The organism is Streptomyces sp. CB02056 (genome assembly GCF_001905545.1).
Taxonomy (GTDB): Bacteria; Actinomycetota; Actinomycetes; order Streptomycetales; family Streptomycetaceae; genus Kitasatospora.
This window is the reverse complement of record NZ_LIPD01000012.1, coordinates 111,012-166,450: the sequence shown is the minus strand read 5'-3', so window position 1 is coordinate 166,450 and position 55,439 is coordinate 111,012. Positions and strand designations below refer to the sequence as shown.

55 protein-coding genes (2 of these 55 cut by a window edge) are annotated in these 55,439 nt (G+C 74.0%); 29 read left to right on the top strand and 26 right to left on the bottom strand.

The window, feature by feature from the left end:
* Nucleotides 1–1,475, bottom strand: partial view of an ABC transporter ATP-binding protein/permease gene (locus AMK13_RS29985; protein ID WP_074004882.1) — the 5' portion only. 910 nt of this gene lie to the left of the window's left edge; only the first 1,475 of its 2,385 coding nucleotides appear in the window; its start codon is at nt 1,473–1,475; its stop codon lies off the left edge, out of view.
* A gap of 179 nt (nt 1,476–1,654) precedes the next feature.
* Here AMK13_RS29985 and AMK13_RS29980 point away from each other — a divergent pair, with 179 nt between their 5' ends.
* Nucleotides 1,655–3,004 (top strand): acyltransferase, encoded by a 1,350-nt coding sequence (locus AMK13_RS29980; protein ID WP_074004881.1) that lies wholly within the window; start codon nt 1,655–1,657, stop codon nt 3,002–3,004.
* Nucleotides 3,005–3,121: 117 nt separating this feature from the next.
* Here AMK13_RS29980 and AMK13_RS29975 read toward each other — a convergent pair whose 3' ends face one another.
* The 11 genes from AMK13_RS29975 to AMK13_RS29920 all read right to left on the bottom strand — a co-directional run bounded on the left by AMK13_RS29975 (nt 3,122) and on the right by AMK13_RS29920 (nt 15,072).
* Nucleotides 3,122–3,907 (bottom strand): DUF3050 domain-containing protein, encoded by a 786-nt coding sequence (locus tag AMK13_RS29975; RefSeq protein WP_074004880.1) that lies wholly within the window; start codon nt 3,905–3,907, stop codon nt 3,122–3,124.
* 84 nt (nt 3,908–3,991) lie between these two features.
* Nucleotides 3,992–4,960: an alpha-ketoacid dehydrogenase subunit beta gene (locus tag AMK13_RS29970; RefSeq protein WP_074004879.1), complete on the bottom strand. Its 969-nt coding sequence runs from the start codon at nt 4,958–4,960 to the stop codon at nt 3,992–3,994.
* Nucleotides 4,957–6,030, bottom strand: coding sequence for a thiamine pyrophosphate-dependent dehydrogenase E1 component subunit alpha (locus tag AMK13_RS29965; RefSeq protein WP_241853089.1), 1,074 nt, complete (start codon nt 6,028–6,030; stop codon nt 4,957–4,959). Before AMK13_RS29965 ends, AMK13_RS29970 begins: the two co-directional genes overlap by 4 nt.
* The gene (gene hppD, locus AMK13_RS44260) at nt 6,027–7,961 is read right to left on the bottom strand and encodes a 4-hydroxyphenylpyruvate dioxygenase (RefSeq protein WP_198959467.1); all 1,935 of its coding nucleotides are present in this window, start codon (nt 7,959–7,961) and stop codon (nt 6,027–6,029) included. Before hppD ends, AMK13_RS29965 begins: the two co-directional genes overlap by 4 nt.
* Before the next feature lie 119 nt (nt 7,962–8,080).
* Entirely contained in the window at nt 8,081–9,379 is a 1,299-nt protein-coding gene (locus tag AMK13_RS29950) for a beta-ketoacyl-[acyl-carrier-protein] synthase family protein (protein ID WP_074004878.1), read from the bottom strand.
* Nucleotides 9,376–10,992, bottom strand: a complete 1,617-nt coding sequence (locus AMK13_RS29945) for a class I adenylate-forming enzyme family protein (RefSeq protein ID WP_074004877.1) — start codon at nt 10,990–10,992, stop codon at nt 9,376–9,378. The genes AMK13_RS29950 and AMK13_RS29945 overlap by 4 nt, the downstream gene beginning before the upstream one ends.
* Before the next feature lie 303 nt (nt 10,993–11,295).
* The gene (locus AMK13_RS29940) at nt 11,296–11,865 is read right to left on the bottom strand and encodes a beta-ketoacyl synthase N-terminal-like domain-containing protein (RefSeq protein WP_198959466.1); all 570 of its coding nucleotides are present in this window, start codon (nt 11,863–11,865) and stop codon (nt 11,296–11,298) included.
* Nucleotides 11,862–13,019: a beta-ketoacyl-[acyl-carrier-protein] synthase family protein gene (locus AMK13_RS29935; protein WP_241853088.1), complete on the bottom strand. Its 1,158-nt coding sequence runs from the start codon at nt 13,017–13,019 to the stop codon at nt 11,862–11,864. The genes AMK13_RS29940 and AMK13_RS29935 overlap by 4 nt, the downstream gene beginning before the upstream one ends.
* Nucleotides 13,016–13,282, bottom strand: a complete 267-nt coding sequence (locus AMK13_RS29930) for a hypothetical protein (RefSeq protein WP_074004875.1) — start codon at nt 13,280–13,282, stop codon at nt 13,016–13,018. Before AMK13_RS29930 ends, AMK13_RS29935 begins: the two co-directional genes overlap by 4 nt.
* Nucleotides 13,279–13,554 (bottom strand): acyl carrier protein, encoded by a 276-nt coding sequence (locus tag AMK13_RS29925; protein WP_049653814.1) that lies wholly within the window; start codon nt 13,552–13,554, stop codon nt 13,279–13,281. Before AMK13_RS29925 ends, AMK13_RS29930 begins: the two co-directional genes overlap by 4 nt.
* 93 nt (nt 13,555–13,647) lie before the next feature.
* Nucleotides 13,648–15,072 carry a class I adenylate-forming enzyme family protein gene (locus AMK13_RS29920; RefSeq protein WP_241853087.1) on the bottom strand — a complete coding sequence of 475 codons (1,425 nt, stop codon included), beginning with the start codon at nt 15,070–15,072 and terminating at the stop codon, nt 13,648–13,650.
* A 114-nt stretch (nt 15,073–15,186) separates the two neighbouring features.
* Here AMK13_RS29920 and AMK13_RS29915 point away from each other — a divergent pair, with 114 nt between their 5' ends.
* From AMK13_RS29915 to AMK13_RS29900, 4 genes are all read left to right on the top strand, one after another.
* The gene (locus AMK13_RS29915) at nt 15,187–16,353 is read left to right on the top strand and encodes an alpha-hydroxy acid oxidase (RefSeq protein WP_380719855.1); all 1,167 of its coding nucleotides are present in this window, start codon (nt 15,187–15,189) and stop codon (nt 16,351–16,353) included.
* Nucleotides 16,354–16,539: 186 nt separating this feature from the next.
* Complete coding sequence (locus tag AMK13_RS29910) at nt 16,540–17,316, top strand: class I SAM-dependent methyltransferase (protein WP_074004873.1); 777 nt, start codon at nt 16,540–16,542, stop codon at nt 17,314–17,316.
* 38 nt (nt 17,317–17,354) lie between these two features.
* Nucleotides 17,355–18,290: an alpha/beta hydrolase gene (locus AMK13_RS29905; protein WP_074004872.1), complete on the top strand. Its 936-nt coding sequence runs from the start codon at nt 17,355–17,357 to the stop codon at nt 18,288–18,290.
* Nucleotides 18,287–19,606: an aminotransferase-like domain-containing protein gene (locus AMK13_RS29900; protein ID WP_074004871.1), complete on the top strand. Its 1,320-nt coding sequence runs from the start codon at nt 18,287–18,289 to the stop codon at nt 19,604–19,606. Before AMK13_RS29905 ends, AMK13_RS29900 begins: the two co-directional genes overlap by 4 nt.
* A gap of 63 nt (nt 19,607–19,669) precedes the next feature.
* On the opposite strand, the gene AMK13_RS29895 is transcribed toward AMK13_RS29900, so the two are convergent.
* The 4 genes from AMK13_RS29895 to AMK13_RS29880 form a co-directional block, all read right to left on the bottom strand.
* Nucleotides 19,670–20,434, bottom strand: a complete 765-nt coding sequence (locus AMK13_RS29895) for an ABC transporter permease (RefSeq protein ID WP_074004870.1) — start codon at nt 20,432–20,434, stop codon at nt 19,670–19,672.
* Nucleotides 20,435–20,474: 40 nt separating this feature from the next.
* Nucleotides 20,475–21,449, bottom strand: a complete 975-nt coding sequence (locus AMK13_RS29890; protein WP_049653828.1) for an ATP-binding cassette domain-containing protein — start codon at nt 21,447–21,449, stop codon at nt 20,475–20,477.
* Nucleotides 21,450–21,566: 117 nt separating this feature from the next.
* Entirely contained in the window at nt 21,567–22,769 is a 1,203-nt protein-coding gene (locus AMK13_RS29885; protein ID WP_074004869.1) for a glycosyltransferase, read from the bottom strand.
* The gene (locus AMK13_RS29880) at nt 22,766–23,065 is read right to left on the bottom strand and encodes a hypothetical protein (RefSeq protein WP_074004868.1); all 300 of its coding nucleotides are present in this window, start codon (nt 23,063–23,065) and stop codon (nt 22,766–22,768) included. The genes AMK13_RS29885 and AMK13_RS29880 overlap by 4 nt, the downstream gene beginning before the upstream one ends.
* Before the next feature lie 143 nt (nt 23,066–23,208).
* Here AMK13_RS29880 and AMK13_RS29875 point away from each other — a divergent pair, with 143 nt between their 5' ends.
* The 5 genes from AMK13_RS29875 (at nt 23,209) to AMK13_RS29855 (ending at nt 27,915) form a co-directional block, all read left to right on the top strand.
* Complete coding sequence (locus AMK13_RS29875) at nt 23,209–24,141, top strand: 3-oxoacyl-[acyl-carrier-protein] synthase III C-terminal domain-containing protein (RefSeq protein WP_049653834.1); 933 nt, start codon at nt 23,209–23,211, stop codon at nt 24,139–24,141.
* Between the two features lie 141 nt (nt 24,142–24,282).
* Nucleotides 24,283–24,573 carry a phosphopantetheine-binding protein gene (locus AMK13_RS29870; protein WP_049653836.1) on the top strand — a complete coding sequence of 97 codons (291 nt, stop codon included), beginning with the start codon at nt 24,283–24,285 and terminating at the stop codon, nt 24,571–24,573.
* A gap of 4 nt (nt 24,574–24,577) precedes the next feature.
* On the top strand, nt 24,578–25,363 hold the full coding sequence (locus AMK13_RS29865; protein ID WP_074004867.1) for a hypothetical protein: 786 nt from the start codon (nt 24,578–24,580) through the stop codon (nt 25,361–25,363).
* Complete coding sequence (locus AMK13_RS29860) at nt 25,360–26,037, top strand: 4'-phosphopantetheinyl transferase family protein (protein ID WP_143204664.1); 678 nt, start codon at nt 25,360–25,362, stop codon at nt 26,035–26,037. Before AMK13_RS29865 ends, AMK13_RS29860 begins: the two co-directional genes overlap by 4 nt.
* Nucleotides 26,038–26,304: 267 nt before the next feature.
* Nucleotides 26,305–27,915, top strand: coding sequence for a condensation domain-containing protein (locus AMK13_RS29855; protein WP_079272600.1), 1,611 nt, complete (start codon nt 26,305–26,307; stop codon nt 27,913–27,915).
* A gap of 29 nt (nt 27,916–27,944) precedes the next feature.
* Here the strand turns inward: AMK13_RS29855 and AMK13_RS29850 are convergent, their stop codons facing one another.
* Both AMK13_RS29850 and AMK13_RS29845 read right to left on the bottom strand, forming a co-directional pair.
* The gene (locus tag AMK13_RS29850) at nt 27,945–28,676 is read right to left on the bottom strand and encodes a hypothetical protein (protein WP_107418887.1); all 732 of its coding nucleotides are present in this window, start codon (nt 28,674–28,676) and stop codon (nt 27,945–27,947) included.
* Nucleotides 28,673–29,323: an RNA polymerase sigma factor gene (locus tag AMK13_RS29845; protein WP_079272599.1), complete on the bottom strand. Its 651-nt coding sequence runs from the start codon at nt 29,321–29,323 to the stop codon at nt 28,673–28,675. The genes AMK13_RS29850 and AMK13_RS29845 overlap by 4 nt, the downstream gene beginning before the upstream one ends.
* Before the next feature lie 235 nt (nt 29,324–29,558).
* On the opposite strand from AMK13_RS29845, the gene AMK13_RS29840 reads away from it, so the two are divergent.
* Nucleotides 29,559–30,362 carry an SAM-dependent methyltransferase gene (locus AMK13_RS29840; RefSeq protein WP_074004864.1) on the top strand — a complete coding sequence of 268 codons (804 nt, stop codon included), beginning with the start codon at nt 29,559–29,561 and terminating at the stop codon, nt 30,360–30,362.
* A 30-nt stretch (nt 30,363–30,392) separates the two neighbouring features.
* Here the strand turns inward: AMK13_RS29840 and AMK13_RS29835 are convergent, their stop codons facing one another.
* Nucleotides 30,393–31,100, bottom strand: a complete 708-nt coding sequence (locus tag AMK13_RS29835; protein WP_375873785.1) for a DUF981 domain-containing protein — start codon at nt 31,098–31,100, stop codon at nt 30,393–30,395.
* 209 nt (nt 31,101–31,309) lie between these two features.
* Between AMK13_RS29835 and AMK13_RS29830 the strand changes: the two genes are divergently transcribed.
* From AMK13_RS29830 to AMK13_RS29800, 9 genes are all read left to right on the top strand, one after another.
* Complete coding sequence (locus tag AMK13_RS29830) at nt 31,310–32,197, top strand: DMT family transporter (protein ID WP_049656234.1); 888 nt, start codon at nt 31,310–31,312, stop codon at nt 32,195–32,197.
* A 78-nt stretch (nt 32,198–32,275) separates the two neighbouring features.
* A complete protein-coding gene (locus AMK13_RS29825) occupies nt 32,276–33,127 on the top strand; it encodes an SDR family NAD(P)-dependent oxidoreductase (RefSeq protein ID WP_074004863.1) in 852 nt (283 codons plus the stop codon).
* The gene (locus AMK13_RS29820) at nt 33,124–33,918 is read left to right on the top strand and encodes a polysaccharide deacetylase family protein (RefSeq protein WP_241853086.1); all 795 of its coding nucleotides are present in this window, start codon (nt 33,124–33,126) and stop codon (nt 33,916–33,918) included. The genes AMK13_RS29825 and AMK13_RS29820 overlap by 4 nt, the downstream gene beginning before the upstream one ends.
* A gap of 125 nt (nt 33,919–34,043) precedes the next feature.
* Nucleotides 34,044–34,685, top strand: coding sequence for a Crp/Fnr family transcriptional regulator (locus AMK13_RS29815; protein ID WP_074004862.1), 642 nt, complete (start codon nt 34,044–34,046; stop codon nt 34,683–34,685).
* A gap of 131 nt (nt 34,686–34,816) precedes the next feature.
* A complete protein-coding gene (locus AMK13_RS43080; protein ID WP_074004861.1) occupies nt 34,817–35,662 on the top strand; it encodes a hypothetical protein in 846 nt (281 codons plus the stop codon).
* The gene (locus AMK13_RS43075) at nt 35,655–35,933 is read left to right on the top strand and encodes a hypothetical protein (RefSeq protein ID WP_143204663.1); all 279 of its coding nucleotides are present in this window, start codon (nt 35,655–35,657) and stop codon (nt 35,931–35,933) included. The genes AMK13_RS43080 and AMK13_RS43075 overlap by 8 nt, the downstream gene beginning before the upstream one ends.
* On the top strand, nt 35,930–36,688 hold the full coding sequence (locus tag AMK13_RS43070) for a hypothetical protein (protein ID WP_143204662.1): 759 nt from the start codon (nt 35,930–35,932) through the stop codon (nt 36,686–36,688). Before AMK13_RS43075 ends, AMK13_RS43070 begins: the two co-directional genes overlap by 4 nt.
* Nucleotides 36,685–36,981 (top strand): helix-turn-helix domain-containing protein, encoded by a 297-nt coding sequence (locus tag AMK13_RS29805; RefSeq protein ID WP_074004860.1) that lies wholly within the window; start codon nt 36,685–36,687, stop codon nt 36,979–36,981. The genes AMK13_RS43070 and AMK13_RS29805 overlap by 4 nt, the downstream gene beginning before the upstream one ends.
* Entirely contained in the window at nt 36,978–38,108 is a 1,131-nt protein-coding gene (locus AMK13_RS29800; RefSeq protein ID WP_074004859.1) for a hypothetical protein, read from the top strand. The genes AMK13_RS29805 and AMK13_RS29800 overlap by 4 nt, the downstream gene beginning before the upstream one ends.
* A gap of 49 nt (nt 38,109–38,157) precedes the next feature.
* Here the strand turns inward: AMK13_RS29800 and AMK13_RS29795 are convergent, their stop codons facing one another.
* From AMK13_RS29795 to AMK13_RS29785, 3 genes are read right to left on the bottom strand one after another with little or no spacing between them, the layout of a single operon-like run.
* On the bottom strand, nt 38,158–39,270 hold the full coding sequence (locus AMK13_RS29795) for an MGDG synthase family glycosyltransferase (protein ID WP_074004858.1): 1,113 nt from the start codon (nt 39,268–39,270) through the stop codon (nt 38,158–38,160).
* A gap of 13 nt (nt 39,271–39,283) precedes the next feature.
* On the bottom strand, nt 39,284–40,228 hold the full coding sequence (locus AMK13_RS29790) for an NAD-dependent epimerase/dehydratase family protein (RefSeq protein ID WP_049658039.1): 945 nt from the start codon (nt 40,226–40,228) through the stop codon (nt 39,284–39,286).
* Between the two features lie 22 nt (nt 40,229–40,250).
* The gene (locus AMK13_RS29785; protein WP_074004857.1) at nt 40,251–41,375 is read right to left on the bottom strand and encodes a DegT/DnrJ/EryC1/StrS family aminotransferase; all 1,125 of its coding nucleotides are present in this window, start codon (nt 41,373–41,375) and stop codon (nt 40,251–40,253) included.
* Nucleotides 41,376–41,755: 380 nt separating this feature from the next.
* On the opposite strand from AMK13_RS29785, the gene AMK13_RS29780 reads away from it, so the two are divergent.
* From AMK13_RS29780 to AMK13_RS29770, 3 genes are all read left to right on the top strand, one after another.
* On the top strand, nt 41,756–43,957 hold the full coding sequence (locus AMK13_RS29780) for an MMPL family transporter (protein WP_049658035.1): 2,202 nt from the start codon (nt 41,756–41,758) through the stop codon (nt 43,955–43,957).
* Between the two features lie 285 nt (nt 43,958–44,242).
* Nucleotides 44,243–45,622, top strand: a complete 1,380-nt coding sequence (locus AMK13_RS29775; protein ID WP_074004856.1) for a sensor histidine kinase — start codon at nt 44,243–44,245, stop codon at nt 45,620–45,622.
* Nucleotides 45,619–46,296: a response regulator transcription factor gene (locus tag AMK13_RS29770; RefSeq protein WP_049651497.1), complete on the top strand. Its 678-nt coding sequence runs from the start codon at nt 45,619–45,621 to the stop codon at nt 46,294–46,296. The genes AMK13_RS29775 and AMK13_RS29770 overlap by 4 nt, the downstream gene beginning before the upstream one ends.
* 39 nt (nt 46,297–46,335) lie before the next feature.
* On the opposite strand, the gene AMK13_RS29765 is transcribed toward AMK13_RS29770, so the two are convergent.
* Nucleotides 46,336–47,151, bottom strand: a complete 816-nt coding sequence (locus AMK13_RS29765) for an SAM-dependent methyltransferase (RefSeq protein ID WP_074004855.1) — start codon at nt 47,149–47,151, stop codon at nt 46,336–46,338.
* Between the two features lie 254 nt (nt 47,152–47,405).
* Here AMK13_RS29765 and AMK13_RS29760 point away from each other — a divergent pair, with 254 nt between their 5' ends.
* From AMK13_RS29760 to AMK13_RS29735, 6 genes are all read left to right on the top strand, one after another.
* Nucleotides 47,406–47,753 carry a PRC-barrel domain-containing protein gene (locus AMK13_RS29760; protein ID WP_049651501.1) on the top strand — a complete coding sequence of 116 codons (348 nt, stop codon included), beginning with the start codon at nt 47,406–47,408 and terminating at the stop codon, nt 47,751–47,753.
* Nucleotides 47,754–47,859: 106 nt separating this feature from the next.
* Nucleotides 47,860–48,126 carry a metal-sensitive transcriptional regulator gene (locus AMK13_RS29755; RefSeq protein ID WP_049651499.1) on the top strand — a complete coding sequence of 89 codons (267 nt, stop codon included), beginning with the start codon at nt 47,860–47,862 and terminating at the stop codon, nt 48,124–48,126.
* A 363-nt stretch (nt 48,127–48,489) separates the two neighbouring features.
* Nucleotides 48,490–49,926 carry an endonuclease/exonuclease/phosphatase family protein gene (locus tag AMK13_RS29750; protein WP_074004854.1) on the top strand — a complete coding sequence of 479 codons (1,437 nt, stop codon included), beginning with the start codon at nt 48,490–48,492 and terminating at the stop codon, nt 49,924–49,926.
* 44 nt (nt 49,927–49,970) lie between these two features.
* Nucleotides 49,971–51,974, top strand: a complete 2,004-nt coding sequence (locus tag AMK13_RS29745; protein ID WP_074004853.1) for a phosphocholine-specific phospholipase C — start codon at nt 49,971–49,973, stop codon at nt 51,972–51,974.
* A gap of 85 nt (nt 51,975–52,059) precedes the next feature.
* Complete coding sequence (locus AMK13_RS29740) at nt 52,060–52,533, top strand: VOC family protein (protein WP_049651503.1); 474 nt, start codon at nt 52,060–52,062, stop codon at nt 52,531–52,533.
* 4 nt (nt 52,534–52,537) lie between these two features.
* Nucleotides 52,538–52,987, top strand: a complete 450-nt coding sequence (locus AMK13_RS29735; protein ID WP_049651504.1) for an SRPBCC domain-containing protein — start codon at nt 52,538–52,540, stop codon at nt 52,985–52,987.
* A 37-nt stretch (nt 52,988–53,024) separates the two neighbouring features.
* Here the strand turns inward: AMK13_RS29735 and AMK13_RS29730 are convergent, their stop codons facing one another.
* The 3 genes from AMK13_RS29730 to AMK13_RS29720 form a co-directional block, all read right to left on the bottom strand.
* On the bottom strand, nt 53,025–54,278 hold the full coding sequence (locus tag AMK13_RS29730; RefSeq protein ID WP_074004852.1) for an FUSC family protein: 1,254 nt from the start codon (nt 54,276–54,278) through the stop codon (nt 53,025–53,027).
* A gap of 111 nt (nt 54,279–54,389) precedes the next feature.
* Nucleotides 54,390–55,124 (bottom strand): polyprenol monophosphomannose synthase, encoded by a 735-nt coding sequence (locus AMK13_RS29725; protein WP_074004851.1) that lies wholly within the window; start codon nt 55,122–55,124, stop codon nt 54,390–54,392.
* A 234-nt stretch (nt 55,125–55,358) separates the two neighbouring features.
* Nucleotides 55,359–55,439: the final stretch of a N,N-dimethylformamidase beta subunit family domain-containing protein gene (locus AMK13_RS29720; RefSeq protein ID WP_074004850.1), read on the bottom strand. It continues 1,515 nt past the right edge of the window; only the last 81 of its 1,596 coding nucleotides appear in the window; its start codon lies off the right edge, out of view — the gene reads right to left on this strand; its stop codon occupies nt 55,359–55,361.

Below are 55,439 nucleotides of genomic sequence, written 5' to 3'. Positions count from 1 at the left end.
GGGACACCCTCGGCCGCCACGTAGCGCGCGTACTGCGGGGAGCCGCGGAACCGCTGCTGCCAGCTGTCGTGGTCCTCGTCCTCGAAGGCCTCGAAGGCCTCCGGCCACTCCTCGTAGCCGAAGAAGCCCAGCGCCTCGCCGGGCGGCCCGTAGTACGCCGTCCGCCCGCCCGGGGCCAGCACCAGCAGCCGGTCGCAGACGCTCAGGCTCAGCACGCTGTGCGTCACCACGACCACCGTCCGGCCGTCGTCGGCGAGCCCGCGCAGCATCCGCATCACCGAGCGCTCCATGCCCGGGTCCAGCCCGGAGGTCGGCTCGTCGAGGAAGAGCAGGGACGGCTTGGTGAGCAGCTCCAGCGCGACGCTGACCCGTTTGCGCTGGCCGCCGGAGAGGCTGGCGATCACCTGGTCGGCCCGGCCGTCCAGGCCCAGTTCGTGGATCACCTCGCGGACCCGGGCCTCCCGCTCGTGCGGCTCGGTGTCGCCGGGGAAGCGCAGCTCGGCGGCGTAGGACAGGGCGCGGTGGACGGTGAGCTGGGTGTGCAGGATGTCGTCCTGCGGCACCAGGCCGATCCGGCGGCGCAGCTCGGCGTAGTCGCGGTAGAGGTCGCGCCCGTCGTACAGCACCGTGCCCTGGTCGGCGGGGCGCAGCCCGGTGAGCGCGTTGAGCAGGGTGGACTTGCCCGCGCCGCTCGGCCCGGCCACCGCGAGCAGCGCCTTCTCGGCGAGCGGGAAGCCGACGTCGTCCAGCAGCACCCGGTGGTCGGGGCCGACCCGGACCACCAGGTGCCGGACGTCCAGGGAGACCTCGCCGGTGTCGGTGTACTCGACCAGCCGGCCGTCGGCCAGGCAGAGCGCGGAGTGGCCGATGCCGACGATGTCCGCCGGGCCGACCGGGGCGCGCTGGACGGGGCGGCCGTTGAGGTAGGTGCCGTTGTGGCTGTCCAGGTCGACGATCTCGTGGCCGCCGTCGGGCAGCGCGCGCAGTTCGGCGTGGTACCGGGAGACCACCAGGTTGTCCAGGACCAGGTCGTTGTCGCGCGAGCGGCCGATCCGGACGGTGCGGCCGAGCAGCCGGTGGACGGCGCTCGGACGGCGGAAGGTGCCGGAGAGGTGCGGGGCGACCAGCGACGGCCGCTTGTGCGCGGTGGGTGCCGGAAGGCCGGCGAAGGCCGCGGACGGGCCGTCGGCCGGGTCGCCGAAGCGCAGCCGGGTGCCCGGGCCGACCTCCTCGCGGCTGACCCGCCGGCCCTCGTCGTACGTGCCGTTGGTGCTGTCGACGTCCTCCAGCAGCCAGTGCCCTCCGGTGGCGCGCAGGATCGCGTGGTGCCAGGACACCCGGGGGTCGTCCAGGACGATCTCGCTGGTCGGGTCGCGGCCGAGGTGGTAGGCCCGGGTCGGGTCGATCACCCGCGACGCGGTGCCGGTGACCAGGACGAGGGGCGGCGCGGAGGGTGCGCCGGGGCGCTCTCCCATGCTGCGCATTCTATCGCCGTCGCTGTCGCCGCACCGGCCGAAGAGCCCTGCCGGAGTGCGGGATTGGACTGGACCACTGCCTCCGCGCGCCACTATCGTTCGGCGTGCCCGCGGATCGCGCGCCGCCGGAACGCGCCCGCGCGTCACCGGGAGTCGTCGAGTGCTTCGGAACGGAACCCATGAGCATCTGGCCGCAGTTGCGAAGATCCCGGACCGTCCGGGCCGGGCACGCCACCGGCCGGGTGCTGCGCTGCGGGCTGATGGACACCATGCTCGCCGACCTCGCCGTCTCGGTCGTGCTCTGCTTCGAGCACCCGCTGGACGACGACCGGCTCGCCGCCGGCCTGGCCCGGGCGCTGGAGCGGGTGCCGGTCTTCGCCGGAAGGCTGCGCACCGTCGAGGGCGTCCTGGAGGCGGTCTGCGACGACACCGGCGTGCCGTTCGAGGTCTACACCGTGGAGGGCACGCTCGCCGAGGCGATGGGCCGGGCGACGGCGGCCGGCGCCGAACTGGTCGCCCCGCTGGACGCCCCCGCCGCCCGTGACGGCGGCGTCCCGCTGCTCACCGTGCGCCTCACCCGCACGGCCGACGGCGGCACGGTGCTCGGCTGCTCCTGGCACCATGCGATCGGCGACCTGCACAGCTTCATGCTGCTGCTGCGGACCTGGTCCGCGGCGGTCGAGGGCGAACCGCTGCCGAAGGCCGAACTCGTCGACGACCAGGACGAGTTGCTGGCCGAGGTGCTCCCGGACGAGGACTGCGGCCGGCCCGGCTTCCGGCTGCCCTCGGCGGCGGAGGCGGAGCTGCTGGCCCGCGAGGTGGCGGTCGGGCCACGCGCCAACCGGATCGTCCAGATCGCCTTCACCGACGCCGAACTGGCCAGGATGCGCGAGGAGTTCGGACTGGCGGCCGGGCGCCGGCTCTCCTCCGGGGATGTGCTCTGCGCCCACCTCCTCAGCACCCTGCGGGAGTTGGACGGGGACGACGCCGAGCGGATGCTGACCGTGCCGGTCAACGCGCGCCGCTGGCTGGGCCTGTCGCCCGCGCTGCTCGGCAACCTCCTCAGCGAGGTCCATCTGCCGCACCGGCCCGAGGAAGGACCGGCGGTGCTCGCGGGCGCACTGCGCACGGCGGTCGAGGAGTTCCCGACCGCGCACCTCAACCTCCGCGCCAACCTGTGGTTCCTGGCCACCCTCGGCCGCTCCCGGCTGCGCGACTGCGTGCCGCTGGGCTTCGACCCGGCGGCGCGCCGGTTCAGCTTCTCCAACTGGAGCGGCTTCGGCGCCTATGCGGTGAGCTTCCAGGGGAAGCGGCCCGTGCTGTTCAGTCCGGCGGCCAACTACCCGATTCCCTGGGTCTGTTGGACGGTCGAGGGGTTCCGGGGCGAGGGCCGGCTGGCCACCGTGGTGCTGCCGGCCCGACTCGCCGCCCGGGTGCGCGGGGCGGAGGGCCGGGCGGCGCTGCACCGGTTCCGCAGGGCCGGGGACCGGCCGCCCGCCTCGGCCGGGGTGCTGCCCAAGGTGCTCTGAGCCGCCCCGCCGGTGCGGGTGCGAAGGCAGGCCCCGGCGGCGGAAGGGCGCCCACGGGGGATGTCGGTTCCCCATGGGCGCCCTTCCACCGTGACGACGGACGTCCTCCGGCAGGCCTCAGAAGGACCGCTCGATCGCGGTCCACAGCTGGAGCCGGGCGCGCAGCGCGGTGCGGACCGTCTCGGCGCAGGAGTCCCACTTGTCCTGGTCGTCGCCGCACAGGTCGATCAGCATCTGCATCGCCATCGGGGTGTGCTGCTCGCCGTCGACCTCGATGTGACGGGCCAGGTAGTCCTTGAAGACGGTGAGCGCGCCCTCGGGGTCGTCGATCCGGATGACCTGGGTGAACATGTCCGGGATCAGGTCCTCGCGGCCGAAGGCGAAGGCGGCGGCCCGGCAGTGCACCGGCGCGTTCTCCACGATCGACCAGGTGGTGGAGGTGAAGTCCAGGGCGGGCTGCGGCACTCCGGCGTTCTTCAGGGCGTCCGGCACGGCGGTGCCGGAGCCCAGCAGGGCCAGGAACTCCTCGATCGGGCGCGGGTCGGCACCGGCCTGCCGCATGCCCTCGACGTACAGCTCGAAGTGGCTGGTGTAGCCCTCGCCGAGCTCGTCGCTCTCCTCGACCAGCACGATCTCGTTGATCAGCCGGCGGCTGGCGGTCGGGCCGTTCGGGACCCACGGCACGTCCACGCAGGTGAGGTCGCGCTGGAGGCTCTTGAGCAGCGACATGAAGTCCCAGACGGCGAAGACGTGGCTGCCGAGGAAGGTGCGGACCCGCTCGATGCCGGTGAGCGAGCGGTACACCGAGTGCTCGACCACCTCGCGGCGCAGCGGGTCGATGGCCTGCTGGAGACTGGTCAGGCCGGGGTGCGAGCGGTCCCAGTGGTAGCGGTTCGTGGACAACGGGGCTCCTTGGTCGGGCTGTTGGGCGATCGACGTGTTCGGGGTGCGCGAGGTACGCGGGGGCTGCGCCGCTTCGGGGCGCGGTCAGCGGTGCTTCAGCACGAGGTCCAGCGCGTGCCGCAGCTGCTCGCGGCCGGGCTGGACGGCGCGGTCGAGGGCGGGGGCGAAGGGCAGGACGGCGCCGTCCGGGCGGGTGATCCGGCGGGGCGGGGCGACCAGGCGCATCTCCTCGGCGGCGGTGGCCAGCACCTCGGCGCCGAAGCCGCAGCTGCGGTTGGAGTCGTCCAGGACGACCAGGCGGCCGGTGCGTTCCAGCGAGTCGGCGAGCGCCTGCCAGTCGAAGGGGTACACCGTGCGCGGGTCGAGGACCTCCACCGAGACCTCCGGCGCCAGTTCCTCGGCCACCGCGAGGGCGTCGTGCACCAGGTGCCCGAGGGCGACCACGGTGACGTCGCTGCCCGCCCGGTGGATCCGGGCCCGGCCGAGCGGGACGGGGACGAGGTCCCAGGTGACGGTCTCGCGCACCGGCATCGCGGCGGCGGGCGCGAACACCACGACCGGGTCCGGGTCGCGGATCGCCGAGCGCAGCAGCCCGTAGGCGTCGGTCGGTGTGGCGGGCACCACGGTCTTCACCCCGGCGTGCGCGAACAGGCTGTACGGGTGGTCGGAGTGCTGCCCGGCCCAGCCGTCCCGGGAGCCCGAGCCGGGAACCAGGCAGGTCAGCGGGACGGCGGCCTGGCCGCCGGTCATCAGCGAGAACTTGTGGGCCTGGTTGACGAGTTGCTCGAAGACCAGGAACAGCAGCGACGGGATCTGGAACTCCAGCACCGGGCGCCGGCCGGCCAGCGCGGCGCCGACGGCCATCGAGGTGAAGGCCTGCTCGGAGAGCGGGGTGTCGACGATCCGGCCCGGCCCGAAGCGGTCCAGCAGGCCGAGGGTCGGCCCGGCCAGACCGGCGCCGATGTCCTCGCCGAAGACGCAGACCGCCGGATCGGCGGCGAGTTCGTCGGCCAGCGCCCGGTTGAGCGCCTTGGTGTACGAGAGCCTGGTCACGGCGTCGCCCCCGCCCGGGGCCGCAGCCCGTCGGCGTACAGGTGGTCCAGTGCGCCCGCCGGGTCCGGGTGCTCCGAGGCGAGCGCGAACTCCTCGGCGGCGGCGAGCTGTTCGGCCACCGAGCGGTCCAGCTCGGCGACCGTCGCCGGGTCGAGCAGGGCGGCGGCCCGGGGGAGCGGGTCGCGCTCGCGCCAGGCGTCGACCTCCTCGGGGGAGCGGTAGCGCAGCTTCATCCGGCGCTCCATGGTGTGGTGGCCCTCGTATCGGTAGGTGCGGCAGGCCAGGAAGCCCGGGCCGCGGCCGCCGCGGGCCCGCTCGACGGCGCGCAGCGCGGCGGTGCGGACGGCCTCGGTGTCCATGCCGTCCACCTCCTCGGCGGGGATGCCGAAGGCGGCGGCCCGGCCGGTGGCGCTGCCCGCGACGGCGGTGGCGGCGGGCAGGGTGGTGGCGTAGCCGTTGTCCTCGCAGACGAACAGCACCGGCAGGCGCCACATCGCGGCGAGGTTGAGCGACTCCAGCAGGACGCCCTGGTTGAGCGCGCCGTCGCCGAAGAAGGCCACCGCGACCGGGGTCCGGCCGACCTCCGGGCCGTCGGTCCCCGGCCCTTCGGCCGTCGTCCGTCCGGGGTTGACAGCCGCCCAGGCCGCGCCGACCGCGATCGGGGCACCGGCGCCGACCATGCCGTTGGCGCCGAGGATGCCCAGCGAGAAGTCGGCGGCGTGCATGGAGCCGCCCCGGCCGCCGTTCGAACCGCCGACCCGCCCCAGGAGCTCGGCGAGCAGCCGGTGCGGCGCGGTGCCCCGGGCGAGCACGTGGCCGTGGCCGCGGTGGGTGCTGGCGAGCCGGTCGCCCGGGCCGAGCGCCGAGCAGACGCCGACCGCGACGGCCTCCTGCCCGATGTACGGGTGGATGCCGCCGGGGATCGCGCCGGACTTCACCAGGCCGAGCGCCAGCTCCTCGAAGCCGCGGATCAGCCGCAGCATCCGGTAGCGCTCGGCGGGGGTGTCCAGCGGGGCGGGGCTGTCGGGCAGTGCGGCGCCCTCGCCGGCCGGGTGCGCGGGAGCGGTCACGGCCGCCCCCGCCAGACCGTCGGGCAGAACCGCGGGTCGGCGTAGTCCGGCCGGCCGTCGTCCGTACGGCCCACCAGCACGTCGTGGTTGTACACCACCGGCTCGCCGTCCGGCCGGTCGTGCCGGCGGTACTCGTTGGCGCCGTCCTGGAGGTGCAGCGAGACCGCCCGGCGCGGGAAGGAGGCGAGGTTGGGGCCGCTGCCGTGGTACGTGCGGCAGTGGTGGAAGGACAGGTGGCCGCGCGGGATCAGCATCGGGACCTTGCGCACCCGCTGCCCGTTGTGGGCGGCGTTGGCGGCCAGGATGGACTCCAGCTCGGAGCCGTCGCGGTCGGCGAAGTGCCGGGTGGAGTCCTCGCCGGACGGCAGCTCCCGCCAGCGGTGGCTGCCGTCGACCATGGTGATGGTGCCGTTCTCCTCGCGGCAGTCGTGGAACGGGATGAAGGCGGTGAGCATCTCCTCGGAGCTACAGGTCTGCCAGTAGTGCTTGTCGAAGTGCCACGGCACCCGGTTGCTGGGCTCCTCGGGCACCGGGGGCTTGTAGATGAGCGTCGACTGGAAGACCCGGATCTCCTCGGTGCCGGCGAGCAGCGCGGCCACCGCGCCGACCAGCGGCTTGCGCAGGATCGCGCCGATCGCGTCGCTCTCGTAGTGCACGTAGTCGTTGTGCCGCTGGACCGGCCCGTCCTCGGGCCGCCAGGAGGCCAACCGGGGTGGCCGGACGGGCAGTTCGCGGTCCCGGTGGCCGGCGTAGTACGCCTCGGTGGCAGCCTGGAGGGTGTCCAGCTCCTCGTCGCTGAAGAGCCTGCGGGAGAGGTACCAGCCGTGCTCGCGGTAGTGCGCCACCTCGTCGGGGGTGGGCAGCAGGGCGCGCTCGGCCTCGGTGAGCCGGAACCCGGGGGCGGCGGCCAGCGCGCGGGCCTGCTTCGGCTGTGCGGGGGCGGGCCGGTCCTCGGCGGCGGGGCCGTGCCGTTCGACGGCCTCGTAGAGGGCCTTGATGTTCGCGGTGCCGAAGGTGCCCGCTCCCTGCCGTTCGATCAGTTCGAGGAAATAGGTGCGCCGGGGGTGGGTCGAGCGGGCGAAGATCTGGAACAGCTGGCCGCCGTGGTCCTGGTCGACCAGGACGTGCAGGTCGCGCAGGGTCGCCACCGGGATGGCCGTCTCGCCGAAGCGGTCGGCCAGGGCGTCGAAGTAGGCGTCCGGCGTGGTCAGGAACTCCACGCCGCGCTCCCGGGCGGTCCGGACGGCGCCGGCGATGTCGCGGGTGCTGAAGGCGAGGTGTTGGACGCCGGCCCCGCCGTGGGCGGCGAGGAACTCGTCGATCTGGCCGGGGCGGCGGGTGGTGTCGGGCTCGATCAGGGTGAAGGTGACGCCGCCGGAGGCGCTCTGCACCACCTTGGAGTCCATCGCCTGCTCGCCGACCTCGATGTACTCCTCGAAGATCGTGCGGAAGTCCAGCGCGTCCTCGCAGAACCGTACGGCCTCCGCGAGCGTGCCGGCCGGCAGGCAGATCGCGACGTGGTCGAGGCCGTCCAGCAGGCGGGGCTCCGGGGTGGCCTCGGCGTCCGGCAGCGGGACCAGGCGCAGGGCGGTGTCGCCGAAGCCCTCGATCAGGACGCCGGCCCGGTCGAGTACCCGGGCGCCGTGCCGCTCGGCCCGCTCCAGTGCGGCCGCCGGGTCGGCGCAGCCGAGGGCGAGGACGGCGACGCCGTCCCCGTGCCGGGTGACGTACTCGGCCACCGGGTGCTCCGGGTCGGCGGCGGAGGTCAGCCGCAGCCGGATGGTGCCCTGGCGCAGCCCGATGGTGCGGGAGCCGTCCGGGGCAGTGGCCGGGGCGTCGGCGGTGAAGCCGAGGTCGGCGCTGAGTCCGGCCGCGGTCTTGTCGGCGTCCGCGCAGTGGAACTCGACGTGGGTGATGGTCTGGATGGACAACGGGATCTCCCCCCGGGAGGGATGGTGGATCGATGATCGGGGCGCGCCGGCGCCGCGCGGCGCCGCGCGGCGGTGCGCGGCGGGCGACCGCGGTCGGGCGGCGGCTGTCGGCGGTACCGCTAGCGGGCGGTCCGGGTGGAGGCCGGGCCGAGGATCAGGCTGAGGTTGTGGCCGCCGAAGGCGAAGGCGTTGCTCAGCGCGGTGCGCACCGGGACGGTCCGGGCGGCGCCACGGACGTGGTCCAGGTCGCAGGCCGGGTCGGGGTCGGTCAGGTTGAGGGTGGGCGGCAGCGTCCCCCGGGCCACCGCCAGGGCGGTCACCGCCGCCTCCAACGCGCCCGCGGCGCCCAGCAGATGGCCGGTGGCGCCCTTGGTGGAGCTGACCGCGGGCGGCTCGGCGCCGAAGACGGCGCGCAGCGCGGCGGTCTCGGCCACGTCGCCGAGCTTGGTACCGGTGCCGTGGGCGTTCACGTAGTCGATGTCACCCGGGGCCAGGCCCGCGTTGGCGAGCGCGGCGCGCATCGCGTCGGCGGCGCCGGTGCCGTCCGGGCGGGGCATGGTCGGGTGGTGGGCGTCGGTGGAGGCGCCCCAGCCGAGGACGTCCGCGTAGCCGGCGGCGCCGCGCGCCTCGGCGTGCTCGGCCCGCTCCAGGACCAGGACGGCGCTGCCCTCGCCGAGCACGAAGCCGTTGCGGCGGGCGTCGAAGGGCCGGCTGGCCTGCTCGGGGTCGTCCCAACCCTGCGCCAGGGCGCGGGCGTTGGTGAAGGCGGCGGCGATGGTCGGGTGCAGCGAGGACTCGGTGCCGCCGCACACCACCACGTCGGCGTCCCCGGCCCGGATCAGCCGCAGCCCCTCGGCGATCGCCTGGGCGCCGGCCGCGCAGGCCGTCACCACGGCGGAGCTGTAGCCCCGGATGCCGTGCTTGATGGCGATCCGGGCGGCGGCCATGTTGGAGAGCATGCCGGGCAGCAGGTACGGGCTGACGCCGGGGCGGCCGCGCTCCAGCCGGCGGTGCGACTGCTGCTCGAAGGTCTCCAGTCCGCCGCCGCCGGTGGCCAGCACCACGGCGGTGCGGTGCGGGTCGGCGTCCCGGCCGACGACCAGTCCGGCGTCGGCGAGCGCGTCGTCGGCGGCGGCCAGGGCGAGCAGCACGAAGCGGTCCACGCAGCGGGTCTCGGTCGGCGGCAGCACCTCCCGGCCGTCCACGGCGGGGGCGAGCCCGGCGGCGGGCAGCCAGCCGTGCGCGGCGTGGCCCTCGGGGACGGCGCGCAGGCCGGTGCGGCCGGCGGTGAGCGCCTCGAACACCTCGGCGGGCTCGCGGCCGAGCGGGGAGACCAGGCCGATGCCGGTGACGACGGCGCCGGGGCGCGGGGACGTGCGCCCACCCCGCTCGCCTGCTCGCACACTCCGCTCGCTCATGCGCCCACCGCCGCGAGGTGGGTCTCCCGCAGCAGGACCTTGCGGACCTTGCCGGTCGGGCCGAGCGGGATGTCGTCGGGGGAGACCACCAACACCTTGCGGACGGTCGCGGCGGCGGCCTCGTCCAGGGCGGCGACGACCGCCCCGGTGCGGTCCGCGGCCGGGTCGGCGTCCGCGGCGAGGAGCAGCAGCACGTCGGTGACGACGCGCTCGCCGTCCCGGACCGCGACCACCGTGCAGTCCAGCACGTCCGGGCAGGCGGCCAGCACCCGCTCCTCCGACATCGCGGTGAACAGCCGCTTGCCGCCGCCGAGTTCGACCGAGTCGACGGCCCGGTCCACGTGGTAGTAGTAGCCCTCCTCGTCCCGGTACATCAGGTCCCCGGTGAGGAAGCGGCCGCGCAGCCGGGTGCGGAAGGTGGTGGCCGAGTCGTTCCAGTAGCCGAGCGCCAGGGTCGGTGAGGCGGTGGCGAGTTCACCGACCTCGCCGGGCCCGAGCGGCTCGCCGTCCGGGCCGACCACCTCGCAGTCGACGAAGGCGTGCGGGCGGCCGACGCAGCGGCCGTAGCGCTCGGTGCCGGGGCCGTGGGTGATGAAGAAGTGCGAGTGCCCCATCTCGGTGGAGCCGAGGCCGTCCACGAACAGCGAGCCGGGCAGCCGGGTGCGGCCGGCCCGGGTGACGGTCTCCCGGCTGCCGGTGGCGATCAGGCGGCGGATGTGCACCTCGTGGGCGCAGTCGCCGGTGTTCCACCAGAGCGCTACGGAGGTCAGGTCGCGGGCGGCGAGGTCGTGCCGGGCGAGGTCGGCCCAGGTGGCGGCGAAGCCGATCACCCCGGTGGGCCGCCACCGCTCGACGGCCTCCAGCACGCCGTCGCCGGACTGCCGGGAGAGCACGGCGAGTTCGGTGTGCGAGCTGAGCGCGAGGTTGAGCGCGATCAGGGTGGCGGCGTGCGGGGCGGGCAGCGCGCTGAGCATCCGGTCCTGGCCCTGCGGGCGGGGCAGCCGCAGCCGGTGGCGGATCGCGGCGTACAGGCTCGCGTGGGAGTGGACGACGGCCTTGGGCATGCCGGTGGTGCCGGAGGAGTGGGTGATCGCCACCGGGTCGCCGGACCAGTGCCGGTACGGCTCCGGGGCGGCCTCCGGGTCGCCGGCGCCGAGGGTGGCGATCTCGGGCAGCAGCGGCGCGCCCGGGTCGTGGCCGGCCAGTGCGGCCAGGTGGGCGGGGTCGGCGAGGACGCCGGCCGCGCCGAGGCGGGCGATGTAGCGGGCGGCCCGTTCGCCGTCCAGGTTGGGGTTGAGCAGCGCGGGGACGGCGCCGAGCCGGGCCAGGGCGAGGAAGGCGAGCACGTGGTCGGCGGCGTCGCTCGCGTACACCACCACCGGGTCGCGCCGGGTGATGCCCAGGCCGTGCAGCGCGGCGGCGCGCGCCCGGACGGCGCGGTCCAGCTCGCGCAGGGTGAACGGCTGCCAGGCGGGGTGGTCGTCCACCGGGGTGTCGAAGCTGAGCAGCGGTACGTCCAGGTCGAGCCCGAGCGCGATCCGGGCGGTGAGGACGTTGCCGGCGCCCACGTCGGGGTCGTCCGCGAGCTGGGTGCGGAGGCTGCGGATGGTCACGGGGGTGGATCCCTCCCTCGGGGCCGGTGGACGGCCCGGGCGGCTGATCGGGTGGCAGGGTCGGTCGGCCGCACGGGTGCGGCGGGTGCGGTCGGCTGCTCGGGCGGCGTGCGACGAATGGCGGGCTGCGTGCGGTCGGTCGCTCGGGCGGCGGGTGCCGGGAGCGAGGCGGGGACGGGCGGGGGCGCTGGTGTGCCGGGTGCGGCTGCGTCAGGCGCCGGGCCTCGATGGTTCCTACGGCCGGGGGCGGTCGCGGGGTTCAGTCCGGGCGGCGGTTCGGTCCGGTCGGACGGTTCGGAGGGGTCAGTCCGGCCGGTTCCCCGCTGCCGGAAGGGCGAGCAGGACCGCCGCGGCCCGGTCCCCGTCGGGCGTCTGCTCGACGGCCACGGCCAGCACCCGGTCGGCGTCGCCGTCCTCGAGCAGCAGCGCGGCGAGTTCGAACGCCTCGGCCGGGACCACGCCGGGTTCGGCCTCGGCCGGGCAGATCGCCACGATCGGGCCGGTCAGGCCCCAGCGCGCGGAGACATGCCCGAGGACGGCGTTGGGGTTGGACTGGAAGAACAGCAGCGGGCCGGTCCGCTGTCCGGGTTCGGCGCTGCGCTCGATGGCCCGCGCGGTGTCGAGGTCGCCGCTCGCGCTGGCGAGCAGCAGGGCGGTCCGTCCGGGGGCGGGCGGTTCGCCGTGGTGGGCGCGCAGGCAGCGTTCGGCGGTGTCGGCGACCAGCGGGTTGAAGGCGGAGGCGGCGAAGCCGGGCAGCGGTGGCGGCGGCCCGTCCAGGCCGGGTGCGGGGCGGCGGGCCTCGGCGAGGATCCGCAGTCCGTGGGTGTGGTCGGCAGGGGTGTTCTCGGCGGTGGTCATGGCGGTGGCGGTCATCCCGGGGCCAGCAGGAGGGCGGTGTTGGCGCCGCCGAAGGCGGAGTTGAGGCTGAGGGCGTACGGCGGCCCGGCGGCGTGCGGGCCGTCCAGGACGAGGTCCAGCGCGAGGTCCGGGTCGGGGCCGAGCCAGCCGGCGTTGACCGGGAGCAGGCCGGTGCCCAACGCGCCGATGGTGACGGCGAGTTCGAGCAGTGCGGAGGCCTCCAGGGCGTGCCCGTGCACGGACTTGCTGGAGCTGACCGGCAGACGGTCGGTGTGCGGGCCGAACACCCGCCGCAGGGCGCGGGCCTCGGCCCGGTCGGCGAGGGTCGAGCCGGTGCCGTTGGCGTTGACGTAGCCGACCTCGGCCGGATCGACGCCCGCGCGGGTGAGCGCGGCCCCGATCGCCCGGGCCGTCCCGTCGCCCTCCGGTTCCGGGCGGCAGACGTGGTGGGCGTCCCCGGCCCGGCCCCAGCCGGCCAGCCGGGCGAGCGCGGGCGCGCCGCGCCGCTCGGCGGCCGGGGCGGACTCGACCAGGACGGCGACGGCCGCGTCGGCGAGCAGGGTGCCGGTGCGGCCGGCGCTGAACGGGCGGGCCTCGCCGTCCCGGGCCAGCGCCCGTCCGGCGTCGAAGACCGCGAAGACGCCCGGTCCGACCAGGTGCCCGGCCGCGACCAGGACCCGCTCGTGCCGCCCGGCGGCGACCAGGGCCGCCGCGTCGGCGACGGCGGTCGAGGCGGCCACGCAGGCGCCGTTGTACACCCGGGTGACACCCGGCGCGCCCCAGCCGGAACGGACCCCGGCGGCCACCGCGTCGGCGGTCGCCCGGGTGCGCTCGTCGCTGTGCAGGGCGAGCAGGACGGGCAGGCCGGCGCCCTCGTCGGCGGTCAGCCCGGCCTGCCCGCAGGCCTGGCCGATCGCGTCGAGCACGGCCCTGGCCAGGGGGAAGGTGCAGGCCAGGGGCACGGTGTCGGGGAACAGCGCGGCCCGGGTGGTGCGGCGGGCGCTCACGTCGAAGCGGGTGACCGGGCCGGACAGGGCCTTGCCGTGGGTGGCGGCCTCGGTGAGCGCGGCGAGCCCGCGCCCGGCGGCGCTGAGCACCCCGACACCGGTGACCACCGGGCGGTCGGCCGCCCGGCCTGGTGGGCCGGAGCCCGTGCCCCCGGGGATCACGGCCGGGCGCCCGCGCGGTCGGCGAGGACGGCCTCGCGCAGCAGCCCGGTGGCGTCGTCGACGGTGCGCACCGCGCCGAAGCGGTCGTCGTCCAGGTCCAGCTGGAGTCCGTACCGCTGCTCGAACTCGGCGACGAGCCAGGTGAGTTCGAGCGACCCGAGGTCTTCGGGCACGGTGTCGACGGCGCGCTGCCCGAACGCCGCCAGCATGGTCAGGACCTCGGCCCGGTCCGGCAGGGCGTCGGGGAGCGGGGAGCCGGTCACGCGGCGCTGCCGGAGGTGGCGGCGAGGGCGTCGACCCGGCGGGCGACGTCGCCGGTGAACTCGTCCAGCGTCATCAGCGCGGTGGTCTCCATCTCGTCCAGGTCGAACTTGATCCCGAACTCGTCCTCGACCTGCACCGACAGGTCGGCCAGGGCGAGCGATTCGAGGTCCAGCCCGGCCGGGCCGAGGTCGGTGTCCCCGGTGACCTCGGAGACGTCGTACTGCATCTCGGCGAGTGCCGCCAGGACGAAGGCGCGGATGCGGTCCTGCATGGTGGGCTCCTTGTCGGGGTGGTGGTGCGAAGGGGTCGGGGCGCGAAGGGGTCGGGGCGCGGCCGGGTGCGGCCCGCGCGCCGGTGGGCGCGGTCAGCCGGCGGTCGCGGTCGCGCGCAGGGCGGCCGGGTCGCGCAGCAGCTTTCCGGTGGCGGTGCGGGGGAGGCGGTCCAGTCGGGCGAGCCGGCGCGGCCGCTTGTAGGCGGCCAGGCGGCGGGCCAGCCCGTCCTGGACGGAGGAGAGGTCGGTCCCGGGTTCGGTGGCCAGGTAGGCCTCGATCGCGCCGCCGTCGAAGACCACCACGGCCTCGCGGACGTCGGGCAGCGCGGTCAGCGTCTGCTCGACCTCGGTGAGGTCGACCTTCAGGCCGCCGATCGAGACCTGGGAGTCCAGCCGGCCGAGCACGGTGACCGGGCCGTCGGCGGCCAGCTCGGCCGCGTCCCGGGTGTGCAGCCAGCCGTCGGACCAGCGGGTCGGATCGTCCAGTCCGGGGTACGGGGAGGAATCCGTGCCGATCTGCAACTCGCCCTTCACCAGGCGCAGTCGCATGCCGTGCACGGGCCGCTTGGCAGGGTGGAGCGTACCGGAGAGGTCGGTGGCGATCACCCCGGTCTCGGTCATGCCGTACATGGTGCCGAGCGGGACGCCGTACCGTTCGGTGAACAGCGCGGGCAGTCCCGGGCGGACGAGTTCGCCCGCCACGACCATCCGCCGCAGCCGGGGCAGTGGCGGGGGAGCGACCGCCCCCGCCAGCAGTTCGGCGTGGAAGGGCACCCCGATCACGGTGGTCGGCCGGTCGCTCGCGGCGACCTCGGCGAGGATGCCCGCCGCCGTCATCCGCTCCGGCACGGTGAGCGCGACCCGGGCGTGCAGGCTGTTGAGCAGCCCGCCGACCAGGCCGAGCACATGCACCACCGAGGAGAGCAGGACGACCCGCTCGCCCTCGCCGGGGAACTCCACCAGCCTTCGGTAGCAATCGAGTTCGCGCAGCAGATCGGTCGCGGTGCGGGCGATGACCTTGGCCGGACCGGTGGATCCGGAGCTGAGCTGGATCAACGCGTGTCCGGTGCGGGCCGGGCGCCCGTCCGCCAGCGGGACGGCCACCGGCTCGACTTCGGAGAAGCCGCGCAGGGCCGCCGCCGACCGATGGGCGGAGCCTACCAGCACCTGCGGGGCCAGCCGGGCCACCGCCGCGTCGATCTCGTGGTCGGTCAACCGGTGGTCGAGCAGGGCGACTTGGGCGCCGAGGCGCCAGCACGCCAGCAGCACCGCGACGAACGCCACCGAGGGCGGCAGCCGCAGCGCCGCCGTCCCGCCGGGTCCGAGCCCGGCGGCCGACAGCCGTTCGGACTGCTCCTCGACCAGGGCGCGCAGGGCGTCCCGGTCGAGCGGTGCGCCGAGGCGCAGGCACTCCTCGCCGCCGGGTCCGGCCAGCAGCAGCCGGTCGACCCAGGAGTCCGGGGCGTCGGAGTGCGGCAGGAGGGCAGGCGGAAGTACGGAGGGGAGAAAGCCGGTCAACGCGGCTCCACACAAGTGAGGGGATTTTGACATGAACGCCGTTAACAAATCCGAACGGCCAATTCCGTGGCCAGACCTTGGCACAGACGTTTGGTCAAATCAAGGTCTATACCAATGTGGTCGTTGCTCCTACGCTGCCGAAGCAGGACCGGCCCGTGTGTGGCCGTCCTGGAACGAGGAATGCCCGTGGGACTTCTCACGCTGGCCGGGATCGAGCGTGCGGCGCACGCCCAACTCCCACCGGAAATCTGGGATTTCATCGAAGGCGGAAGTGGCGCCGAACGCACCCTGACGGCCAATCGGGAGATGTTCGGACGCCATGCGCTGCGCCCGCGCACCCTGGTCGACGTCTCCGCCTGCGACCCCGCGCTGACCCTGCTCGGCGCACCGCTGCGCCTCCCGCTCGGCATCGCCCCGATGGCCTACCACCGGCTGGTCGACCCGGAGGGGGAGACCGCCACCGCGCGCGCAGCCGGCCGGGCCGGCGCCCTGCTGGTCGCCGGGATGTTCGCCAGCCGGACGCTGGAGGAGATCGCCGCGGCCGCCACCGGCCCGCTCTGGCTCCAGCTGTACTGGCTGCGTGAACGCGCCGTCCTCGCCGCCCTGGTGGAACGCGCCGAGGCGGCCGGCTACGGAGCGCTCGTGCTGACCGTGGACGCCCCCAGGATCGGCCGCCGGCTGCGCGACCTGCGCAACGGCTTCGCCGTCCCGTCGGCCGTCCGCGCGGTCAACCTGGACCAGGCCCTGACGGCCGCCAGCCACCGCGCCACCGCCGGACGTTCGGGCATCGCCGAGCACGCCCGCGAACAGTTCGACCCCGCGCTGAGCTGGACCGACCTGGCCTGGCTGCGCGAACGCACCCGGCTGCCGCTGGTCCTCAAGGGGATCCTCACCGCCGAGGACGCCCGGCTGGCCGTCGAGCACGGCGTCGACGCCGTCCTGGTCTCCAACCACGGCGGCCGCCAACTCGACGGTGCGATGCCGGCCCTGGCCGCCCTCCCCGAGGTGGTCGACGCCGTTCCCGCCGAACTGCCGGTGCTCTTCGACGGCGGCGTGCGCAGCGGCACCGACCTCGCGATCGCCCTCGCCCTCGGCGCCCGCGCCGTGCTGGTCGGCCGCCCCGCGCTCTGGGGCCTGGCCACCGACGGCGAGGCCGGGGTGCACCGGGTGCTCGACCTGCTGCGCGAGGAACTGGAGCACACCATGGCCCTGTTGGGCCGCCCCCGGCTCGCCGACCTGGACCGTACGGTCCTCGCGCCCTGGCCCTGCCCGGCCGGCTGAACCCTGGCCCCCCGCGCGGCCGTTGAACCCGTACCCCCGCGCGGCCGGCCGGGCCCGAGCCCCGCACGGCTGTTGAACCGCGCGGCTGTTGAACCGTGCAGTCGTTGAACCACGCGGCAGTTGAACCGTACCGCCGTTGAACCGCGCCGTACCCGAACCGCGTTCTCCCCCATGGAGGTCCGACACATGACCGAGCAGAACGAACGATTCCCGGGCTGGGACTGGGACGACCCGGACGGGCTGGCTCCCCGGCTGGACGCCTTCAGCGAGCAGGTCGCCACCTGCGACACGCTCGAAGCGCACCCCGGCGGGCTGCCGCGCGACCACCAGGGCCTGCGCGAACTCGGCATCACCGGAATCGAGTTCGCCGCCTTCCGGACCGCCCACCCGGAGGGCCTCGGCACCGACCTCGCCACCCTGCGCAGCCCCGACGCCGCCACCGCGCCCGGCACCCTCTACCGGGTCGACGGCGACCGCTGGTTCACGCAGCTCGACATCGCCGAACCGCTGCCCTTCGCCGACGCCAGCGTCGACTGGGTGTACGCCGAGCACCTGATCGAGCACGTCACCATGCCGGTCGCCGTCGGCTGGCTGCGCGAGGCCCGCCGGGTGCTGCGCCCCGGCGGCGTCCTGCGCCTGACCACCCCCGACCTCGCCCGCTACCTGGTCGGCTACGCCACCGGCGACGGCTTCCTCGGCAAGCACCGGCGCCGGCTGACCACCCTCGGCTTCGGCCCGCCGATGCCCGAGCGCCCCGCCTTCCTGGTGAACCAGATCTTCCGGTACTTCGGGCACCAGTGGATCTACGACCTGGACGAGCTGCGGCACGTCCTCACCCGGGCCGGCTTCGACCCCGACGGCATCCGTCCATGCGCCTACCGGCAGGGCGCCCGTCCGGACGTCGCCGACCTCGACACGGCCTTCCGCACCGACGAGACCGTGTACGTCGAGGCAGACTGCTGAACCCGCCGCCGAGCCCCGCGCACCGAACGGATCCGCCCATGCCCCTGCACCCCCAGGCCGAGGCGCTGCGCGCCCGGCGCGCGAGCAGCGGGACCCCGCCGCTCTACACCCTCACCCTCGCCGAGGCCCGTGCCGCCGACCTCGCGGACATCCGCGCGGCGGCCGGCACGCCCGAGCCGGTCGCCGCCGTCGAGGAGCACCGCGTCCCCGGCCCCGGCGGCGAACTCGCCCTGAGGCTCTACCGCCCCGAGCCGCCCGGCCGCCGACTGCCCGCCCTGCTCTACCTGTTCGGCGGCGGCTGGACGCTCGGCTCGCCCGACACCAGCGACGCGATCTGCCGCCGGCTCACCAACGCCGTCGGCTGCGTCACCGCCTCCGTCGGCTACCGGCTCGCCCCCGAGCACCCCTTCCCCGCGGCGCTCCACGACAGCCGCGCCGCACTGCTGCAACTCGTCGAACGGGCCGAGGAGTTCGGCGTCGACCCGGACCGGATCGCGGTCGCCGGCGACAGCGCCGGCGGCAACCTCGCCGCCGCGCTCACCCTCCTGCTGCGCGCCGAGGGCGGCCCCGCCCTGCGCCACCAGCTGCTGGTCTACCCCAACACCGACCACGGCGCCGACACCCCGTCGCTGCGCGACCACGACGACCCGGCACTGTTCAACCGCCGCTCGGTGGACTGGTACTGGGGGCACTACCTGGCCGATCGGGGCGACGGCGCCAGCCCGTACGCCTCCCCGCTGCGCGCCGCCACCCTGGCCGGCCTGCCGCCCGCGACCGTGCTGACCGCCGAGTACGACCCGCTGCGGGACGAGGGCGAGCAGTACGCCGAGGCGCTGCGCGCGGCAGGGGTCCCGGTCGAGCTGCGCCGCTACCCGGGCATGCCGCACGGCTTCTTCGCCATGACCGGCACCCTGGACGACGCCGCCGAGGCCCAGGCCTTCGCGGCCGGCTGTCTCCGGGAGGCGCTGCGGTGACGGCTCCGCCCGCTCCGGGAGGCGCCGCGGCGCACCTCCGACTGGACGACCTGCACGCCTCCCTGGCCGATCCGCTGCTGGACGCGATGACCTTCCTCAACGAGGTCACCACCCGCTACCCGGACGCCGTCTCCTTCGCCCCCGGCCGCCCCTACGAGGGCTTCTTCGAGCCCGAGGACGTCCCGGCCTACCTGGAGACCTACCTCGCCCACCTGGCCGACCGCGGCCTCGGCCGGGACGCGGTGCGCACCGCGCTGTTCCAGTACGGCCCGACCAAGGGCCTCATCAACGAGCTGGTCGCCCGCGCGCTGGCCAACGACGAGGGCCTGACCGTCGACCCGGGGGCCGTGGTGGTCACCGTCGGCGCCCAGGAGGGCATGCTGCTGACGCTGCGCGCCCTGTGCGCCGGCCCGGACGACGTCCTGCTGGTGAGCTCGCCCTGCTACGTCGGCGTCACCGGCGCCGCCCGGCTGCTCGACCTGACCGTCCGCCCCGTCCCCGAGGGCCCGGACGGCGGCCCCGACCCGGCTGCGGTCCGCGCCGCCGCCCGCGCGGTGCGGGCCGAGGGGCGCCGTCCGCGCGCCCTCTACGTCGTCCCGGACTTCGCCAACCCCTCCGGCACCAGCATGCCGGTCGCGGCCCGCACCGGGCTGCTGGAGGCCGCGGCCGAGGAGGGCGTGCTCGTCGTCGAGGACAACCCGTACGGCTTCTTCTCCCGCACCCCGGGGCAGCGGCCCACCCTCAAGGCGCTGGACCGCCGCCGCCAGGTCGTCTACCTGGGCTCGTTCGCCAAGACCTGCTTCCCCGGGGCCCGCCTCGGCTACGTGGTCGCCGACCAGGAGGTGGCCGGCCCCGACGGGCGGCGCAGCCTGCTCGCGGACGAGCTGGCCAAGCTGAAGAGCATGACGACGGTCAACACGCCCGCGCTCAGCCAGGCCGTCATCGGCGGCATGCTGCTGACCCACGACTGCCGCCTGCGGGCCGCCAACACCCCTGCCACGGCCCACTACGCGGCGGGCATGGACACCCTGCTGCGGGAGCTGGACCGGCACTTCCCGGCCTCCGTGCGGCGCCGGCTGGGCATCTCCTGGACCCGGCCGGACGGCGGCTTCTTCGCCGTGCTGACGGTGCCGTTCGTCGCCGACGAGGCGGCCATGGAGCGCTGCGCGCGCGACCACGGGGTGCTCTGGACGCCGATGGCGCCGTTCTACCCGGCGGGCGGCGGCGAGCACCGGCTGCGGCTGTCCGTCAGCTCGCTGACGCAGGCGCAGATCATCGACGGCGTGGCGAAGCTGGCGGCCTTCCTGACCGCCTGAGTCCGCGACGGGGACGACGGAGGGGCCCGGCTCATCGTGAGCCGGGCCCCTCCGTGCCGTCCGTCAGCGCACCCGGGTGGAGAACAGCCGGGCCGACCAGTACACCGCCAGGACGGTCATCACCGTGACCACCAGCAGCCCCTGCCAGACCACATCGTCCCCGGCGTGCCCGGAGAACAGCGCGCGCATGCCCTCCACCGCCCAGTAGAAGGGGTTCCACCTGGCCGCCTGCTGCTGCCACTCCGGCGCCAGGGTGAGCGGCAGCAGCACCCCGGACAGCAGCGCGATCGGCTGCGCGATGGTGTTGACCACCGGCGACATCGCCGCGTCGGTCGGCACCATCAGCGCGATGCCGAAGGAGATCGCCGAGGTCATCAGCGCCAGCAGGCCCAGCAGCAGGTAGGCGAGCAGCAGGTTCAGCGGGCTCACCCGCAGCCCGAACGGCAGCGCGATCAGGGTGATCAGGACGGCCTGCACCAGCAGCGCCACCATCTCCCGCATCGCCCGCCCGAGCAGCAGCGCCAGCCGGCTCACCGGGGTCACCCGCGAGCGCTCGATGATGCCGGACCTGAGCTCGCCGAGCAGGCTGAAGCCGGTGTACAGCCCGCCGAAGATGCACAGCACCGCCAACAGGCCAGGTACATACACCTGGTAGACGTCGGCGTAGCTGCGCGCGCCTTCCGAGGCGAGCACCTTCTTCAGCAGCGGGGCGAACAGCAGGAGGTAGAACACGGGCTGGATGATGCCGACGGCGATCCAGATCGGGGTGCGGATCATGAGCAGCAGCTGGCGCTGGAAGACCAGCCAGGTGTCGCGGGCGAGCTTCACGGTCTCCCCAGGGAGGTGTGCGGGTCCGGGTGGTGCGGGGTCAGGACTGCTGCAACGAGCGCCCGGTGCGGGCCAGGAACACGTCGTCCAGGCTGGGCCGTTGGAGCTGCACGGTGCCGGGCGTCAGGCCCGCCGCGTCCAGCGCGCGCAGCAGCTGGGGGATGGCGGCGGCGCCGTCCTCCAGGTACAGCCGCAGCCCCTCGTCGCCGTTCTGCTCCAGCCGGTGCAGGTACGGCTGCGGGCGCAGCACCGCGGCCGCGCGCTCGAAGGCGGCCTCCGCGGCGTCCAGCCCGACCAGGACGACGTCGCCGGAGATCTCGCGCTTGAGCGCCTCGGGGGTGCCCTCGGCCACCACCTGGCCGTGGTCGACGATGGCGACCCGGTCGCAGAGCGCGTCGGCCTCGTCCAGGTAGTGGGTGGTGACGACCACCGTCATGCCCTCGGTGCGCAGCCGGCGGATCTCCTCCCAGACGTACGCCCGGCTGGCCGGGTCCAGCCCGACCGTGGGCTCGTCCAGGAACAGCACCCGCGGCTGGTGGATCACCCCGAGCGCGATGTCCACCCGGCGGCGCTGGCCGCCGGAGTAGGTGGCGCACGGGCGGTCTCCGAACCCGGTCAGGTCGAAGGCCTTGAGCGCGTCCGCGGCGGCCTGGCCGGCCTGCGCCTTGGCCGCGCCGTACATCCGGGCCTGGAGCACCAGTTCCTCGCGGGCGCTGACGTTGTCGGTGGTGCCGCCGCCCTGGGCGACGTAGCCGATCCGGCGGCGGACCCCGGCGGGGTCGGTGAACAGGTCGGCCCCGGCGATGACGGCCTGTCCGCCGTCGGGGCGGATCAGGGTGGCCAGCATGCGCAGGGTGGTGGTCTTCCCGGCGCCGTTGGGGCCGAGGAAGCCGTAGATCTCGCCGGCGGCGACCGACAGGTCGATGCCGCGGACGGCGTCGACGGTGGTGTCGTCGCCGCCGCGGCGGGAGGTCTTCTTGCGGTAGGACTTGCGCAGTCCCGTGGTCTCGATCAACGGGAACTCCCGTGCGGGGATGGGCTGCCACGGCACCTGGGAAGGCGGGGCCCGGCACCTGCGGAGGGCGGTGCCGCTGCGACACCCTAGGGCGAACCCCGCCCCGGAAACAATGGCCTAGACCAATGGACGTGCGGTCTCCCGGTCTGCTACAGGGCGCCGGCCCGGGCCCGTTCGGCCGAGCGCCTCCAGCCGGTCCGCCGCGACCACCGCACCGCCCCCGGCCAGCAGTTCCGCGCCGACCTGAACTGCCCGCCGCCGGTACTCCGTGGAGTCGAGTACGGCCCGCAGCGCGCCCGCCAGCCGTTCCGGCGCGACGCGCGCGAACGGCACCCGCAGCCCCGCGCCGGCCGCCGCCACCTGGCCGGCCACGACCGGCTGGTCGTGCCGGATCGGCGCGGTGACCAGCGGCAGGCCGTGCGCCAGCGCCTCGCCCACGGTGTTCATTCCGCCGTGGCAGAGCACCGCGTCCAGCTCGCCGCGCGCCATCAGCTCCAGCACCGGCGCCCGGTCCACCGCCACGGCCCGGGGCGGGAGTTCGGGCAGCAGCCCGCGCGGCGCGGCGAACACCGGCTGCACGTCGCCGCCGCACAGCTCCAGCGCCCGGACGGACCGGGCCAGGAAGTCCGCGCCCAGCTCGCCGGCCAGCGTGCCCATGGTGACCAGCACCCGCCGCCGGCCGGGCAGCAGCCGCTCCCACGGGAAGTCCGGGTCGTGCGGCCGTACCGACAGCACCGGCCCGACCAGCGCGTGCTCCGGCGGCGGGGCCGAACCGGTCAGCGCCGGACCGGTGGTCGCCAGCACCAGGGCGGGGGAGAAGCGCGGGTCCAGGTACTCCTCCGGAGGCAGCGCGGCGCGCTCCCACAGCCCGCGCAGCAGCCCGGCCATCCAGGCCTCGACCTGCGGCAACGCCCGGTAGGGGCGCCCCAGTTCCATCGCCCCCGGCGCGAAGGACGCCCACGGCAGCCCGTGCCGGTGCGCGACCAGCGCGCCCGCCGGGGTGTGCTGGTCGACCAGCAGGACGTCCGGCCGCCACTCCCGCACGATCGCGTCCAGCGGCTTCGCGGTGAACCGCGCGTACGGGACGATGAAGCCCTCCCAGAGCGTGCGCAGCGCGGCCAGCCCGTGCCCGCCCTGGGCCCGGAACGCCCGGGTGCCGGTGCCGAGCACCTCGGCGTGCGGGCCGAGCAGTGGGCGCAGCACGGACTCGGTGCCGGTCCAGGCGACCTGGTGGCCGCGTGCGGTCAGCTCGGCGGCGATGCCCGCGGCCGGGTTGACGTGGCCGGTCAACGGCGGCATCACCAGCAGGAACCGGGTCATCGCGCGTCCTCCTCGGGGAGCAGTCGCCGCAGGTCGGCGACGGTCAGGGCCTCCAGGGCGGCCAGGTCCAGCCCGGCGCGCAGCGCGGCCAGGTCGGCCCGCGGACCGAAGCGCTCGCGCAGCCGTAGCGACAGATCGGCGAGTTCGTCCTCGTCCAGCAGCAGGTCGCCGTCCAGTCGGGCGTCCGGGGTGACGTGGCGCGCCCAGTCGGGCGGCGCGCCAGCCGCCTCGACCAGCAGGGCCACCAGCTCCGGGTCCAACGGGGCGTCGGGGTGGAGGGGTTCAGGGTTCGGCATGAGAGATCTCCCACCTGCTCGACGGCACGGGGGTGAACGCGACCGCACCGGAGCGCAGTTGGCGGCTTCCGGGGAGCGGCGGCGACGGCGGAGGGGCCCGGGATCACTTGTGCGACCCGGCGGGCGTCGGAATACTAGCCCGGGTGACCGCACTGGAGGCAGTGGCCGTCCACCTCCCCCCACACGCCGTTCCCATCGAGGCGGTGGGCGAGCGCATCGGCCTGACCCCACGTCAACTCCGTCTCTTCCGCCGCTTCCACGGCCTGGACCAGCTACGTCTGGATCCGACCGGGACGCTGCCCGACCTGCTCGAAGCCGCCCTGGACAACCTGCCGGAGCTGCGCGGACGCGAACGCGACGTCCGCTTCGTGATCCATGCGCGCAGCATGCCGGTGGCGGTGCCCCATCCGCTCAACCCGCTGCACGACCTGCTCGAAACCCGTGGCCTGGCGCACGCCGACGCCTTCACGGTGACCCACCACGCCTGCGCGGTGGGCCTGCTGGCCATCGACCTGGCCGGTCGGCTGCTCGCGGCCGAACCCGACCCGGCGGCGCTCGCCCTGGTGCTGACCGGCGAGAAGACCTTCACCAGGGACGCCCAGGTGGTGCCCGAGACCGGCATCTTCGCCGAGGGCGCGGCCGCCTGCCTGGTCAGCGCCGACGGCGAGCGCCACCGGATGCTCTCCTTCGCGGTGCGCCAACGCCCGGAGTTCGACGGCCGGCTGGCCGAGGACCCGGACCTGCTCGCCCGCTACCAGCGCGAGTACCCGAACGTGATGGTGGAGGCGATCGAGGCCGCCCTGGACCAGGCCGGTCTGGACCTCTCCGACCTGGCCGCGATCCTGCCGCACAACGTCAACCAGGCGTCCTGGCGGATGATCGCGCGCCGGATCGGCTATCCGGTCGAGAAAGTCGTGCTGGACAACGTGCGGTCGGTCGGGCACAGTTTCGCCTCAGACAGCCTCATCAATCTCCACACCGCCACCACGCGGGGGCTGCTCCGCCGCGGCGACCACTACCTGATCGCCGCCGCCGGTGTCGGAGCCACGTTCTCCGCGATGGCCATGCGGTACTGACGGCCCGCCGGCTCCTCCGGCGGCCGTCGTCCGCACAGCGACGCCGTATTTCCCACACCGCATTTCCCACGCCACCCCAGAGCCCCGGGGCGCCTGCAAGCCCCGGAGCACACATCCCACGTACGACGGGACGGGACACCCATGTCAGAAGCCGCGGTCCAGACCACCGACCCCGAACTGCGCGAGCGCATCCTGCACGGCATCGGCGAGCTCCTGCCGCGCGTCCTCAAGCGCGAACTGCCCGAGATCCCGCAGGACGCCTGCCTCTTCGACGACCTCGGCCTCACCTCGGCCGGCACCATCGAGCTGATCCTGGAGCTGGAGGAGTCGCTCGACATCCAGGTGGACGTCGAGCAGATCACCGAGGACGACCTGCGGTCGGTCACCAGGCTGGCCGACTACGTCGCCGGGCACGTCATCCCCGAGGACTGACCGGGTGGCCCCCGGTCCCACCGGCCTGCGGATCACCCGGGTGCTCGCCCGCCGCTCCGACGGCCGCTCGGAGACCTCGCTCGACCCGGACCTGCGGGTCTTCGTCTCCGACCTCGTCCGCCCCTACGGCCTGCCGCTGCGCGAGGACCTGCTCGGCGAGGGCGTCGGCCACTCCTACGAGGAGCTGGCCGCCGGACCGCTGCGCGAGGCGCTGGCCGAGGACGAGCCGGCGGACCTGCTGATCCTGGCCTTCGACACCCCGGACGTCCGGCCCGGCGCGCCGTCCTCGCTGGCGCTCAGCCGGTCCGTCCCGGGGAGCCCGCTCTCCTTCGCGGTCTGCGACCAGGGCGGCGCGGCGGCCTTCACCGCGCTGCGGCTGGCCGCCGCCCACCAGCGCACCGGCACCTGCCGCCGGGCCGTGGTGGTGCTCGCCGAACAGAGCGCGCTGCACTACGAACCGTCCGGGCCGGTGCCGTTGCCGGAGCGGCACGCGGTGGTGGTGCTGGTCTGCGAGGAGGTCCCCGGCGAGGGCCTGGCCGTCCGGCAGACCCGGGGCGAGGCCTCCCCGGCGGAGGCGGTCCGGGCCGAGGCCGAGAAGCTCGGGCCGGAGGCGGCGCTCCTGCTCGGCCCCGGCTTCGGCGCCGGGGAGCCCCCGCCGGCCCAGCCGTTCACCGGACTCTGGGCGGAGCTGGCCGACCACCTCCCGCGCTGGCGGGCGGACGGCCGGCCCGCGCTGCTGGCCGGGTACGACCGCCGGCTCGGCGTGCTCAGCACGCTGGCCCTGCCGTGACGGCGATCGACCTCTGGCTGATCGATACGCGTCAACCAGCTGTGCCGGCCGCTGAGTTGTGGCCGCTGCTCGACCCGGACGAACGTGCCCGGGCGGCGCGGATGGACCCAGGGGCGGGCGAGCGCTTCACCGTGGTGCGCGGCGCCGTCCGGCGGCTGGTCGCCGCCCGGCTCGGCGTGCCCCCGGCCGCAATGGTCTGGCGGTACGGTCCGCACGGCAAGCCCGAGCCCGCGGCGGCCGGTGGGCTGCGGGTCAGCTGGTCGGCCTCGGGGGCGTTCGCGGCGCTGGCCCTCGCCGAGGGGCGGGCGGTCGGCGTCGACGTCGAGCGGCTCCACGACCCCCGGACGGCCGAGCGGATGGCCGCCCGCTGGTTCCCGTCCGAGGAGGCGCGGTTCGTCGCCGAGCCCGTCGAACCGGCCGAGCGGGCGGCGCGGTTCACCACCCTGTGGTGCCGCCGCGAGGCCTGCGTCAAGGCGTACGGCGGGCGGCTCGCGCGGTCCTTCGGCGTGCCCGTGGGCGGCCCCTCGCCGGTGCTGGTGGCCGACCCGGGCGGGCTCGGCACCGGCCCGTCCCGGCTCCGCGACGTTCCCGTGGCGGAGCCGTTCCGGGCTGCCGTGGCGGCCCTCGGGGAATCGCCGATACATGTCAACTGCCGTGTGTGGAAAGAAAATTGACGATGGATCGGGCCCGTCGAGGTTTGGTCTGGACCAGCTCGCGAGGGCGCTGGTAGCGTCCCGGTCACACCCCCTGCCGAACCCTCCCCGGTCCTCCCCGGCGAGCCGAAAGGCGCGTACGACGTGACACCGCAGGACGCCCCACCGAACGATCCGACGTCACTCGGCGCGACACCGCGCGGCACGACAGCGACCCCCAGGCGGATCACCGTCCGGTACGCCGCCGAAGGCGGCGGCTCCGGCCCGCTCACCCGGGGACAGGGCAACATGGTCCTCTGCATCCGGCGCGACCCGCCCGAGGGGATCAACAAGGACTCCGTCTGGCCGGTGCCCGACGGCGTCTCGGTCCCCGCCGGGCTGGTCGCCCTGCGCCTGCTGGTCGAACGCCACGAGTCGCTGCGGACCTCCTTTCCCGCGGGCCCCGGCCCGGACGGCTTCCCGGACCGCCAGGTGGTGCACCGGAACGGCCGGTTCGCCGTCACGGTGGTCGAGGCCGGCGGTCGGAGCGAGGTCGAACTGGACGCGCTGGCCGCCGAGTTGGGCCGGGCTGATGTCGCCGTCCCGGTGCCCCTCGACGCTCCGCCGCGGGTCCGGTTCACCATGCTCGCCGCGGGCGAGCGGCTGCTGCGGCTGGTCGCCGTGGTCTGCCACGCGGGTGCCGACGGCGCCGCCACCGCGGTGCTGATCCAGGACTGGCACGCCCTCGCCGCCGGGAAGGAGCTGCCGCCGGTCACCGCTCCGACCCCGCTGGAGGTCGCCGTCGCGGAGCAGAGCGCCCAGGGCCGCCGCAGGGTCGCGGCCGCACTGCGGCACTGGGCCCGGGTCCTGACCGCCGGCCCGCAGGTCGTCTTCGCCGACGCGCGGATCACCGGCCCGCCCGGCGGCCACAGCGCCCTGCTGGTCCGCTCGCGCACCGCCGCGGACCACCTCGCCGCCGTCTGCCGGCGCACCGGCGCCAGTCCGTCGGTCGTCCTGCTCGCCGCCTTCGCCGCGCTGGTCGCCCACCGGTCCGGCAGCCGCGAGCTGGTGCTCTCGGCGCTCTCCGCCAACCGCCAGCGCGCCGCCCTGATCGACCACGTGGGCACCCTCGCGCAGGACGCGCTGATCCTGCTCGACACCGGCGCGGCCGACCTCGACCAGCTGATCGGCCGCGCCAAGTCCGCCTCGCTGAGCGCCTACTGGCACAGCACCCTGGACGCCCAGCAGGTCTGGCAGCTGGTGGACGACGCCGCCCACCTGCGCGGGGCCCGGTTCTCCCGCCAGGTGGTCGTCAACGACCTGAGCCTCACCATCCCGGCCGCCGTCGCCGACGCCCAGCCGCCCCCGGCCGTCGACCCCGAACTCACCGTCCTGCCCGCCCCGCCGCTGCCGGTCCGGCTGATGTTCACCATCCTGCGGATCACCGGCAGCCTCGACTTCGCCCTGATCGCCTGCCCCCAGGTGCTCGACCCCGAGGAGACCGAGGGCTTCGCCCGGGCCCTGCCGGCCCTGCTCGCGGCCGCCGCCGAGGGGCCGGTGCTGCTGTCCGACCTGCCCGCCGTGCTCGGCCCGCCGGGGGGTGAAAGGGGCGGCGAATGGCGGCTGGTCGACGGCGCCTGGATCGACCTCGCGGCCGTCCGCGAACTGCTGCGGACCGCCCTCGGGGAGCACCGACTCTCCGAGGAGGAGGGGAAGTTGGTGGTGGAGCTGGCGACCGGCGACCCCTCGTTCGGCCCGGTCGAGGCCCACCGCGCGGTGGTCGCCGCCCTGCCCGGACGCGACACCGCGATGGCGCCGCACCACTACGTCGTCCGGCACGCCGCCCCGGCGGGGGAGCGGACCGAGGCGGGCAGCGGGCGCGACCCGGCCGTCGTCGCCCGGCTGTCCGTGCTCACCTGAAGGGATGATCACGGCGGCCCGTACGGCGCTCACCCCCACGGGGCGTCGCGATCATCCACCGGGTCCCACGGAAGGTCCTCCCAGGAATAGGCGGAGGTCGCCCCCGAGGTGAGCCCCCAGGGGCTCGGCACCTCCTCCTCGCCGCCGTCCTGCACCGGCAGCCGGTCGATCACCGCGACCAGGGCGGGCGGCAGCTGCGGGGCCAGCCCGTGGTGCACCCGGGAGAGGATGTCGCGCCGCACGTCGTCCGGCAGCAGCGGCCGGTTCATCCGCAACGCCCGTGGGCCGGGCGGCCGTTCGGCCGTGGCCAGCTGGTCCGACCAGGCCCGCCAGTAGTCGGCGTCGTCGGTCTCGCCGAGCATCAGGTGGTGCAGGTGCAGGCAGTACGCGGCCGTCCCGCTGCCCGAGCCGGCCGCGAAGCGCCACCAGAACTCGGCGCCCTCCTCCTTGCCGGTCGCGTACAGCAGCGCGCCGAACACCTCGGCCCCCTCCGGCTGGATCCGGCGCGCGTTCACCAGCAGGTCGAGTCCGCGCGAGGCGTCCGGCGCGCCCAGCACCAGGGCCACCACCAGGCCGAGTTCGAACGCCGCCTGCTCGTGCTCCGACGGCAGGTGCGCGGGCGCGGCCGTGAGCCGCGCCCGGCGCACGGCGGCGATCCGCTCCGCATGGGCGCGTTCGGGCCGCGGGACGCGGAACACCGTGCGCCCGCCGTCGGCCCGGCCCGGTCCGTCCGGGGCCCGGTCCTCCGGTGCCGCCGTCACAGCTCGCCGCCGCCGTCCGGGAGTTCGCCCACCCCGAGCCGTCGGGCCAGCCTCTCCCGGGCGTGCCGGAGGTTGGAGTGAACCGTCGCCACCGGCCGCCCCAGGTACGCCGCGATCACCTTGACGTGCAGGCCGAGCAGGTACCGCAGGATCACCACGTCCCGCTGCCGGTCCGGCAGTTCGAGGATCGCCGCGTACAGCCGCACCTCGTCCGCCTCGCTGTGCAGCAGCCCCTTCGCCACCTGCTTGAAGGCGCCGATCACCGCCGCGAAGGTGACCGCCTCCACCTCGACCGGCTCCTCGGCGGCCACCCAGTCCGCGACGTGCCGATTGGCCAACCGCCAGGCGTACGCGGCCGGTTCCTCGAACCGGAGCACCTGCGACCAGCAGCGGGCCAGGTCGGCCTTCACCGCCGAGACCACCAGCTCCGCGTCGGACTGGCTGCCTATCCGGGTCAGGGCCAGGGCGCGCCAAGCGGGTTCGTGGGTCTCGCAGAAGGCCGCGTAGGGGAGGCCCAGGCGAAGTTCGGGGTCGGAGCGGAGTCCGGGGTCGGTGTCGGCCGTCGGCTCCGCCGCCGTCCCGCGGAGGTACGCCACGGCCGTTCCGCCCCGGTGCCTGCGCGTCGGGGCGCCCCTGTCGATCGTCATCGGGCCTGCTTTCCGTGGCCGCCGGCTGCGCACCGGGCCACCCGAGGGTCGGGCTGTCTGCGCCCATCCTCATTCCATCAGGCCTGTCACTCCAGGCTGCAATCCGAATACAGATTGTCATCTCATGGGAACCAGCGGTTGGTTGGAATGCCCGGAAGCTGTTCGGAACACGAGGGGCCGCGCCTATCGTGGGCGGGGAGGATCGATCGGGCACGGCACCGGGGGGAGAACACGGATGGGTCTCTACGACGGAGTGGACCTGCGGCTCAACGTTCCGCACTCGGCGCGGATGTACGACTACTTCCTCGGCGGGTTCACCAACTTCGCCGCCGACCGCGAGGCCGCCGGACACGCCCTCGCCGTCGCACCCTGGCTGCGCGCCGCGGCCCGCGTCAACCGCTCCTTCATGCAGCGCTCGACCCGTGCCCTCGCCGAGCTCGGCTTCGACCAGTTCCTCGACATCGGCACCGGCATCCCCACCTCGCCCAACCTGCACGAGGTCGCCCAGGGCGTCCGGCCGGACGCCCGGGTGGTCTACGCCGACAACGACCCGATCGTGCTCTCGCACGCCCAGGCCCTGCTCACCGGCACCCCCGAGGGCCGCACCGCGTACGTCGAGGCCGACGCCACCGACCCGGCCCGGCTGCTCGCCGCCCCCGGACTGCGGGAGACCCTCGACCTGTCCCGCCCGGTCGCGCTCTCCCTCAACGCCCTGCTCCACTTCGTCCCCGACGCCCACGGCGCGTACGAGCTGGTCGAGCACCTCAAGTCCGCCCTCGTCCCGGGCAGCACCCTGGTGATCACCCACGTCAGCCCCGAGTTCGCACCCGAGGACATCGCCACACTGACCCGGATCTACGAGGCGGCCGGCACCGCGGCCCAGGCCCGCACCCGGCCGCGGATCGCCCGCTTCTTCGACGGCTGGACCCTCCTGGAGCCGGGGCTCGTCCCCATCGCGCAGTGGCGGCCGTCCCCCGACGAGGCGCCCGTCGCCGCCGAGGAGGTCTCGCTGTACGCGGGGGTGGCCGTCCGGCCGTGACGGGGGCGCCCCGGCCACACCCGCGGCCGGTCACATGGTGTTGACGATGAGCCCGATGTGGGTGAAGTAGTTCAGCCCGCCGAACGCCAGGAAGGCGAGGCCGGCCAGCCCCCACACGACGCCGATCACCGGGCTCATCCACCGCCGGGGGTCCCGCAGCGCGAAGGGGAAGAGCAGCGCCCCGATGCCGACCAGCACGTACAGCCCGGACATGAAGCTCGCCTCCAGCCACGGCCAGTCCGAGAACTCCCCGGAGATCGGCTCCTCCGGCGGGGCGGCGAAGAGCGTGTACTTCCAGCCCGCGGCGGCGATGCCGAAGCAGGCCAGCCCCATGCCGAAGACGAACACCGAGATCGGCGCGGCCACCCGGACCGTCCGGTCGACGCCGTCCGCGGCGAGCAGTTCGCTGCCGCGCTTCCAGAGGTAGAAGGAGGCCGTCAGCAGGAAGACGCCGAACGCCAGGGCGGGTTCGCCGAAGATGACGTTGTCGAACGGGAACCCCTGCCCGGCCAGCGGCCAGGTCAGGGTCATGTGCAGGCCGGTGGTGACGAGCGTGAACCCGAGGGCCCCGAACGCCAGCGCCCAGCCCTCGAGCGTGGTGCTGCGCCCCTGGACGAGGAGTCGGCGCCCCAGGGCGACCACCAGCAGGAGTCCGGCGCCGGCGGCCACCGACATGATCGTGTTGTAGGTCGGCATCCTGGCCCAGTCGATCTTCAGACCGGATGCGGCGAGCGGCATGGCGTGCTGAATCATGGATCAGGGATGACGCGACACCGTCCGTCGGCAAACCGCGCGCCGCCCGGGTCCACCCGGCGGGCCCAGCCGATCCCGTCCGGCGCCGCTCCCGTTCCCGTCCGATCCGTCCCACCCGCTCCACCCGTGCGACCCCGTCCCCCCGGCCCCAGACTGGTGGTGGATCGACGCTGCCCCGGGAGGCTGGGAGAGGCATGCTGCTGGGACTCACCACCGCCTTGGTCGCGACCGTCTGCTTCGGCTTCGGGGCGGTCTTCCAGGCGCGCGGGGCGCGGTCGGCCCCGCGCGCCGACCGGGTCCGGGCGGGCCTGCTCGCCGCGCTGGCGCGGTCCTGGCAGTTCCTCCTCGGCACCCTGCTGGACATCGTCGGCTTCGCGCTGAGCATCGTCGCCCTGCGCACCCTCCCGCTCTTCCTCGTCCAGGCCGTCACCAACGCCAGCCTGGCCGTCACCGCCCTGGCCGCCGTCTGGCTGCTGGGCGCGCGGCTGCGCCGCGGCGACCTCGCGGGCATCCTCGCCGTGGTCGTCGGCCTGACCCTGCTGGCGCTCGGCTCCGGCCGGGAGGGCCGTGACCACGCCGCGCCCGCCTTCCACTGGGCGCTGCTCGCCACCACCGCCGTCCTGCTGCTCGCCACCCTGGTCCTGGTGCGGCGGGAGGGCAACGCGGCCGCGGCCGGCCTGGGCCTGCTGGCCGGGGCCGGCTTCGGCGTGACCAGCCTGGCCGTACGGGTACTGGACGCCTCCGGCCCGGTCGCCGTGCTCACCGACCCGGCCGCCTACGCCCTCGCCGTCGGCGGCCTCGGCGGCTACCTCGCCTACGCCCTGGCCCTGCAGCGCGGCACGGTGACGGCCGCGACCGCCGCCGGGACGGTGACCGAGACCTTCGGCCCGGCGCTGGTCGGCGTGACGGTGCTCGGGGACGCCGCGCGCCCCGGGTTCGAGTGGTGCGCGCTGACGGGCTTCGCGGTGGCGGTGGGCGGCACCTTCGTGCTCTCCCGCTTCGGCGAGCCGGAGGGCGGGCCCGCGGAGCCGACCGCCCCGCACCGGGACGCCGAGGCGGAGCCCGCCGTACCGCCCCGGTAGCCCGGACGGCTCCGCCGTGCGAAGGTGACTTGCCGGACAAAATGGACGGCGAGGCGGTCACAGAGCGGCAGGTGCCCGATGGCGGAGGAGCCCCACTCCCGACCCCGGCGGTCGGACCCGAAGGAGGTCACCGACCTCGCGGCTCCCGCGGACCGGAAGGCCCTGAAGCCCCCGCCGGACCCGGCCGACCGCCCCGTCGCGCTGATCACCGGCGCCTCCTCCGGGATCGGCCGCGCCACCGCCACCCGCCTGGCCGACGCCGGCTGGCTCACCCTGCTCTCCGGCACCGACCGCGCCCGCCTCGACGAACTCGCCGACCGCACCGGCGGCCGCGCCCTGCCCGAGGACCTGAGCAAGCCGGACGGCCCGGCCCGCCTCGCCGAGGCCGCCCTGGCCGACACCGGCCGGGTGGACGCCCTGGTCGCGAGCGCCGGCCTGGGCTGGCGCGGCCCGTACGCGCAGACGCCCTCCGACACCCTGGACCGGATGATCGAGGTCAACCTCGCCGCCCCGCTGCGCCTGGTCCGCCTGCTGCTGCCCGGCATGCTGGAGCGCCGCCGCGGCCGGATCGTGCTGCTCGGCTCGATCGTCGGCCAGGTCGGCTCGCGGGAGGAGTCCGGCTACGCGGCCACCAAGGGCGCGCTGACGATGTTCGCCGAGAGCCTCTGGTATGAGCTGCGCGGCACGGGCGTCGGGGTGCGCCTGGTGCTCCCCGGCGCGGTGGACACCCCGTTCTTCGAGCGGCGCGGCACCCCGTACGAGCGCGACTGGCCGAGGCTGGTCCCCGCGGACCGGGTCGCGGACGCGGTGGTGGCGACCATCACCACCGAACGCGACCGCCTCTACGTCCCGCACTGGCTCGGCTTCCCGTCCCGCCTCCACGGGGTGGCACCGGGCGTGTTCCGCCGGATGGCCGCCCGCTTCGAGTGAGCGCCGCCGCCGTGCACCGGACGGGCACCGCCGCCGTCGCCGCCACTGCCCTCGCCGTCGGCGCGGAGTTCCTGCACCTCGCCCCGGCCGCCGTCCGCCTGCCGCCACTGCGCCGCACCCTGGCCCGCCGCACCGCCGGACACGGCGCCGCGCCCGGCCACGTCGCCCTGACCTTCGACGACGGCCCCGATCCGGCCAGCACCCCGTACGTCCTCGACGCGCTGGACGAACTCGGCGCCCGCGCCACCTTCTTCCTGCTCGGCGCGATGCTGGAGCGCGCCCCCGGGCTCGGCCGCGAGCTGGTGCTGCGCGGCCACGAGGTGGCCGTCCACGGCTGGCACCACCGGCAGCAGTGGTACCCGGCCCCCGCCCGCGACCTGCGCGAACTGCGCCGCGCCAGCGAGGCCGTGACCGAACTCTGCGGCGCCCGCCCGCGCTGGTACCGCCCGCCGTACGGCGTCCTGACCGCCGGCCCGGCCCTGGCCGCCCGCCGACTCGGCCTGCGCAGCGTGCTGTGGACGGCCTGGGGCCGCGACTGGACGGCGGAGGCCACCGGCGAGTCCGTCTACGCGACCGCCCGCCCCGGCCTCACCGGCGGCGCCACCCTCCTGCTGCACGACTCCGACTGCACCTCCGCCCCCGGCTCCTGGCGCGCCACCCTCGCCGCCCTCCCACTGATCGCCGCCCACTGCCGCACCCACCGCCTCACCCTCGGCCCCCTCCGCGACCACCGGGTGGTGCTGTTTCCCGGCGGTGGTTCTCTCGGGATTGGGGTCCCCGGCCGGAGGTAGCCGCCTGGGAACACGCGGGGCGCGCTTCGTCGCTGTGCCGTGCCTTCCGGAACTGGCGGGATGAAAACGGTACAAATCTGAGTGGAGGGCAGGGATGGCTTGCCCTGGGCGCTCGAGGAGCAGCGATGCAGAAGTTGGTGGATGAATTTCGACGCAGAGGGAGAGAAGTCAACTACAAAAACCGAGAGTTGATCCTGGGTCAGGGGAGCAGGGGGGATCATGTTCTACTGCTGACTCACGGCTTCGTGCGTGTCGTTCGGCGACTCGCCGACGGGCGCAGCAGATGGATGGCGTTCAGGGGGCCGATGAACCTGCTCGGTGAAATGTCGGTGCTGGCCGGTAAACCGAGGAATGCCGATGTGACGGCGCTGGGGTCGTGCAAGGCCGTGATGGTGCGATGCGATGACTTCCTGATGATGGTTCAGAAAGGCGATTTCACCCGCGAGCTGCTGGTGTGGGAGCAGGGGCAGCGGGTCGATGCCGCACTCGCGCGCATCTGGCTCAAGGACCATTCATTGGAGGTCGGATTGGCGCGAACTCTGCTGTATCTCGCCGGAAACGGTTCCACGATGAAGATCGAGGGGCTGACTCGGGAGGTGCTCGCGCAAGCGGTCGGGGTCACCAGAAACGCACTGTGTCCTGTCCTGAAAGGCCTGAAGGATGCGGGAACCGTTGCTACCGGGCGGGAGGCCCTCGAGATCAAGGACATCCGTGCACTGCGCGACATGGCGAGAGGGGTGGGACGCGTGCGCCATTGCGCACGTTAGATCGAATTGTGAGGAGCGCCACAAAAGGCTGTTGTGCACAGTGCTGTGCATTAGCCGCGGCTTCCGCTGGAAATTCTTGTGGCCAGCTGGCCGGCAGTGGGCCGGAGAACCAGTGAATTTCAGGAGGTCACATGTCGTTCCAGGAAATTCCGTTGCCCTGGTCGAAAAGTGTTCCGCTCTCCCGCTATGCTGCGATGGTGGCGGTGGATGCCATGGGCTATACCAGACTCCCCTCACTACTGCACGCCCCTACGAGCGAGCTTGTCCCCGCTCTTGTGGACCGGGCACTCGAATCAGCCGGGCTAGGTGGCCTCAGGCAGAACGGGTACTTCTCGGAGAGTTCCGGTGACGGAATTGCGATCGGGTTCGATCCCGCCCATCTGCCTTTCGTGATCTCTCCCTTCCTGTCGACCATGGAGGCAGTGGTCGGTCGGTACAACCAGGTGTCCAAGGGGCCTGGCATCCGTTTTCGCATCAGCGTCCACGTCGGGCCTGTGGCGAATTCCGCTGATCAGGTCTGCGGAAAAGGATCGGCGCGGAACGATCTGCATCGTCTGCTGGATTGCAGGCCACTGCGGAAAGCTCTCATGGCGGGTGGCGCGAAAACCGATGTGGTCGCGGTCCTCTCCGATCGGGCTTACGAGGACGCGGTGCTCGGCGGATACGTCGGGTTGTCTCCGGATGAGTTCACCGAGGTACTGGCGGAGGTCGACGGAAAAGAGTTCTCCCAGCGCGCCTGGGTGTATGTTCCGAGGCTTTCCGGGGAGTTGCTGAGAAGTGGATTGGGTGGGAAGCCGGAAGAAAAATCGGGATCATCTCCTGAGGGGCGACCGGGAGGAATCCCGACGCCGTTGGAGCTCGCCAGGAGGAGCTTCCGGCAGGACGTCAAGAACGGAATCGGTGTAGTGGGGGACGTGGCCGGAGGATTGCACTACACGAATCCCTGGGTCCCGAAGCGGCGGCGAATCGATGGATGAGCAGGAGGTTGACCAGTGCCGACGTCAGGCGCCGGAAGTGCGCGCCCAGCTAGCCGAGGAAAGCGTCGCGATTTCCGGCCGGGTGTCCGGCGGTGTGCACTACTACAACATCGCAGGTGAATCGCTCCTGCCCGCGGTCCGCACTCGAGAGCCGGAGCCCGTGACGGTGTACACGAGGATCTGCGCGGCGCTGGTTCGACTTGTGCAGGTATGTAACAGGGCTTCGGAAGCCTTGTGTGGTGGGCAGCGAAAGAAGGGGGCGGCCTCGTGAACCTGGGAAGAAGGACGGGGCTGGAGGCCTCTCTAGACGGCCGTATCGAACTGCTCGACAGTCGGGCGGAGTTTCGCTTCCTGTTCCTTTTCGAAGGGACTCACGTAGCGCTTTCCATCCGAGCGGCAAGGGAAGCGCTGTATCAGGACCCACCGGACGAGGAGATCCGACGGGCCATCTGGCGCGAGGCGATTCTTCGGTTCGGAGACTGCCCGGAGACAGGGAACGCAGCGGATTGGAGGGTCATTTTGACCTGGTTGGCATTCCCCGGTGTGCGACGCACCGTTCGGCAGATTTCCGAGCGCTTCGGGGTCGACCGCGATGACGTCGAAGCGGAGACGGCTCTTGCTGTGCTGGCGGCGCTGGAGGCGGTGGATCCGGAAAGTCCATCCATCGGGGGTGATCTGCTCAGGTTCTGCAGGGGCAAGGCCTGGGCCTACGGTCGAAGGTTCTCTCGGGAGCATTCTTGTGGTGATCTTGCCACGATGGCGGCCGACCAGATTGATTCCTGCCCATCGGCTCGGAACGGAGTGAAGGCGGCCAAAATCTGGCCGGTTCTTCCCAGTCTTGTGCATTCGGATGAGGTCGCGCCGAGGACGTCGTCCACGGTTCTCCGACAACGCGTTGAGGGTGAGCGTATCGGATCGATCGCGGAACGTCTCGGTCTGCGGGAGATCGTTCTCAGCCGGCTCGCCGAGGATCGCGGAAGACTGGTCGGTCGACTTTTTCTTCACCCGGAGGACGGACGGCGATGACAGCGAGACCTGTTACCTTCGCGGAAGCCTTCGAGCTGCCTCTGACCGTGGACGTGCGGACGGCGGCCCGAGCGTTCGGTGTCTGCGTCGCCACCGCGTACAAGATGATTCATGCCGGTCGTTTCCCCTGCCTGGTGCTGAGGTTCGGACGGTGTTACCGGATCCCGACGGCTCTCCTGCTGCGGGCTCTCGGAATCGAAGAGCGTCCGATCTACGCGGCCGACATGGCGGAAGGTGCCGATTTTGCGGCTCGATGGGGGTCGGACACTCCCTGTCAGGAGGATGTGTCGTGATGGACCGGACCAGGGGATCGACGGACCTCCACAGCACTCGGGTGAGATGCCTCATGATCGGGCCGATCGGTAATAGTCTGGCGCCGTCGGGGAGTTCCGCACTCAAGGCGTACGAGAACTACCTGACGACCTTAGAGAAGGTGGTTGACCCGGTGTGCCGCAAGTACGGCATCGAGCCCGTCAGGGCCGACCAGATCGCCCACTCCGGAGCGATCACCGACGAGTTGCTCGAGCACCTGGTGCGGGATGAAATCGCCATTGCGGACTTGAGCGGAGGGGACCCAAGCGTCATCTACGGACTGGCGCTTCGCCATCTGGCCGGTCGGCCGACGATCCAAATCGGCGAACACGGAAGGGTACCCTTCGACCTTCCCTCGATCCGAACTCTCAAGTTCAAGCGGACGGAGGCTGGACTCGTCGATGTCCGGAAGGACCTGGAACGAGTTGTCGCAGGAGGGCTGACGGACAGTTTTTCCGGGGCTTTGCCGCCGGGGATCCTGCGGAAGCTGCTTCCGTCCGGAGGCGGCGGTGCCGTACCTCCCGCTCCATATGATGACGGCCTGGCCGAGCCCAGGATTCTGGACCAGATTTCCAAGCTGGACGATCAGCTGAGGTCGCTTCTGGTCGACATGGATGCCGTGACGACGCTGATCGAGACCATTGGGAAGGCAGCTGATACGGCGGACGAGGTGGAGCGTCGAATCGCCCGGTCGGGTGATCCGGTGGGCGCAAAAGCGGCTGCGCTGGGTTCATTCGGGAGAGCGGTGTCCTCGCCGGTGGTCGAGCTGGAGGCGGCAGCGGAGAGGTTCGCGGAAAGCGTGGCGGGAATCGACCTCAGGGTGAGGACCGTGGTCTCGCTGGCCGACGCGGTACCGAAGGACAAGCGTGCTCCCGAAGTCCGGAGGTTCGGTGAGGAGCTGAACGGAATGGCCGTGCGGATGAGGAAAGGGTCAGCGAAGGTCGAGGAGTTCGGTTCTGCGGCCGACCACCGTTTCGGGGCGGGGGGCAAGAAGCTCCGAGGGCCAGGCAGGTCGGTGTCGGCAGCGGTCCACCAGCTGACTGCCGCTATGGCCTATGGCAGGGCGTGGGAGCAGATGGCCTTCGGCGATGAGGGAGACCATCCCTGACACGGGCTTGTGGGAGCGCGCCGGAAGGAGAAGCGGGCTGAGCGGTTCGTCACCGATCGAGGTGCCCCATGGCCGCCAGCCCGACTCGTTCCAGCGCCCTTGCGAAGCCCCGGCGCCACGCCTCCGGTGTGGCGCCGGCGGACGGTGCGGGCTCGGGGCGGCCGAGGGCGGCCAGGGCGTTGCGGACCACCTCGGCGGGGCGGGCGGTGGCGACGTCGGCGTGGCCGAGCTCCAGCTCGTGCTGGAGGTTGTCGCGCCCGTGCCCCTGCACCACGTCGAGGAGCAGCAGCCGCCGACCCAGCGCCCGGGCCTCGCTGCAGGTGTCGCCCGAGCTGGTGACCACCAGGTCGGCGGCGGCCATCAGCGCGGGGACGCGGTCGGTGTAGCCGAAGGGGTGCAGCCGGGGCTCCCGGCGCGCGGCGGTCCGCAGCCGGCGCTCCAGCTCCCGGTTGCGCCCGGCCACCGCGAGCACGTGCGGGCCTGCGGCGGCCAGCGAGGCGGCGGTGCGGGCGAGCGGGCCGAGCCCCCAGGAGCCCGACATCAGCAGCACGCAGGCGGCGCCCGCCGGCACGCCCAACTCGGCGCGCGCCGCGGCCCGTTCCGGCGGCCGGTAGAACGGCTGCCGCAGCGGCGCCGGCACGACGGCGACGTCGGCGTCCGGCCGGTACCGCCGCACCGCGCACGCCGCGACCTCCGAGGTGACCAGGAACAGGTCCGTCCCCTCCTGCACCCAGAGCCGGTGCGGCGTCACGTCGGTGCAGAACACGAAGTGCCGGAACTCCCGCTCCGGTGCCTGCCGCAGCAGCCGGTTGACAGCCGAGGTCGCGGTGGCGAACACCGAGACCACCAGCTGCGGCCGCTGCGCCGCGATCAGCTCCCGCAGCGCCGGGACCAGCCGGGCGCGGGCCGCCGCGTCGGCGAGCAGGGCGAGCCGGGCGCCCGGCCGCAGCGCCGAGAAGTGGAAGGCGTCGTACACCCCGGGCAGGTCGAGCAGCCGGCGGAACACCGCCTCCCCGGCCGCGCCGGAGCGCTGCCCGAGCAGGGCCATGGCGTCGACCGTGCCGGTGGTCCAGCCGCGTTCCCGCAGGGTGTCCGCGCAGGCCTGCGCCATCACGTCGTGGCCCTGCCCGAGCGAGCCGGAGACCAGCAGGGCGTGCGGCATCGGGCGGCCCCCGTCAGGCGCCGGCGGCCGAGCCGACGGCGGCCCGGTACCAGTCCGCGTACTGCCGCACGCCGGCGGTGAAGTTGGTGCTCGGCGACCAGCCCAGCAGCCGTTTCGCCTGTGCCGAGGAGATCCGCCGCCCCGCGTAGTCGGCCTTCCGCCCGTCGATGTGCTCGATGGTGACGGGCCCCAGCAGGGCGTCCACGGTGTCGGCGATGTCCCGCACCGAGACGGCCGCCGAGCCCTCCAGCGCGAAGGTCTGGTCCTCGGCGGCGGGGGAGAGGGCCCGGACGTGGGCGTCGGCGAGGTCCTCGACGTAGACGAAGTTGCGGCTCTGCCGGCCGTCCCCGGCGATGGTGATCGGCCGGCCGGTCAGCGCGGCCTGGACGAACCGGGCGACGACCAGCTCGTCCCGCATCCGGGGGCCGTACGGGATGCCGTAGCGCAGGATGGTGAAGTGCTGCCCGTAGAGCTCGCGGTAGCTGTGCACCAGCATCTCGGCGGCGAGCTTGGTGGCGACGTACAGATGGCCGCTGTGCTCCAGCTCGATCGGCACGTGCTCGTCCAGCTCCTGTTCGCCGCCGTCGATCTGCCCGTCGGTGAGGGCGGCCCCGTAGACCCAGACGGTGCTCGCCAGCACGGTCCGGCTCAGGCCGCTGCGCCGGGCGGCCTCCAGGACGGCCTCGGTGCCGTCGATGTTGGTCCGCACCGCGCGGACGGGGTCGGCGGAGACCTGCTCGACGTCGGCCATGGCGGCCAGGTGGTAGACCACCTCGCTGCCGGCCAGCGCCGCGGTGAGGGCCCCGAGGTCGAGGATGTCGAGCCGCGCGTGCTCGGCGTCCGGGTTGAGGTACTTGTCGGTGGTGTCCACCGCGAGGACGTCGTGGCCGGCCGCGATCAGGTGGTCCACGACGTGTGAACCGATGAACCCGCAGCCTCCGGTGACGGCTATCCGCACGATCCTGCTCCCTTCGCTCCGGCTACCCGGCCAGGCGCCGGTACACCGCGGAGACGGCGTCGACCACCTGCTCCGTCTCGTCATCGGTCATGTCGGAGTGCACCGGCAGGCAGACCTGCCGGGCGCAGACGTCCTCGGCCACCGGCAGCGGCCCGCGCCGGTAGGGGGCGAGCACCGGCTGGAGGTGCAGCGGCAGGTCGTAGACCTCGCCGGACAGCCGCACCCCGTGCTCCTCGGCCACCGCCCGTTTGAACTCCGCGCGGTCCACCCCGGGCGGCAGCAGCGCCACGTACTTGTAGTAGTTGCCCCGGCAGCCGGGCGGTTCGAGCACCGGGTCGAGGCCGTCCAGCCCGGCCAGCGCCGCGTCGTAGCGGCGGGCGACGGCCCGGCGGGTCTCGATGAACTCCTTCAGCCGGCGCAGGTGCACCGCCCCGATCGCGGCGTGCGGCTCGCTCATCCGCCAGGAGTAGCCGAGCTTCACGTGGTGGTTGGTGGTGAAGGAGCCCTTGCCCTGGTCGCGGTAGATCCGGGCCTCGTCGCGCAGCTCCGGCGACTCGGTGAGGATCATCCCGCCCTCGCCGCTGGTGGTGACCTTGGTCGGGTAGAAGGAGAAGGCCCCGGCCAGGCCGAAGGTCCCGGCGGCGCGCCCGTCGAAGCTGCTGCCGTGGGCGTGCGCGGCGTCCTCGACCAGCGGGATACCGCGCCGGTCGCACAGCGCCCGCACCGCGGTGACCTGCGGGCCGACCAGCCCGCCGATGTGCACCAGGACGACGGCGGCGGTGTCCGGGGTGAGCGCCGCCTCCAGGGTCTCGGGGGAGAGCGCGAGGGTGGCCGGGTCGACGTCGGCGAAGACCGGACGCCCGCCCGCGTGCACCACCGCGCCGGCGGTCGCGTAGAAGGTGACGGCGGGGACGACCACGTCGCGGCCCCGGACGTCGATGCCGCGCAGGATCACCTCCAGCGCCGCCGTGCCGCTGCTCACCGCGACGGCGTGCGAGGCGCCGTGCTCGGTGGCGAAGGCCTGCTCGAAGCGCTCGGTCCACGGACCGAGGGTCAGCGCGCCGGTGGTGAGCATCTCGGTCACCGCTTCGGCGACGGCCGCACGGTCGCTCTCGTCGAACACGATGCGGGCGGCTGGAACGCCCATGGGGCACCTCCGGCGGCGGGCTGCGAAAGCAGCACCGATCGGGTCGGATCCTCCCGAACCGCACGTCAGCGGACGGGTCAGGCACATCACGCTACTTCGCCCACCGGTCCGCGGCCCGCCGCCGCGGACCGCTTGGGTGACCGGATCTGCTTCCGCCGCAGGTCCGGGGGCTGCTTCCGGGGTAGGACGCGCGCTCCTCCGTACGGGGGAGGGCACTACTGCGTCCGCAGTACGCAAACGGCCTGCGCAGGGACGACGACGGAGTAGGGGTCGGCGATCAAGGATTGGTCATGCTGCGGCGGACCGCGTCCACCAGGACGTCCGGCCGGCCGCGGCACCTCCCGATCCCGAGAACCGCATCCGAAGGAGTCCGCTCTCCCGTGGCCACGTTCCTCTACCGTCTGGGCCGATGGACCTTCGTCCGGCGCCGGCTGGTGACCTTCCTCTGGGTCGCCGTGCTGGCGGCCGTCGGAGTCCTCGCGGCCAAGGCGCCCGCCGCACCCGACGACGGCTTCGCGATGCCCGGCACGGAGGCGCAGAAGGCCTTCGACCTGATGAACGAGCGCTTCCCCGGCGGCCACGCCGACGGGGCCTCGGCGCGCCTGGTGTTCGTCGCCCCCTCCGGCCAGAAGATCACCGCCGCGCCGAACCAGCAGGCCGTCGAGCGCACGGTCGGCGAGCTCGCCGGCTCCGAGCAGGTCACCAGCGCGGTGGACCCGTTCAAGATGAAGGGCGCCGTCTCCGCGGACGGCACCACCGCCTACGCCACGGTGAGCTACTCCGCCAAGGCCGGCGAGGTCTCCAAGACCGCCACCGACACCCTGGAGCAGGCCGCCCAGCACGGGCGGGACGCCGGCCTCAAGGTCGAGATCGGCGGCACCGCGCTGATGGCCAAGCCCGACGCGGGCGGCAGCAGCGAGGCGATCGGCATGGCGCTGTCCGCCGTCGTCCTGGTGATCACCTTCGGCTCGCTGCTCGCGGCCGGCCTGCCGCTGCTCACCGCCGTCATCGGCGTCGGCCTCGGCATGGCGCTGATCACCGCGCTCGGCAGCACGCTCGGGCTCTCCACCACCACCGGCACGCTCGCGATGATGCTCGGCCTCGCGGTCGGTATCGACTACGCGGTGTTCATCGTCTCCCGCTACCGCGCCGAGCTCGCCGAGGGCCGGACGCCCCAGGAGGCGGCGGGCCGGGCGGTCGGCACGGCCGGGTCCGCGGTGGTCTTCGCGGGCCTCACCGTGGTGATCGCGCTCGCCGGCCTCTCCGTGGTCGGCATCCCGATCCTGGCCAAGATGGGCATGGCCGCCGCCGGGACGGTCGTCATAGCCGTGCTGGTCGCGCTCACCCTGGTGCCCGCGCTGCTCGGCTTCCTCGGCCGCAAGGTGCTGCCGCGCAAGGCCCGCAAGGCCCGCGGTGCGGCGGCCCCGGGCGCGAAGGAGAACGGCGGTGCCCGCTGGGCCCGCTTCATCCTGCGCCGCCCGCTCGCGGTGCTGCTCGGTGGCGTGATCGGCCTCGGGGTGCTCGCCGCCCCGGCGCTCGACCTGCGGCTCGGCCTGCCGGGGGACGAGTCCAAGCCCACCTCCACCACCCAGCGCCGCGCGTACGACCTGCTCTCCGAGGGCTTCGGCCCCGGCTTCAACGGCCCGCTGACGGTCATGGTGGACGCCAAGGGCGTCGCCGACCCGAAGGCCGCCGCCGACGAGGTCGCCAAGAAGGTCTCGGGTCTGCCCGGGGTCATCGCGGTGACCCCGCCGATGTTCAACCAGGCGGGCGACACGGCCCTGCTCAACGCCGTCCCGGCGACCGGCCCGAGCGAGGCCGAGACCAAGGACATCGTGCACGCCATCCGGCACGACGCGGCCGGCCTGAAGACGGCCACCGGGGCGACGGTCCTGGTCAGCGGCACCACGGCGATGAACATCGACGTGTCGCAGAAGATGTCCGACGCGCTGGTGCCCTACCTCGCCGTGGTCGTCGGCCTCGCCGTCATCCTGCTGATGATCGTCTTCCGCTCGCTCCTCGTCCCGCTGAAGGCGGCGCTCGGCTTCCTGCTGTCGGTGGTCGCCGCGCTCGGCGCCGTGGTCGCGGTCTTCCAGTGGGGCTGGCTGGCCAACCTGATCGGCGTGGAGCAGACCGGCCCGGTGATGAGCATGATGCCGATCTTCATGATCGGTGTGGTCTTCGGCCTCGCCATGGACTACGAGGTGTTCCTGGTCACCCGCATCCGCGAGGGCTTCGTCCACGGCGAGGAGCCCGGTGAGGCGATCGTCACCGGGTTCCGGCACAACGCCCGGGTGGTCACCGCCGCCGCGTTCATCATGATCGCCGTCTTCGCGGGCTTCATCGGGATGAGCGAGCCGATGATCAAGATGATGGGCCTGGGCCTCGCCGCGGCCGTCGCCTTCGACGCCTTCATCGTCCGGATGACCATCGTCCCGGCCGTCCTCGCCCTGCTCGGCCGCCGCGCCTGGTGGCTGCCGCGCTGGCTCGACCGCCTGATACCGGACGTGGACGTCGAGGGCAGCAAGCTCGTGACCGCCGCCCCGGAGCCGGCCCCGGCCCGGGAGTCCGTCACCGTCTAGGGCGCTGCGGCCCGGCCCGGCCCCGCCACCACGCGGGCCCGGGCCGGGCACCGTCCCTCGGCCCGACCCCGCGCGGCCCGACCCCGTACGGCCCGACCCCCCTCGGACCGATCCCGTACGGCTCGGACAGCGGTTCGAACCCCAACCGTTACCGTTGCTGTCGGGGACCGCCGTACGTCCGGAGCCCCCGACCCCGCCCGCCGCTCCCACCGGGAGCGGCGCGGCACGAACTGGCGATGCCCGGGCGCGGGCGCGACCAGCGTCCCCCGACCGGAGAGCACGAGCATGAGCGACATCTGGCAGCGCCTGCGCCGCGACCATCCCCGGTTGCTCGACGCGGCAGGCGGCGCGGGCGTGATCACGGTCACCGGCCTCGGTGCCACCATCGACCAGAACGGCGGCCACTTCACCCCGTTCGCCGCGCCCACCTTCGCCATCGCGCTGTTCTCCGCCGTCACCGTGCTCGCCCACCGCCGCCACCCGCGCGCGGTGGTCGCCGTCACGCTGCTCTGCACGATGGCGCTCGCCATGGTCAGCCCCCGGCTCACCCCGACCGTGGCCACGCCGCTGCTGCTCGCCCTCTACTTCCTCGCCATCCGCACCGACCGTGCCACCGCGCTGCGCGCCTCGGTCGTCACCGCCGTCCTGCTCACCGGGATCACCCTGCTGCTCGGGCCCGGCGGGCCGATCAGCGAACGGCTCGGCGTGCTCGCCTGGGCCCTGCTGCCCGGCGCCCTCGGTGACTCCATCCGCAACCGCCGCGCCCACCTCGCGGCCATCGAGGAGCGCGCCGAACGCGCCGAGCGCACCCGCGAGGAGGAGGCCCGCCGGCGGGTCGCCGACGAGCGGATCAGGATCGCCCGCGACCTCCACGACGTCGTCGCCCACCACATAGCCCTCGCCAACGCCCAGGCCGCCATCGCCGTCCACCTCATGGACAACCACCCCGTCCAGGCCCGGGAGGTGCTCAGCCACATCACCGACGCCACCGGCTCGGCCCTCCAGGAACTGCGCGCCACCGTCGGCCTGCTGCGCCGCGCCGAGGACCGCGCCCCGCTCGAACCCGCCCCCGGCCTCGACCGGCTGCCCGAACTGATCAACACCTTCGAGCGGGCCGGTCTGCCGATCCGGCTCTCCGTCGAGGGCGAGGCCCGCCCGCTGTCGCCCGGCGTGGACCTCACCGCCTTCCGGATCGTCCAGGAGTCGCTCACCAACGTGGCCAAGCACGCCCACGGCGCCGACGCCGAGATCACCCTCGCCTACAGCGGCAGCCGGGTCGCGGTCAGCGTCGCCAACGGCCGCCCGACCGCGACCGGCCGCCGCCGCGCGGTGCCGCTGCCCCAGCACCCGCCGAGCGAGGGCGGCTTCGGCCTGATCGGCATGCGCGAGCGGGCCGGGGCGGTGGGCGGCCGGCTCAGTGCCGACCGGCGGCCCGACGGGGGCTTCCTGGTCACCGCCGAACTGCCGCTGCGCACCGGCGCCCGCGACGACGGCCCCGAGTCCGTGGGCGCCCTCACCGCCGCCGACGTCGCCCGGGCCGCCAGGGCCGCGCGCGCCGCCCGCACCGATCGCCCGGCACCAGCCGATCGCCCGACACCAGCCGAAGGACAGGACGGCGCCGCCCGAGCGGACGGCGCGGTCCGAGAGGAGAGGGACCACGCATGACCATCCGGGTACTGCTCGCCGACGACCAGGCCCTGCTGCGCGGCGCCTTCCGGCTGCTGATCGACGCGGAGGAGGACATGGAGGTGGTCGGTGAGGCCGCCGACGGCCGGGAGGCCGTCGAACTCGCCCGGGCCACCAGGCCCGACGTCGTACTGATGGACATCCGGATGCCCGGCACCGACGGCCTCGGCGCCACCGCCGAGATCTGCGGTGACGAGGCGCTGTCCGGCACCCGGGTGCTCATCCTCACCACCTTCGAGATCGACGAGTACGTGGCCCAGGCGCTGCGCGCGGGCGCCGGCGGGTTCCTCGGTAAGGGCGCCGACCCGAAGGAGCTGCTCGCCGCCGTCCGCACCGTCGCGGCGGGCGAGGCACTGCTCTCGCCCGCCGCCACCCGGGCCGTGATCGACCAGTTCCTGGCCCAGCCCGAGCCGGCCTCCGCCGCCTCCACGAGCGAGCGGCTGTCCGTCCTCACCGCCCGCGAGCGCGAGGTGATGTCGATGGCCGCCACCGGCCTCACCAACGAGGAGATCGCCGAGCGGATGTTCGTCAGCCCCTTCACCGTCCGCACCCACGTCCACCGGGCGATGTCCAAGCTCGACGCCCGCGACCGCGCCCAGCTCGTCGCCATCGCCTACCAGACCGGCCTGGTCCCGCCCGGCCGCCCGAACTGAGGCCCGCCCGGCCGGCGGTGGCCGGTCCGGCCCCGGGGCTCAGGGCTTGCGGGCCACGGCGCCGTACATGCTGACGCGGTCGGCGCCGGGGGCGGGGGTGGTGTCGGGGCGCCAGAGGGGGACGGTGGTCACGCCGGGGTCGAGGAGGGCGAGGCCGTCGAAGAAGGCCCGGACCTCCTCGCGGGAGCGGCCGACGAGGGGTGCGGTGGCCTTGTCGTAGACACCGGTGACCCGGTCGCGGATCTCGGCCGGGATGAAGTCGGCGGTGCCGTGCGAGAGGACCAGGTGGCTGCCGGAGGGCAGGGCGTCCAGCAGGGTGGCGAGGGCCTGGTGGGGCTGGTCCTCGTCCCGCAGGAAGTGGAGGACGGCGGCGAGGACGAGTCCGACCGGGCGGGAGAAGTCGAGCAGGTCCGCCGCCCGGACGGCGTCCAGCAGCGCGGCGGGCTCGCGCAGGTCGGCCCGGATGACGGTGGTGTGGCCGGGGCCCGAGCCGGCCATCAGGGCGCGGGCGTGGCTGAGCACGATCGGGTCGTTGTCCACGTAGACGGTCCGTGCGCCCGGTCGGGCCGCCTGGGCGATCTCGTGGGTGTTGCCGGCGGTGGGGATGCCGGTGCCGATGTCGAGGAACTGGTCGATGCCGAGTTCGGCGACGCACCGCACCGCGCGGGTGAGGAAGCCGCGGTTGGCGCGGGCGGTGGAGCGGAACTCCGGGTTGGCGGCGAGCGCCTTCTCGGCGGCGGCGCGGTCGGAGGGGAAGTTGTCCTTCCCGCCGAGGTAGTAGTCGTACATCCGGGCCGGGTGCGGCACGTCGGGCCGCAGGTCGGCCGGGATCCCGGCCCCGCCGGACTCCCACATGTTCTCGTATCCCACGGTTGCCGTCTCCTCTGCCCCGGGCGCCACGGACGATCCACTCGCGGCCCTGTTGGCGGACAGCCTAAAGCCCAGGTCACGGCCCGGGTGCCGGTTGGTCGGGTCACCCCCGTATGTCCCTTTTCGTCGGGCGGGGAGGGTTCCCGGGCTCGCCGCGCGCCCCTGCCGCTCCCGGCGGAGGATGGAGGTCCGGGCGGGGGAACAGCCGGGGACGGGAGGTCAGGCCCGTGGGCATCGCGATGGCGGACATCCGCGAGTGGCGCGGCCACGCCGTGGTCGACGAGAAGGGCCACCGCATCGGGTCGCTGGAGTCGGTCTACGTCGAGACGGCCAGCGACGAGCCGTTCTTCGGCACGGTCACGGTCGGTTTCGCCGGCCGGCGCCGCCTGGTCTTCGTCCCGCTGGACGGGGCGGTGGCCGGGCCGGACTACCTCCGGGTGGCCTACCCGCGCAACCAGGTCAAGCAGGCCCCGGCGATCGGCACCGACGACGTGCTGCCCGCCGAGGACGAGCCCGCCGTGTTCGCGCACTACGAGCTGCCGTACGCGACCGGCGCGGGCGGGGAGCGCCGCCTGGCCCGCCGCTGAGCCGAGCCGTACCCGGGGGCGCCGAGCACGGCTTTCGCCAGCCGGGAATGAATACCCCGCCGGGTACACTTGTCCATCGACAGTCGATGTGAAAGGCGGCCCCGACATGCAGGTGGACGAGGAAGCGGTCGGCGCGGTCCTGAACCGGCTGCGCCGCGCGCAGGGCCAGTTGGCCGGAGTGATCGCGATGATCGAGGCGGGCCGGGACTGCAAGGACGTGGTCACCCAGCTCGCCGCCGTCTCGCGCGCGCTCGACCGGGCGGGGTTCAAGATCGTCGCGAGCGGCATGCGCCAGTGCATGGCCGCCGCCGACCAGGACGCCGCGCCGATGAGCGAGGCCGAGCTGGAGAAGCTCTTCCTCGCCCTGGCCTGACCGGGCGGCACCCGGTTCGGCAGTACGGTCCGACGAGGGCCGCGGCGGATCCTCCCGCCGCGGCCCTCGCGGCATGTCGGCGGAAACACCGGAGGAAGCATCCGCGAACCTGCCCGCCGAAGCACCCGCGACCGCACCCGTGCCGCGGGCCGACGGCCCCGCCCAGCGAAGTTCCCGTACCGCCCGACGCTCCGTCATGCGTCGTTCACGCGCCGGTCGCCGGCCTTCGGGTGAATGAGGGCCGCCCGCAGTTGTACAGCCAACTGCGTGCGCTCCCCTCCTCCCAGCCTCCGTGACCAGCCGAACCCGGCCTCGGCGAACCGTCCCCCGGCGGTCCGGCCCCGGGCGGCGGACAGGACAACCGTGGCCGCAGGCAGCGCCCTGACGTTCAGTTCCTCCACCAACCCCACCGAAGGCGACCGGCTCACCTTCCACTGGAGCACCGACGCCCCCGACGCCAAGAACTGGGTCGGCATCTACGACGGCGACCGCCAGCCCGGCAACGGCGGCTCGCTGCTGTGGAAGTACACCGCGGGCACCTCGGGCGACGTCCAGCTCGACACCTCCGCGCTGACCGGCGGCCCGTACACCGCCTACCTGCTCGCCAAGGACGGCTACGGCATCCTGGCCCGCACCGGGCCGTTCACCTTCCGCCCCAAGCCCGCCGTCGTCCGCCCGCACGCCGCCGTCGACGCGTTCACCGCCACGCCCGTCGCCCCGGCTGCCGCGGTGACGGTCCGGCTCGGCGGCCTCTGGTCCCGTCCGGCCGGCAACCCGGCCGGCTCCGCCACCTACCGCAAGGTGAGCGGCCCCGCCTGGGCCTCGGTCGGCGCCGACGGGACGCTCACCGGCACCGCCCCCGCCACCCCCGGCCGGAACCCCGAGCCGGTGGTCGTCGGCGTCAAGGACAGCGCGGGTGCCACCGACACCGTCACCGTCCTCGTCCCGGTGGCGGACCCGGCCGCCCCGCCGCGCCTCAAGGCCGCCAGCTGGAACCTGCACGACGCGGGCTCGGCCCACACCGACGCACTGGAGAAGCAGCTGCGCGTGGTCCTCGCCCAGGGCCTGGACGTGCTCGCCCTCCAGGAGACCGCGGGGGAGCGGGCCAGGACCCTGGCCGACGCCCTCGGCTGGTACGCCTACCAGAGCCCGGGCAGTGTCGGCATCCTCAGCCGTCACCCGCTCACCGACGTCACCCCGCCGACCGCCGAACTGCCCGCCGCCGCGGCCACCCTGCGGCTGCCCGGCGGCCGCACCGTCCGCTTCTGGGCCGCCCACCTGGACGAGGCGGGCTACGGCCCGTACGCCGTCCAGGACGGCCGGACCGCCGCCGAGGTGGAGGCCGCCGAGAACGGCTCGCTGCGGCTGAGGCAGGCCAAGGCGCTGGCCGCCGCCGTCCGCGCGGACATCGCCCGGCGCACCCCGGTGGTGCTGGCCGGTGCGCTCTCCTCGCCCTCGCACCGGGACTGGACGGCCGCCACCGCCGCCGCCCGCCAGGGGGTCGGCGCGCTCGCCTGGCCGGTCACCGTGGCCCTCCAGGGCGCCGGACTGACCGACACCTTCCGCGAGGAGAACCGCGACCCGGTCAAGGCCCCCGGTGCGACCTGGTCGCCCACCCGCAAGCGGCGCGGCGACCGCCCCGAGCCGCAGGACCGCACCGACTACGTCCAGTACGCGGGCCCGCTGAAGCTGGTCGAGGCGCACACCCTGGCCGTCGGCTGGCCGCAGCCCGAGCCCGGCTCCGCCGCCAACGAGTGGCCCTCCGACACCGCCGCCGCGGTCGCCACCTTCCAGCTCTGAGCTCCCAGGCTCCCCGACTCCCAGCTCCGAGAGGCCAGTTCGTCATGCCCGAGCTCTCCCGCCGCACCTTCGTCGGCGCCACCGCGGCCGCCAGCGCCACCGCCCTGTCCGGCCTGACGGCCGCCCAGGCCGCCGCCGCCCCGGCCCCCGCTCCCGCCGCCGGTGCCAAGCCCGGCACCCCGCTGACCGGCACCGTCAAGGACGTCAGGCACGTCGTCGTCCTGATGCAGGAGAACCGTTCCTTCGACCACTACTTCGGCACCCTGGCCGGCGTCCGCGGCTTCGGCGACAAGCAGGCGCTCCAGTTCCCGGACGGCACCGACGTCTTCCGCCAGCCCGACGGCCGGCGCAGCGACGGCGGCGTGATGCTGCCGTACCGGATGGACACCGCCAAGTACAACGCGCAGAACGCCGGCGGCCTGCCGCACGACTGGGCCACCGGCCACCAGGCCATCAACAACGGCGCGATGAACAAGTGGATCGCCGCCAAGGGCGAGCGCACCATGGGCTACTTCACCCGCGACGACATCCCCTACCAGTACGCCCTGGCCGACGCGTTCACCGTCTGCGACGCCTACTTCACCTCGCTGGCCGGCCCGACCGACCCCAACCGGCTCTACCTGTGGACCGGCACGTCCGGCCCCGGCCGCGACGGCACCACCGGCCCGTGGATCGACAACACCCCGGTCACCGACAACCCCGTCGCCGACTGGACCACCTACGCCGAGCGCCTGGAGGCGGCCGGCGTCAGCTGGCGCGTCTACCACAACCCCAGCAAGGACGAGCGCACCGGCGACTACGACGACAACGCGCTCTCCTACTTCAAGCAGTTCCACAACTTCCCGCACGACGACCCGCGTTACGTCAACGCGATGACGAAGTTCGACCCCGCCGACTTCGACCGCCACTGCAAGGACGGCACCCTGCCGACCGTCTCCTGGCTGGTCGCGCCGTACCTGTTCTCCGAGCACCCGGAGGCCGGCCCGGCCTACGGCGCGCACTGGGTCGACCAGGCCCTGCGGTCGCTGACGTCCAACCCGGAGGTCTGGCGGCACACCGTCTTCCTGGTGATGTACGACGAGAACGACGGCTACTTCGACCACATGGTCCCGCCCACCCCGGAGCCCGGCACCCCCGAGGAGTTCACCCAGGGACGGGCCATCGGCCTCGGCAACCGGGTGCCGCTCTGGGTCGTGTCGCCCTGGTCGCGCGGTGGCTGGGTCAACTCCCAGGTCTTCGACCACACCTCGGTGCTGCGCTTCATGGAACTGGTCACCGGGGTGGCCGAGCCCAACATCTCGGCCTGGCGCCGGGCCGTCTGCGGCGACCTCACCAGCTGCTTCGACTTCGCCGCCCCCGAGCTCTCGGTCCCGGTGCTGCCCGACACCAAGGCCCTGATGGCCAGGGCCGACGCGGGCACCAGGCTGCCCGGCGTCGCGCTGCCGGCGGTCGGCGCCCAGGCGATGCCCGTCCAGGAGCGCGGCGAGCGCCCGCACCGCCCGCTGCCGTACCAGCCGTGGGCCGACGTCGAGGTGGACCGGAAGACCGGCAAGGTCACCTGCACGATGAGCAACGACGGCTCGGTGGCCTTCCCGTACACCGTCTACCCGAACATCCTGCTCCCCTTCGCCGGCACCCCGTACACCGTCGCCCCCGGCGCCACCGCCCGGTACGTCTGGGACGCCGCCACCACCGACGGCCGCTACGACTTCACCGTGCACGGCCCGGACGGCTTCGTCCGGCGCTTCGCCGGCACCGTGGTCCGCGACGGGCAGGACGGCCAGAACGACATCGGCGTGCCGATCGTCACCGTCGACCTGCGCGGCAGCCGCAAGCTCACCCTTCAGCTCGTCAACGACGGCATGACCGACGTGGCCTTCACCGCCGCGCCCAACGACTTCGCGGGCACCGCGCAGACCGTCTGGGTCAAGCCCGGCAAGCAGGCCGACCTGGCCTGGCCGCTGGACGAGCAGGGCCGCTACGACGTCGTGGTGACCGCCCACACCGGTCAGCGCTTCGTCCGGCGCTTCGCGGGCTGGGTGCACTGACCCGGCGACGGCCGGGGGCGCCGATCCGGTGACCCCCGGCCGTGGCTCGGCCGCCCCGACGGACCCCGCCGTTACCGTCGGGCGCATGCAGAAAATCACCACCTCCCTCTGGTTCGACGACCAGGCCGAAGAGGCCGCCGCCTTCTACACCACGCTGTTCCCGAACTCCCGGGTCCTCAGGACCACCCGCTACGGCGAGACCGGCCCCGGCCCGGCGGGCTCGGTGATGACCGTCGAGTTCGAGCTCGCCGGCCGCGCGTACGTGGGCCTCAACGGCGGCCCGGCGTTCCACTTCACCGAGGCGATCTCGCTCCAGGTGGCGTGCGACGACCAGCAGGAGGTCGACCGGCTCTGGGCGGAACTCACCGCCGACGGTGGCCAGCCCGGCCCGTGCGGCTGGCTCAAGGACCGCTACGGCCTCTCCTGGCAGATCACCCCACGGGTGCTGCTCGACCTGGTCTCGGGCGAGGACCGGGCCACGGCGGACCGCGTCTTCGCGGCCATGCTGCGGATGCAGAAGATCGAGATCCAGCCGCTGCTCGACGCGGCGAAGGGGTGAGCCCGTGACCGCCTTCAGCCACCGCGGCATCACCTACCTGCGGGCCACCCCCGAGCGGGTCTGGCACGCGCTCACCAACGCCGACGAGTCCGGCCTCTACTGGGGCCACCGCAACGTCTCCACCTGGCTGCTCGGCGCGCCCTGGGAGCACCAGCGGACCGACGGCTCCGGGACCGCCGACGTCATCGGCACCGTCGAGGCGGTCGACCGCCCGCACCTGTTGGTCACCACCTGGGCCGGGCCGCAGGAGGGGCGCGCCGCCTTCCCCTCCCGGGTCACCTTCGAACTCCAGGGCTGGCACGACCTCACCCGGCTCACCGTCACCCACGTGGACCTCGCCGACGAGGCCGCCCGGGCGGACGCCGAACAGGGCTGGTCGGCGGTGCTCGCCAACCTCAAGACCTACCTGGAGACCGGCCACCCGCTGCCGCAGGAACCCTGGCTGATGCCCTGAGACCCCGGCGCCCGCCAAACCGCCGGGTGTTCCACCGCTACGCCGCCGGGCGGTCCGCCGCAGCGGACGTCCGGCCGCCGCGGGCCCGTTCGCCCCGCAGCAGGCGGCGCAGCCAGGCGTAGCGGGAGAACCGCTCCCGGTTCGCCACCGAGGCCCGGTCCAGTTCCTCCATCAGCCGTCGGCCGCGGTGCTCCAGGTCCATCTCGTCCAGGATGCGGTCCACCTCGGCCAGTATCGAACCGTGCAGCTGCCAGGCCTCCGGGTGCTCCTGGACCTTGCGCAGCAGCACCTGGGCGACGTTCTCCCGGCAGGCCCAGGCCGCCGCCAGCTCGGCGGTCAGCCGCTCCTCCGCCTCCTCGGCGCTGCGGCTCACCTGGGTGGTCACCAGCACCGCGTAGCTCACCATCGCGCCGCCGACGTGCGCCAGCAGCTCCTCCAGCCCCGTCGCGACGTCCGGCGGGAAGAGCCGTTCGCCGGGCGCGCGCCGCTTGGCCAGGTCGGTCAGCGAACGGGCCAGCACCCGGATCACGACGACGCAGATCTCCAGGGTGTCCAGCCCGGTGCGCAGCACCAGCCGGGACAGCAGCCCCTCGCTGATCCGCGGGTTGAACCGCAGGCTGTCCTCGGCCTGGCGCAGCGCCGCGTCCACGTCGGCGATCGCCTGGTCCAGCCGGCGGGCCTCGTGCAGCCGCTCGGCGGCCCGGGCCACCGGGGTGGGGCGGCCCAGCTCCTCGGAGATGTCGAGCAGCAGCTGGCGGGCCCGCCGGGCCAGGTCCTCGATCGACTCCCCGGCGGTGTCCACCCAGACCGGCGGCGCGAACACCAGGTTGAACAGCAGGCCGACGGCCGCGCCGATGAGGGTCTCCAGCACCCGGTCCCAGGCCTGCGAGGCCAGCTTGGTCACGCCCAGGATCAGCATCGCGCTGATCGCGACCTCCTGGACGAACTCCTCGACCCGGACGAACCGGCCGACGACCAGCGAGGCCAGGATGATCAGCCCGAGGCTCCACCAGGAGAGCCCGACCACCGCGCTGAACCCGATCGCGATCAGCACCCCGACCACCACCGAGTTGACCCGGCGGATGCTGGTCTTGAGCGTCGAGTAGACGGTGACCTGGACGACCAGCAGCGCGGTCAGCGGCGCCGTCAGCGGAGCGGGCTCGCTGCTCAGCCGCGTCGCCACCGCGAAGGCGATGGTGGCCGCGACGGTGGCCCGGACGCTCTGGACCACGAACGGTTCTCGGGCGCCGCGGCGGACCAGGTCCGTGAGTGTCTCCGGGAGAAGGGCCATGTCGCCCTTCTTTCCCCGCGGCGGCCGTTCACACCGCTCCGGCGGCGGTCCGGCACCCGTACGACCGCACCGGGCCGGCGTCCTGCCGTGCCCGGTCCCGTCGGTGCCTCGTCAGCCCTCGCGGTTGAAGCGCAGCTTCCAGGGCGCCAGCGCGGACTCGACCTGCACGCCCATGCTCATCTTCGAGGCGCCCTCGATCCGCTCCTCGAAGCGGATCGGCACCTCGCGGATCGTCATGCCCTGCTTGACGACGCGGTAGTTCATCTCGACCTGGAACGAGTAGCCGTTGCTCCGCACGGTCGGCAGGTCGATGGCGCGGAGGGTGTCCGCCCGCCAGGCCTTGAACCCGGCGGTGGCGTCCCTGACCCCGAGGCTGAGGATCGTGTTGACGTAGAAGTTCGCCCAGGCCGAGAGCGCCTTGCGGTGCCAGGGCCACTCCTCGGCGGTGGAGCCGCCGGGGACGTAGCGGGAGCCCAGCACCACGGCGGTGTCGTCACCGAGCAGCAGCTCGACCATCGCGGGTATCGCCGAGGCCGGGTGGGAGAGGTCAGCGTCCATCTGCACCACGACGTCGGCGCCCTCGTCCAGGGCCCTGGCCATGCCGGCCAGGTAGGCGCGGCCGAGGCCGTCCTTCTCGGTGCGGTGCAGCACGCCCACGGTGCCGCCGGAGTCCGCGGCGAGCTTGTCGGCGATCTCGCCGGTGCCGTCGGGGGAGTTGTCGTCGACCACCAGCAGGTGCAGGTCGGGCACCGGGAGCTCCGCGAGCAGGCCCGCGAGGACCGGGAGGTTCTCCCGCTCGTTGTACGTGGGGACGACCACAACGACCTTGGGGGAGGCCTCGACCATGTTCTGTTTCCCTCGTGCCTGCTCCGGATGAGACCGTGCGAGTGTATCGGGCGTTCCGACCACCTCCTGCCCCGGCCGGAGGTCGGAAGCCCGTTCGATCACGATGCGGTACCGTGACGGGCCGCGAACGCCCGGAACAGTAGCCCCGGAGACCTCCCATGACGATCCGTCGCACCACTGTCCTGCCCGCCACCGCCCTCGTCGTCGCGCCGTCCGCGGGCTGAGCCGGGGCGGCTACGCCGTGCCGTAGACGGCGTCGAGGTTGTCCTGGGCCGGGCGGGTCCGGCCGGCCGGGCCGGCGGCGAAGGCGCGCAG

Excerpts from the sequence above, each read along its gene's own strand:
- AMK13_RS29980 (WP_074004881.1), top strand. The coding sequence starts at position 1,655 with ATGAGCATCTGGCCGCAGTTGCGAAGATCCCGGACCGTCCGGGCCGGG.
- AMK13_RS29950 (WP_074004878.1), bottom strand. The coding sequence starts at position 9,379 with ATGAGCGAGCGGAGTGTGCGAGCAGGCGAGCGGGGTGGGCGCACGTCC.
- AMK13_RS29940 (WP_198959466.1), bottom strand. The coding sequence starts at position 11,865 with ATGACCGCCACCGCCATGACCACCGCCGAGAACACCCCTGCCGACCAC.
- AMK13_RS29925 (WP_049653814.1), bottom strand. The coding sequence starts at position 13,554 with ATGCAGGACCGCATCCGCGCCTTCGTCCTGGCGGCACTCGCCGAGATG.
- AMK13_RS29915 (WP_380719855.1), top strand. The coding sequence starts at position 15,187 with ATGTGGTCGTTGCTCCTACGCTGCCGAAGCAGGACCGGCCCGTGTGTG.
- AMK13_RS29910 (WP_074004873.1), top strand. The coding sequence starts at position 16,540 with ATGACCGAGCAGAACGAACGATTCCCGGGCTGGGACTGGGACGACCCG.
- AMK13_RS29905 (WP_074004872.1), top strand. The coding sequence starts at position 17,355 with ATGCCCCTGCACCCCCAGGCCGAGGCGCTGCGCGCCCGGCGCGCGAGC.
- AMK13_RS29885 (WP_074004869.1), bottom strand. The coding sequence starts at position 22,769 with ATGACCCGGTTCCTGCTGGTGATGCCGCCGTTGACCGGCCACGTCAAC.
- AMK13_RS29880 (WP_074004868.1), bottom strand. The coding sequence starts at position 23,065 with ATGCCGAACCCTGAACCCCTCCACCCCGACGCCCCGTTGGACCCGGAG.
- AMK13_RS29870 (WP_049653836.1), top strand. The coding sequence starts at position 24,283 with ATGTCAGAAGCCGCGGTCCAGACCACCGACCCCGAACTGCGCGAGCGC.
- AMK13_RS29855 (WP_079272600.1), top strand. The coding sequence starts at position 26,305 with ATGGTCCTCTGCATCCGGCGCGACCCGCCCGAGGGGATCAACAAGGAC.
- AMK13_RS29845 (WP_079272599.1), bottom strand. The coding sequence starts at position 29,323 with ATGACGATCGACAGGGGCGCCCCGACGCGCAGGCACCGGGGCGGAACG.
- AMK13_RS29840 (WP_074004864.1), top strand. The coding sequence starts at position 29,559 with ATGGGTCTCTACGACGGAGTGGACCTGCGGCTCAACGTTCCGCACTCG.
- AMK13_RS29835 (WP_375873785.1), bottom strand. The coding sequence starts at position 31,100 with ATGCCGCTCGCCGCATCCGGTCTGAAGATCGACTGGGCCAGGATGCCG.
- AMK13_RS29830 (WP_049656234.1), top strand. The coding sequence starts at position 31,310 with ATGCTGCTGGGACTCACCACCGCCTTGGTCGCGACCGTCTGCTTCGGC.
- AMK13_RS29825 (WP_074004863.1), top strand. The coding sequence starts at position 32,276 with ATGGCGGAGGAGCCCCACTCCCGACCCCGGCGGTCGGACCCGAAGGAG.
- AMK13_RS29815 (WP_074004862.1), top strand. The coding sequence starts at position 34,044 with ATGCAGAAGTTGGTGGATGAATTTCGACGCAGAGGGAGAGAAGTCAAC.
- AMK13_RS43080 (WP_074004861.1), top strand. The coding sequence starts at position 34,817 with ATGTCGTTCCAGGAAATTCCGTTGCCCTGGTCGAAAAGTGTTCCGCTC.
- AMK13_RS43075 (WP_143204663.1), top strand. The coding sequence starts at position 35,655 with ATGGATGAGCAGGAGGTTGACCAGTGCCGACGTCAGGCGCCGGAAGTG.
- AMK13_RS29805 (WP_074004860.1), top strand. The coding sequence starts at position 36,685 with ATGACAGCGAGACCTGTTACCTTCGCGGAAGCCTTCGAGCTGCCTCTG.
- AMK13_RS29795 (WP_074004858.1), bottom strand. The coding sequence starts at position 39,270 with ATGCCGCACGCCCTGCTGGTCTCCGGCTCGCTCGGGCAGGGCCACGAC.
- AMK13_RS29785 (WP_074004857.1), bottom strand. The coding sequence starts at position 41,375 with ATGGGCGTTCCAGCCGCCCGCATCGTGTTCGACGAGAGCGACCGTGCG.
- AMK13_RS29775 (WP_074004856.1), top strand. The coding sequence starts at position 44,243 with ATGAGCGACATCTGGCAGCGCCTGCGCCGCGACCATCCCCGGTTGCTC.
- AMK13_RS29770 (WP_049651497.1), top strand. The coding sequence starts at position 45,619 with ATGACCATCCGGGTACTGCTCGCCGACGACCAGGCCCTGCTGCGCGGC.
- AMK13_RS29765 (WP_074004855.1), bottom strand. The coding sequence starts at position 47,151 with ATGTGGGAGTCCGGCGGGGCCGGGATCCCGGCCGACCTGCGGCCCGAC.
- AMK13_RS29760 (WP_049651501.1), top strand. The coding sequence starts at position 47,406 with ATGGCGGACATCCGCGAGTGGCGCGGCCACGCCGTGGTCGACGAGAAG.
- AMK13_RS29755 (WP_049651499.1), top strand. The coding sequence starts at position 47,860 with ATGCAGGTGGACGAGGAAGCGGTCGGCGCGGTCCTGAACCGGCTGCGC.
- AMK13_RS29745 (WP_074004853.1), top strand. The coding sequence starts at position 49,971 with ATGCCCGAGCTCTCCCGCCGCACCTTCGTCGGCGCCACCGCGGCCGCC.
- AMK13_RS29740 (WP_049651503.1), top strand. The coding sequence starts at position 52,060 with ATGCAGAAAATCACCACCTCCCTCTGGTTCGACGACCAGGCCGAAGAG.
- AMK13_RS29730 (WP_074004852.1), bottom strand. The coding sequence starts at position 54,278 with ATGGCCCTTCTCCCGGAGACACTCACGGACCTGGTCCGCCGCGGCGCC.
- AMK13_RS29725 (WP_074004851.1), bottom strand. The coding sequence starts at position 55,124 with ATGGTCGAGGCCTCCCCCAAGGTCGTTGTGGTCGTCCCCACGTACAAC.